This window comes from Metabacillus sp. RB-C-LZQ-3-1 (assembly GCF_058315175.1).
Map to the genome: position 1 here is coordinate 345385 of NZ_JBZFLI010000002.1, position 57671 is coordinate 403055.

57 protein-coding genes (2 of these 57 only partly in view) are annotated in these 57671 nt (G+C 35.2%); 28 read left to right on the top strand and 29 right to left on the bottom strand.

Translation table 11 applies throughout. The annotated features are described in order from the left end of the window. Nucleotides 1-85 carry the start of a DUF3231 family protein gene (locus AC4GZ8_RS05100; RefSeq protein ID WP_491080717.1) on the bottom strand. It extends 920 nt beyond the left edge of the window, so the window shows 85 of its 1005 coding nt (coding positions 1-85); its start codon is at nucleotides 83-85; the stop codon falls past the left edge of the window. Between the two features lie 185 nt (nucleotides 86-270). Here AC4GZ8_RS05100 and AC4GZ8_RS05105 point away from each other — a divergent pair, with 185 nt between their 5' ends. From AC4GZ8_RS05105 to AC4GZ8_RS05135, 7 genes are all read left to right on the top strand, one after another. After that, nucleotides 271-564, top strand: coding sequence for a DUF3784 domain-containing protein (locus AC4GZ8_RS05105; protein WP_491080718.1), 294 nt, complete (start codon nucleotides 271-273; stop codon nucleotides 562-564). Between the two features lie 386 nt (nucleotides 565-950). Next, on the top strand, nucleotides 951-1418 hold the full coding sequence (locus AC4GZ8_RS05110; protein WP_491080719.1) for a DUF3291 domain-containing protein: 468 nt from the start codon (nucleotides 951-953) through the stop codon (nucleotides 1416-1418). A gap of 364 nt (nucleotides 1419-1782) precedes the next feature. Further along, on the top strand, nucleotides 1783-2298 hold the full coding sequence (locus AC4GZ8_RS05115) for a DUF3189 family protein (RefSeq protein WP_491080720.1): 516 nt from the start codon (nucleotides 1783-1785) through the stop codon (nucleotides 2296-2298). Between the two features lie 576 nt (nucleotides 2299-2874). Then, entirely contained in the window at nucleotides 2875-3345 is a 471-nt protein-coding gene (locus tag AC4GZ8_RS05120; RefSeq protein ID WP_491080721.1) for a hypothetical protein, read from the top strand. Between the two features lie 370 nt (nucleotides 3346-3715). Then, the gene (locus AC4GZ8_RS05125) at nucleotides 3716-4726 is read left to right on the top strand and encodes a DUF3231 family protein (protein ID WP_491080722.1); all 1011 of its coding nucleotides are present in this window, start codon (nucleotides 3716-3718) and stop codon (nucleotides 4724-4726) included. Nucleotides 4727-5110: 384 nt separating this feature from the next. Continuing rightward, a complete protein-coding gene (locus tag AC4GZ8_RS05130) occupies nucleotides 5111-5596 on the top strand; it encodes a hypothetical protein (protein WP_491080723.1) in 486 nt (161 codons plus the stop codon). A 241-nt stretch (nucleotides 5597-5837) separates the two neighbouring features. Continuing rightward, entirely contained in the window at nucleotides 5838-7292 is a 1455-nt protein-coding gene (locus AC4GZ8_RS05135) for a S8 family serine peptidase (RefSeq protein WP_491080724.1), read from the top strand. A 249-nt stretch (nucleotides 7293-7541) separates the two neighbouring features. Here AC4GZ8_RS05135 and AC4GZ8_RS05140 read toward each other — a convergent pair whose 3' ends face one another. Continuing rightward, nucleotides 7542-8537 (bottom strand): sulfite oxidase, encoded by a 996-nt coding sequence (locus AC4GZ8_RS05140; RefSeq protein WP_491080725.1) that lies wholly within the window; start codon nucleotides 8535-8537, stop codon nucleotides 7542-7544. 150 nt (nucleotides 8538-8687) lie between these two features. On the opposite strand from AC4GZ8_RS05140, the gene AC4GZ8_RS05145 reads away from it, so the two are divergent. The 4 genes from AC4GZ8_RS05145 (at nucleotide 8688) to AC4GZ8_RS05160 (ending at nucleotide 12143) form a co-directional block, all read left to right on the top strand. Beyond that, nucleotides 8688-9533 carry an aldo/keto reductase gene (locus AC4GZ8_RS05145; protein ID WP_491080726.1) on the top strand — a complete coding sequence of 282 codons (846 nt, stop codon included), beginning with the start codon at nucleotides 8688-8690 and terminating at the stop codon, nucleotides 9531-9533. 84 nt (nucleotides 9534-9617) lie between these two features. Then, a complete protein-coding gene (gene dat, locus AC4GZ8_RS05150) occupies nucleotides 9618-10463 on the top strand; it encodes a D-amino-acid transaminase (protein ID WP_491080727.1) in 846 nt (281 codons plus the stop codon). Between the two features lie 227 nt (nucleotides 10464-10690). Next, complete coding sequence (locus AC4GZ8_RS05155; RefSeq protein WP_491080728.1) at nucleotides 10691-11128, top strand: NUDIX hydrolase; 438 nt, start codon at nucleotides 10691-10693, stop codon at nucleotides 11126-11128. A gap of 19 nt (nucleotides 11129-11147) precedes the next feature. Continuing rightward, entirely contained in the window at nucleotides 11148-12143 is a 996-nt protein-coding gene (locus tag AC4GZ8_RS05160) for a phosphotransferase enzyme family protein (RefSeq protein ID WP_491080729.1), read from the top strand. A 122-nt stretch (nucleotides 12144-12265) separates the two neighbouring features. On the opposite strand, the gene AC4GZ8_RS05165 is transcribed toward AC4GZ8_RS05160, so the two are convergent. After that, a protein-coding gene (locus tag AC4GZ8_RS05165; RefSeq protein WP_491080730.1) for an IS3 family transposase occupies nucleotides 12266-13824 on the bottom strand; the annotation gives its coding sequence in 2 pieces (ribosomal slippage) (nucleotides 12266-13182 and nucleotides 13182-13824; 1560 coding nt in all). A gap of 203 nt (nucleotides 13825-14027) precedes the next feature. Next, on the bottom strand, nucleotides 14028-14246 hold the full coding sequence (locus tag AC4GZ8_RS05170) for a hypothetical protein (RefSeq protein WP_491080731.1): 219 nt from the start codon (nucleotides 14244-14246) through the stop codon (nucleotides 14028-14030). 81 nt (nucleotides 14247-14327) lie between these two features. Between AC4GZ8_RS05170 and AC4GZ8_RS05175 the strand changes: the two genes are divergently transcribed. The 5 genes from AC4GZ8_RS05175 to AC4GZ8_RS05195 are packed head-to-tail and all read left to right on the top strand — an operon-like array spanning nucleotide 14328 to nucleotide 18968. After that, nucleotides 14328-15140, top strand: coding sequence for a formate/nitrite transporter family protein (locus tag AC4GZ8_RS05175; protein WP_491080732.1), 813 nt, complete (start codon nucleotides 14328-14330; stop codon nucleotides 15138-15140). Beyond that, nucleotides 15137-18118, top strand: a complete 2982-nt coding sequence (fdhF, locus tag AC4GZ8_RS05180; protein WP_491080733.1) for a formate dehydrogenase subunit alpha — start codon at nucleotides 15137-15139, stop codon at nucleotides 18116-18118. Before AC4GZ8_RS05175 ends, fdhF begins: the two co-directional genes overlap by 4 nt. After that, nucleotides 18093-18590, top strand: coding sequence for a DUF1641 domain-containing protein (locus tag AC4GZ8_RS05185; RefSeq protein WP_491080734.1), 498 nt, complete (start codon nucleotides 18093-18095; stop codon nucleotides 18588-18590). The genes fdhF and AC4GZ8_RS05185 overlap by 26 nt, the downstream gene beginning before the upstream one ends. Nucleotides 18591-18604: 14 nt before the next feature. Then, the gene (locus AC4GZ8_RS05190) at nucleotides 18605-18817 is read left to right on the top strand and encodes a heavy-metal-associated domain-containing protein (protein WP_491080735.1); all 213 of its coding nucleotides are present in this window, start codon (nucleotides 18605-18607) and stop codon (nucleotides 18815-18817) included. Nucleotides 18818-18839: 22 nt separating this feature from the next. Beyond that, on the top strand, nucleotides 18840-18968 hold the full coding sequence (locus tag AC4GZ8_RS05195; RefSeq protein ID WP_491080736.1) for a hypothetical protein: 129 nt from the start codon (nucleotides 18840-18842) through the stop codon (nucleotides 18966-18968). Nucleotides 18969-19605: 637 nt separating this feature from the next. On the opposite strand, the gene AC4GZ8_RS05200 is transcribed toward AC4GZ8_RS05195, so the two are convergent. Next, nucleotides 19606-20493, bottom strand: a complete 888-nt coding sequence (locus AC4GZ8_RS05200) for a helix-turn-helix domain-containing protein (RefSeq protein ID WP_491080737.1) — start codon at nucleotides 20491-20493, stop codon at nucleotides 19606-19608. Nucleotides 20494-20791: 298 nt separating this feature from the next. Between AC4GZ8_RS05200 and AC4GZ8_RS05205 the strand changes: the two genes are divergently transcribed. The 5 genes from AC4GZ8_RS05205 to AC4GZ8_RS05225 all read left to right on the top strand — a co-directional run bounded on the left by AC4GZ8_RS05205 (nucleotide 20792) and on the right by AC4GZ8_RS05225 (nucleotide 27828). Continuing rightward, entirely contained in the window at nucleotides 20792-22123 is a 1332-nt protein-coding gene (locus AC4GZ8_RS05205; RefSeq protein ID WP_491080738.1) for an ABC transporter substrate-binding protein, read from the top strand. An 81-nt stretch (nucleotides 22124-22204) separates the two neighbouring features. Beyond that, nucleotides 22205-23170 carry a carbohydrate ABC transporter permease gene (locus AC4GZ8_RS05210; RefSeq protein ID WP_491080739.1) on the top strand — a complete coding sequence of 322 codons (966 nt, stop codon included), beginning with the start codon at nucleotides 22205-22207 and terminating at the stop codon, nucleotides 23168-23170. A 15-nt stretch (nucleotides 23171-23185) separates the two neighbouring features. Then, nucleotides 23186-24010: a carbohydrate ABC transporter permease gene (locus AC4GZ8_RS05215; RefSeq protein ID WP_491080740.1), complete on the top strand. Its 825-nt coding sequence runs from the start codon at nucleotides 23186-23188 to the stop codon at nucleotides 24008-24010. Nucleotides 24011-24058: 48 nt separating this feature from the next. Then, entirely contained in the window at nucleotides 24059-26011 is a 1953-nt protein-coding gene (locus AC4GZ8_RS05220) for a glycoside hydrolase family 127 protein (RefSeq protein ID WP_491080741.1), read from the top strand. A gap of 158 nt (nucleotides 26012-26169) precedes the next feature. Further along, nucleotides 26170-27828 (top strand): DUF6259 domain-containing protein, encoded by a 1659-nt coding sequence (locus tag AC4GZ8_RS05225; RefSeq protein WP_491080742.1) that lies wholly within the window; start codon nucleotides 26170-26172, stop codon nucleotides 27826-27828. Nucleotides 27829-29100: 1272 nt separating this feature from the next. Here AC4GZ8_RS05225 and xerS read toward each other — a convergent pair. The 3 genes from xerS to AC4GZ8_RS05240 form a co-directional block, all read right to left on the bottom strand. Further along, entirely contained in the window at nucleotides 29101-30186 is a 1086-nt protein-coding gene (xerS, locus tag AC4GZ8_RS05230) for a tyrosine recombinase XerS (protein ID WP_491080743.1), read from the bottom strand. 234 nt (nucleotides 30187-30420) lie between these two features. Further along, nucleotides 30421-31443, bottom strand: coding sequence for a phosphotransferase enzyme family protein (locus AC4GZ8_RS05235; RefSeq protein WP_491080744.1), 1023 nt, complete (start codon nucleotides 31441-31443; stop codon nucleotides 30421-30423). A 267-nt stretch (nucleotides 31444-31710) separates the two neighbouring features. After that, nucleotides 31711-32151, bottom strand: a complete 441-nt coding sequence (locus AC4GZ8_RS05240) for an NUDIX domain-containing protein (protein WP_491080745.1) — start codon at nucleotides 32149-32151, stop codon at nucleotides 31711-31713. A gap of 396 nt (nucleotides 32152-32547) precedes the next feature. On the opposite strand from AC4GZ8_RS05240, the gene AC4GZ8_RS05245 reads away from it, so the two are divergent. Next, the gene (locus AC4GZ8_RS05245; protein ID WP_491080746.1) at nucleotides 32548-33273 is read left to right on the top strand and encodes a class I SAM-dependent DNA methyltransferase; all 726 of its coding nucleotides are present in this window, start codon (nucleotides 32548-32550) and stop codon (nucleotides 33271-33273) included. Nucleotides 33274-33370: 97 nt separating this feature from the next. Here AC4GZ8_RS05245 and AC4GZ8_RS05250 read toward each other — a convergent pair whose 3' ends face one another. Further along, complete coding sequence (locus AC4GZ8_RS05250) at nucleotides 33371-34081, bottom strand: Crp/Fnr family transcriptional regulator (RefSeq protein ID WP_491080747.1); 711 nt, start codon at nucleotides 34079-34081, stop codon at nucleotides 33371-33373. A gap of 101 nt (nucleotides 34082-34182) precedes the next feature. Between AC4GZ8_RS05250 and AC4GZ8_RS05255 the strand changes: the two genes are divergently transcribed. Then, the gene (locus AC4GZ8_RS05255; RefSeq protein WP_491080748.1) at nucleotides 34183-34524 is read left to right on the top strand and encodes a DoxX family protein; all 342 of its coding nucleotides are present in this window, start codon (nucleotides 34183-34185) and stop codon (nucleotides 34522-34524) included. Nucleotides 34525-34624: 100 nt separating this feature from the next. Here the strand turns inward: AC4GZ8_RS05255 and AC4GZ8_RS05260 are convergent, their stop codons facing one another. The 4 genes from AC4GZ8_RS05260 to AC4GZ8_RS05275 form a co-directional block, all read right to left on the bottom strand. Then, the gene (locus AC4GZ8_RS05260; protein WP_491080870.1) at nucleotides 34625-35218 is read right to left on the bottom strand and encodes a dienelactone hydrolase family protein; all 594 of its coding nucleotides are present in this window, start codon (nucleotides 35216-35218) and stop codon (nucleotides 34625-34627) included. Between the two features lie 140 nt (nucleotides 35219-35358). Then, a complete protein-coding gene (locus AC4GZ8_RS05265) occupies nucleotides 35359-36063 on the bottom strand; it encodes a class I SAM-dependent methyltransferase (RefSeq protein ID WP_491080749.1) in 705 nt (234 codons plus the stop codon). Between the two features lie 184 nt (nucleotides 36064-36247). Next, a complete protein-coding gene (locus AC4GZ8_RS05270; protein ID WP_491080750.1) occupies nucleotides 36248-36988 on the bottom strand; it encodes a class I SAM-dependent methyltransferase in 741 nt (246 codons plus the stop codon). A 160-nt stretch (nucleotides 36989-37148) separates the two neighbouring features. Then, nucleotides 37149-37421, bottom strand: coding sequence for a hypothetical protein (locus tag AC4GZ8_RS05275; protein ID WP_491080751.1), 273 nt, complete (start codon nucleotides 37419-37421; stop codon nucleotides 37149-37151). A 391-nt stretch (nucleotides 37422-37812) separates the two neighbouring features. Here AC4GZ8_RS05275 and AC4GZ8_RS05280 point away from each other — a divergent pair, with 391 nt between their 5' ends. Further along, nucleotides 37813-38025 carry a hypothetical protein gene (locus AC4GZ8_RS05280; RefSeq protein ID WP_491080752.1) on the top strand — a complete coding sequence of 71 codons (213 nt, stop codon included), beginning with the start codon at nucleotides 37813-37815 and terminating at the stop codon, nucleotides 38023-38025. 204 nt (nucleotides 38026-38229) lie between these two features. On the opposite strand, the gene AC4GZ8_RS05285 is transcribed toward AC4GZ8_RS05280, so the two are convergent. Continuing rightward, nucleotides 38230-39225 (bottom strand): LLM class flavin-dependent oxidoreductase, encoded by a 996-nt coding sequence (locus AC4GZ8_RS05285; RefSeq protein ID WP_491080871.1) that lies wholly within the window; start codon nucleotides 39223-39225, stop codon nucleotides 38230-38232. A 252-nt stretch (nucleotides 39226-39477) separates the two neighbouring features. Between AC4GZ8_RS05285 and AC4GZ8_RS05290 the strand changes: the two genes are divergently transcribed. After that, nucleotides 39478-40389, top strand: a complete 912-nt coding sequence (locus AC4GZ8_RS05290; RefSeq protein WP_491080753.1) for a DMT family transporter — start codon at nucleotides 39478-39480, stop codon at nucleotides 40387-40389. A gap of 61 nt (nucleotides 40390-40450) precedes the next feature. Here the strand turns inward: AC4GZ8_RS05290 and AC4GZ8_RS05295 are convergent, their stop codons facing one another. After that, on the bottom strand, nucleotides 40451-40825 hold the full coding sequence (locus tag AC4GZ8_RS05295) for a nucleotide excision repair endonuclease (protein WP_491080754.1): 375 nt from the start codon (nucleotides 40823-40825) through the stop codon (nucleotides 40451-40453). 264 nt (nucleotides 40826-41089) lie between these two features. Between AC4GZ8_RS05295 and AC4GZ8_RS05300 the strand changes: the two genes are divergently transcribed. Next, a complete protein-coding gene (locus AC4GZ8_RS05300) occupies nucleotides 41090-41383 on the top strand; it encodes a Dabb family protein (protein ID WP_491080755.1) in 294 nt (97 codons plus the stop codon). A 48-nt stretch (nucleotides 41384-41431) separates the two neighbouring features. Here the strand turns inward: AC4GZ8_RS05300 and AC4GZ8_RS05305 are convergent, their stop codons facing one another. Both AC4GZ8_RS05305 and AC4GZ8_RS05310 read right to left on the bottom strand, forming a co-directional pair. Continuing rightward, nucleotides 41432-42508, bottom strand: coding sequence for an alpha/beta hydrolase (locus AC4GZ8_RS05305; RefSeq protein WP_491080756.1), 1077 nt, complete (start codon nucleotides 42506-42508; stop codon nucleotides 41432-41434). A gap of 216 nt (nucleotides 42509-42724) precedes the next feature. Beyond that, nucleotides 42725-45910 carry a DEAD/DEAH box helicase gene (locus tag AC4GZ8_RS05310; RefSeq protein ID WP_491080757.1) on the bottom strand — a complete coding sequence of 1062 codons (3186 nt, stop codon included), beginning with the start codon at nucleotides 45908-45910 and terminating at the stop codon, nucleotides 42725-42727. Between the two features lie 231 nt (nucleotides 45911-46141). Between AC4GZ8_RS05310 and AC4GZ8_RS05315 the strand changes: the two genes are divergently transcribed. Next, the gene (locus tag AC4GZ8_RS05315; RefSeq protein ID WP_491080758.1) at nucleotides 46142-46699 is read left to right on the top strand and encodes an NUDIX domain-containing protein; all 558 of its coding nucleotides are present in this window, start codon (nucleotides 46142-46144) and stop codon (nucleotides 46697-46699) included. Nucleotides 46700-46761: 62 nt separating this feature from the next. Here the strand turns inward: AC4GZ8_RS05315 and AC4GZ8_RS05320 are convergent, their stop codons facing one another. From AC4GZ8_RS05320 to AC4GZ8_RS05360, 9 genes are all read right to left on the bottom strand, one after another. Beyond that, a complete protein-coding gene (locus AC4GZ8_RS05320) occupies nucleotides 46762-46998 on the bottom strand; it encodes a hypothetical protein (protein WP_491080759.1) in 237 nt (78 codons plus the stop codon). 62 nt (nucleotides 46999-47060) lie between these two features. Beyond that, the gene (locus tag AC4GZ8_RS05325) at nucleotides 47061-48056 is read right to left on the bottom strand and encodes an LLM class flavin-dependent oxidoreductase (RefSeq protein WP_491080760.1); all 996 of its coding nucleotides are present in this window, start codon (nucleotides 48054-48056) and stop codon (nucleotides 47061-47063) included. 15 nt (nucleotides 48057-48071) lie between these two features. Beyond that, nucleotides 48072-48356: a DUF3219 family protein gene (locus tag AC4GZ8_RS05330; protein ID WP_491080761.1), complete on the bottom strand. Its 285-nt coding sequence runs from the start codon at nucleotides 48354-48356 to the stop codon at nucleotides 48072-48074. A 135-nt stretch (nucleotides 48357-48491) separates the two neighbouring features. Further along, on the bottom strand, nucleotides 48492-48968 hold the full coding sequence (locus AC4GZ8_RS05335) for a FixH family protein (RefSeq protein ID WP_491080762.1): 477 nt from the start codon (nucleotides 48966-48968) through the stop codon (nucleotides 48492-48494). A 21-nt stretch (nucleotides 48969-48989) separates the two neighbouring features. After that, complete coding sequence (locus AC4GZ8_RS05340) at nucleotides 48990-50354, bottom strand: PepSY-associated TM helix domain-containing protein (RefSeq protein ID WP_491080763.1); 1365 nt, start codon at nucleotides 50352-50354, stop codon at nucleotides 48990-48992. 204 nt (nucleotides 50355-50558) lie between these two features. Beyond that, complete coding sequence (locus tag AC4GZ8_RS05345; RefSeq protein WP_491080764.1) at nucleotides 50559-50903, bottom strand: hypothetical protein; 345 nt, start codon at nucleotides 50901-50903, stop codon at nucleotides 50559-50561. A gap of 4 nt (nucleotides 50904-50907) precedes the next feature. Next, complete coding sequence (locus AC4GZ8_RS05350; protein WP_491080765.1) at nucleotides 50908-52188, bottom strand: M48 family metallopeptidase; 1281 nt, start codon at nucleotides 52186-52188, stop codon at nucleotides 50908-50910. A 117-nt stretch (nucleotides 52189-52305) separates the two neighbouring features. Beyond that, nucleotides 52306-52956: a 5,6-dimethylbenzimidazole synthase gene (bluB, locus tag AC4GZ8_RS05355; protein WP_491080766.1), complete on the bottom strand. Its 651-nt coding sequence runs from the start codon at nucleotides 52954-52956 to the stop codon at nucleotides 52306-52308. Nucleotides 52957-53288: 332 nt separating this feature from the next. Next, a complete protein-coding gene (locus tag AC4GZ8_RS05360; RefSeq protein ID WP_491080767.1) occupies nucleotides 53289-53429 on the bottom strand; it encodes a hypothetical protein in 141 nt (46 codons plus the stop codon). Nucleotides 53430-53764: 335 nt separating this feature from the next. On the opposite strand from AC4GZ8_RS05360, the gene AC4GZ8_RS05365 reads away from it, so the two are divergent. Next, nucleotides 53765-53950, top strand: a complete 186-nt coding sequence (locus AC4GZ8_RS05365; RefSeq protein WP_026562562.1) for an alpha/beta-type small acid-soluble spore protein — start codon at nucleotides 53765-53767, stop codon at nucleotides 53948-53950. Nucleotides 53951-54230: 280 nt separating this feature from the next. Here the strand turns inward: AC4GZ8_RS05365 and AC4GZ8_RS05370 are convergent, their stop codons facing one another. The 3 genes from AC4GZ8_RS05370 to AC4GZ8_RS05380 form a co-directional block, all read right to left on the bottom strand. Further along, the gene (locus AC4GZ8_RS05370; RefSeq protein ID WP_491080768.1) at nucleotides 54231-56201 is read right to left on the bottom strand and encodes a TRAP transporter permease; all 1971 of its coding nucleotides are present in this window, start codon (nucleotides 56199-56201) and stop codon (nucleotides 54231-54233) included. Further along, the gene (locus AC4GZ8_RS05375; protein ID WP_491080769.1) at nucleotides 56191-56703 is read right to left on the bottom strand and encodes a DUF1850 domain-containing protein; all 513 of its coding nucleotides are present in this window, start codon (nucleotides 56701-56703) and stop codon (nucleotides 56191-56193) included. Before AC4GZ8_RS05375 ends, AC4GZ8_RS05370 begins: the two co-directional genes overlap by 11 nt. Before the next feature lie 76 nt (nucleotides 56704-56779). Further along, a protein-coding gene (locus AC4GZ8_RS05380; RefSeq protein WP_491080770.1) for a TAXI family TRAP transporter solute-binding subunit crosses the window boundary here: on the bottom strand, nucleotides 56780-57671 show its 3' portion. 116 nt of this gene lie beyond the right edge of the window; the window shows 892 of its 1008 coding nt (coding positions 117-1008); its start codon lies off the right edge, out of view; its stop codon occupies nucleotides 56780-56782.

Below are 57671 nucleotides of genomic sequence, written 5' to 3' on the forward strand. Positions count from 1 at the left end.
CTACATCTGTGGCTGTTCCGTTAACATACTCCCCCCACAAGGAACCTATTTCAGAAGAGGTAAGCTTTAATTTTTCCGTATCCATATTTATCACCTCCAAAGTATTATTTCCAATTTCACGAGAGGTATGATTTTTATTTACCATATTGTATCTTCACCTAACCTGACGATTTTTCTGAACTTAAACTTATTTATCAAGAATATAAAGCTCAATTTTTAATGAAACCTTTAAGAAAAAGTGAACGTAAATAAGATAAAGGGAAGGACAACATGTACTTTGAATTTGATTTTGGTTCTTTAACTGTTGCTTTTCTTTTTATAGTTGTTGCTTACTATGTCGGTATCAAAAAACAAACTTGGATTTTAAGAGGCTTTAATCAAGCAAGGATTAGGGACAAAGATAGGTTAGCAAAAATTACAGGATATTTCTTTTTGAATAGCGGGTTTTTCTTACTCTTAAATGGCATTATCAATATCCCATATCAGGAATCGTTTACACCATCTACAATCATTGCTTACGGTGTGTGCACAATTATTTATGTTCATAAGACATTCGTTGAATAAATCTAATTGTGAAAAATTGAACTTAAACAAACAAGGTGCTTATCTAGAATTAGGATCGTGCTTTATTTTAATGGAATAAAGAATTGAGATAATCTTTCGATTTTTAAATAATTGGTAAAAGAGAGTAACAAGAGTATTCATTAAGAAAAAATATTAAATAAATAAATGGCGACTTTCTGATTAAATTTTGTAGTGAAAACCCCACTGGTTTTTCAACCAAAGAGTGATTTTCTTTTTTGGCTGGTTTTTCTCTCTTGCTGCATTTTCATAAATTTAAATTTACATACAATGCAAATACTTTGTAACAATTACCTAATAAAAGTACGTTATGAAATCTCATCTAACTTGAATATACATAGGTAAAACCTAAAGTTGGAGGGCTGTTTATGACTTTAATTTCTATCTATACTGTTGGCAGGTTAAACCATCCATATGACCACCCTGCCTCTCGTCAATTTTATGAAATAGGGGAAAAGGTATTTCGTCAGGCAACTAAATCAGGTCAACTTATTGAGGCATTTTCACATAATGGAGTCTCTTTTCCTGAAGAAGCCATAAAGGGGGAAGGTTACCCTGTTCTTACATTAACGGTATGGAAAAGCCTTCAAGCTTTATATCGTTTTACCTATTCAGGTCATCATAGGCAGGCGTTGCGAGATAGAAGCAAATGGATGGAACCTTATCAAGAGAAACACCTTTCATATGTAGTGTGGTGGACAGAGAAGATAAATGATGTCTCATGGGAGGAGGCTTCCAAGAGATATAACTATTATATTGAACACGGGCCTACACCTTTTGCATTTGATTTTAAGCAGGCATTTGATCAAAAAGGGGAGACGTGCTTGTTAAAGTAACTGGAAGCTCTTGATTAATTGTAAATTTTCAATTTAAATGACGTGAAAATTTTAAAACAGAGACACTAGAGCAAATCAAATGAAGCGTCTTGACTCTTGATAATATTGGGTTCAAGGCGTTTTTTTATTTTCATAGGAAATGATAGTGATACTGATGATGTTGCTGAAAATTCAAAAGTTGTATCTAATAAGTCAAGGTTGGACAAAATTGGAGAGATCTAATTTCAGTAAGAAAAATGGGCGAAAATATTTTTAATTAAAGTCTAAATTTCCACGGAGTAGTACAACATATAAGATAACTACATACGTTTAGATTTTATTTTTAAAGAAAACGCCAGAAATACAGACGATAAGGGGAATTCATATGATCTTTATATATCATGATTTTGGTGGAACACATACTACATCCATGGCAGCAGCCTATCACCTTAAAAAGATTGATAATCCGGATAAGATACTTGAAAGAGATGAAATACTTGCTGTCCCTTATTTTAATAAATTGACAAAAAAAGATGCTGGCAGATTTATTTTCCACGGAGTAGACGATGAAGGAAATTCAGTATATACACTTGGCAGACGGTCATCTAAACTTGTCATACCATCACTTTATCACTTTAGTAATATCATCGTTAATCGATATCAACTTAATGAAAGAATTATTTTTTCAAATACATCACCTGTTGTACCATTCGCAATGACAATGGGCGGTTTTTTCTCAAGGGGACTTAAGCTTGATCCGATTGGAGTACCTCTTTTGGTGGTAGGAGCAAAGCAATGCTGTAAACATATTAAACAGCTAGTTGATCATACAAAAGAAATCGCGAATGAATCAAAAGAGCCCCTTATCGTAACAATTGAAAATCAAAAATATCAGGCTTAATGACGGAATTATTGAACGCGAATTTAAAGTTTGAAATATAAGAAACGCCTCGGTCTTCGCATATATAGCTCGCCTATTTTAATTGATACTTATATTAAAGCATTAAGAAATAGGGTTGATCCATGCTTTATTGATTAGCTAGAAGATTAGATTTATAACAGGATCTTAACGATTATACTCGACCAAAGTTCATTTTATTGTTTAAAAGTGGTTAACCAAATACCTTCAAACCCAAAATACTCGCACCAGACCGAGCGCTTAGGTTATTTGATAAAATACGAAGAATGACAGAAACAAAGGGATCATTTGATTAAAAATGAAAGGTCTGCTTATAAATAAGCAGACCTTTGTTTATTTCAATTATGATTCTGCACCATCAATAAAGATTTCTGTTCCTGTTATATGTGAGGACAAGTCTTCCTATTTACATATTACTCTTAGATTTAACAAGAATCGGTGATCATAAACCCTCTCAAATTAAGAAGCAGGTACAATCTATAATTGCATCGGCTTATTCGTTAACATAGCCCAAGCTGGGTGAATACACTAATGTAGTAAAGAAAGGAGGGTTACCAAGTGTATAACAACATGCCAATGCCTCAACAGGTACAGGGAGCTTATCAACCTAATGTTCCAATGCCTCAACAAGTACAAGGAGCTTTTCAACCGAACGTTTCAATGCCTCAACAGGTACAAGGAGCTTTTCAACCGAATGCACCAATGCCTCAACAAGTTCAGGGAGTATCTAAGGACGGTGATATAAAATCACTTTGTCACCAATACATGAACTACCACGTTATGGGAGAAATGAACGACGGGTCACAGTTTGAGGGGATTATCACAGATATGGACGATGATGGTGTGACTATGTTAGTTCCAGAAGAGGTTGATGCAGAGGAAATAAACAGGTTTGGATATGGTTATGGTTTTGATTATGATGATTACGGACGTCCGCGCAGAAGGAGATTCCGTCGTTTTCGTCGACGCCGTTTCCCATTCCGCTTTTTTAGAAGACTATTCCTTTTCCCATATTTCTACTTTTATTAAGCCTTAACAAGAAGCTAGTAAAGATAATAGGACGATACATTTTATAGTATCGTTTAATTAATGTATCGGTATGTGGATAAAGAATCAAGTTTAATGCTGAACGAAATTCATGGCCATATAAATAATCCAGCGCAGGGTCATTAGAATCGTAGGACATAGAATTGTTATGTAATGAACGGTTACTTTAATAATAGATCTTCAATAATAAAGCGCCTTTCTGGAGCAAGGAAAGGTGCTTATTTCAATTTATAGTTCTTTTTGTTGTAAATGTAGTGTGCGAAAAATACTAAAAATAGGAACAGATTGATTTATAATATGTTTCAAAATTGGGAAAGTTAAAGAAAAATCAAATGGTATTAGGAGGGTTTTGGTGAGTAGTTCAAATCGAGTACCAATTACATCTTCAGAATTAGGAAACTTGTGGATGGCATATCAAGACAAAACAATGATTATGAGGTTTCTAGAATACTTTCTTGAGCACGTTGAAAAAGAAGAGTCACGTCAAATCCTCAAGTCTTATTATGAACTTGCTACCCAAAGTGTAGAGTTTATAACCAATATTTTTCAACAGGAAGGCGCCGTTATTCCAACAGGCTTTACTGAAAAAGATGTGAATAAAGGGGCTCCCAAGTTATTCGACTATATGTATGATGTCATGTATTTGCACATGATGACTAAAATAGAAACTAATCTTTATGCACTCTTTTCGACTATGTCTTATCGTCAAGATATAAGAAAATTCTTCATTCGCTTAACGGCTGAAGCGCAAGAATCGTTTGACCAAGTAACAAAAGCTTTATTAGAAGCAGGGGTTCTTTCTCGTCCTCCATATGTATCGATGCCAAAAGAAGTGAAGTTTATACATAAAAAAAATTATATGACTGGATTAAATTGGTTCAGTAATGAGAGGTCCTTAAATACGATCGAAGTTTCTCATATACATCATGCTATTGAGACAAACCTCACGGGGATGCAATTAATGATCGGATTTGCACAAGTAGCGCATGATCAGCAGGTACGAAACCATTTTGTTAAAGGTATGGAACTATCAAAGAAAGTCGAAACAACATTAGGTGAATTTTTACGGCAGGAGTTCATTGAACCGCCAGCAACACATGCAGGAAAAGCCACAAATTCAACTGTCCCTCCATTCTCGGATAAATTGATGATGTATAATACCAGTTTATTAACTACATTTGGACTTGGGAGTAATGCACTTGGCGGTGCTTTTAGTTTAAGAACTGATTTACCCGCGAAAATGGCAATTATTGCAAAGGATATTTTTGATTTTGCAAAACAGGGTGGGAAAATTATGATCAAAAATGGTTGGATGGAAGAACCACCCCCGGTTGAGGATCGAAATCAATTGACCCAAAGGTAAATAGGTATTAAAAAGGGATCTTCGGTTGAGATCCTTTTTTAATGCCAATAACTTGTTTATGTGAACGAAGTTTGTATAGGATCTTGTTTAGCAATCGGGTAGATTGTTGAGGATACCCGATACAATAACGGGAAGAAGCGCTTTTTTTATTGAAAGCAACAGTTCAGGTTAATTAAAGAAGTAATACTATAAAGAATTTAAATTTATGGAACTTTTCTATTTTTACTCGGTATGAGGAAATGATGTACCCGAAGGAGTCAATAGAGGAGAAGAAAGGATCATTATTATTAGAATACCTCTGATAAAAGCTAATACAATATATAAACATAATATGTTTATCCTGCTTTATATAGCAATGCCGAATTGGCGAGAGGGGTGAAAACAATGGAATTCCAAGAAATACTGGATTGGGCTTTTCAGCGCCATCTAAATCCGTTAAGTTGGTATATTCGTCCCGTCTTTTTAATTGTATTAGTCTATTTTGCTTATAAGCACAGCTGGAAAGGTGTTATTATAACCTTTGTGTTAATGATGAGCAGTATGGTCTGGTTTCCAGCACCAGAGACGATTAATCCGCAAATGCAGGAAGTTTTGGAATACGAGCAAATGCTATTAAGTAACCCAGTTTCAGCTATATTTACGATTGCTTTAATGATGGTTTTTGTCGTTTTAATTTTAATCGCTTTTTGGAAGCATTCACTTAAATTTGGTTTGATCATATTAAATATCACACTTATTGGAAAGGTTATCCTGTCATTACTTTTCATAGGCGAGAACGGATGGGCACCACTAGGCAACACTATTTTTGGGCTGATTTTAGTAAATGGTATTGGCTTGTTCATAAAGTATAGAAAACAAAAAAATAAATAAGCAAAGCAAAAATGTGAGTTTATTCAATTAAAGGGTGCTTTAATTGAATAGGGATTAAAAGGCAGCTTCATGCTGCCTTTATTCTTTTGAGTTAATATGAAGCATCTCTTAAACTTTATTCAGGGAATGTTCCAATATGATTATGATATAGACACAAGATGAATTAGAAAAACTTGGAATTTATATACTTATATATTAAGATATTATGTGATAACTATTTTCCAAATTTAGGAGGGTGATTATGAAAAGAAAATTCTTATATACTTTGCTTTCGATTACATTAGGAGCTGGGTTATTATCTGTTGATGGTGCACCTGTTCAGGCTAAGAGTGAAAATCAAAAGATGAATAACACATACGCGATAGCTTTTAAAAATGAGTTACCCAATAATTATAAAGAAGTCATACAAAAAGCAGGTGGAAAAGTAACGAAAGTTCTTCTAGAAGTTGGAGGAGTTGAAGCTCAATCTGACAAAGCTTCTTTTCTGCAAAACTTAAAAAGTATTTCTTCGATAGAAGCTGCCAATAAAGAAATTCCATTAGTGTTAAATGAACCGAGAGCTACCTATGATAAGTATGAGTCAAGTATCATCAGCCAGCAAGAAGAGGGAAATTATTGGGATTCCCAATGGGATATTCAAAGAGTGACTAATGAGGGTAAATCATATGATTTAGAAACAGGCGGATATAAAGATAAAGATGGAAATACTGTACATAAAGCTGTGGTAGGGGTGATTGATACTGGGATTGATCAGTCTCATCCGGATTTACAGGATAATATAATTGGAGGACGAAATCTTGTCCCAGCAGGCATGGATGAGTCTGAAACGGGTGATCCCGCTGATATAAAAGACCGTAATGGTCACGGTACACACGTTGCAGGCATCATTGGGGCGAATGGTAAAGTAAAAGGTGTAGGTCCAGATTTAGGAATTCGAGCCTATCGTGTCCTTTATTCGGAACAAGCGATGGGACTACCAACTTGGATCATAGATGGAATTATTTCAGCAACAAATGATAAGGTTGATGTTATTAATATGTCGCTTCGTTTCTATCATAATACAAAATGGACAATAGATGGTGATAGTTATAAGGAAGTAGCTGAAAAGATCCTTTGGAAGAGAGCTATACAGTACGCGATTAAGAATGACGTAACCGTAGTAGCCGGTAGTGGTAATGAAAGTTTAAATTTAGATGATAAAAACGAAGTAAATGAATTTTTAAATAAGCTTTATGAGCCATATGGTATGAGTGTGAAGGTACCTGCAACCGTAGTACCAGCCCAGCTACCGGGAGTCATTAATGTATCTGCCTCAACAAAATGGTCAACGCATCAACTTGCATTCTATTCTAATTATGGAAGCAGTATTGACGTGGCAGCACCTGGTGGAGATTATGGTTCTAAATATTCGGAAACCAACAACCCAATAGATGCTGATCCAAATAACTTAATCCTGAGTACTTGGCCTTCCTATTTAGGTTCTCCATATGCTTTAAATGCAGGTACATCTATGGCTACTCCTCAAGTGGCCGGAATTGCAGGAGTAATTAAGGCTGCCCACCCAGAATATAAACCTTCACAAGTAGCAGCGCGTATTAAGCAAACAGCTTTGGATTATGGGAAAAATGGACAGGATGCTTTATTTGGTTCAGGAGAGGCAAATGCGTATAGGGCATTAGAGAATATAAAAAAATAGTCTTTAATTTCAGGGAAAATAAAAATGTCAAAAAAAGAGGGATTCAAGTCTACTAAAAGGTTCGTTTTTACAGGAAAAAAGAGCCTAACAGGGTTACTCTAATCCCTTAGAAGTAGACAGAAAAAAAGACTAAGTCGCCAGTGTGATTCGGTATACAACCGGAGAACACTGGTTTGTTTTTTCTACTTCATATTATTCAACCTTTACCTTTACTTGATCAATAGCATTATATCCATATCCTTTTCGGTTCTAATAAGCAGCCGACGGTTGAGTTCGATGATATGAATCAGTTGCCTTTGTTAAAATTGTATATTCGCCTTTTGATTGTATGGTCCATTTATATGACCAATTGAACCAACTATAGCCTTTGTGATCTCTTCTTTCCAACTGTGTATCAGACCATGTTTTTCCATTATCAGTGCTAATTTTCACATTTGTGATATAGCCTTTTCCAGTCCATGCAATTCCTTTTATTTTATGTTCACCTATCTGGATGATCTCCATATTAAGTGGCTTTTGGATAGTTGAATTAACATTTATTGTGGTGACAGGAAAGGACCTTTTATTATCGTTTTTGTTAGGATAATAAACATAATCAATTGATTGAAAGGGACCATGAAATAGATCATCTATTACGCTAATTTGTTTTAGCCATTTGACAGAAGCCATTGCATACCAATGTGGAACAATTAATCTCATCGGGTATCCATGTATAAAGGGAATCGGTTTATGATTGTATTCATAAGCGATAATTGTATCAGGGTGTAAGGCAATTTCGATCGGTAAACTTCTAACAAATGAGTATTCTTTATCAGGGTCATTTCTTTTCCCTGCATCAAATCCTTCAAAAACTATTTCCTTTGCATCCTTCTTAATACCTGATAATGTAAGCAGGTAGCTAAGAGGAACTCCTTTCCAATACCCTTGGCTAATCGCTCCGTTTTCCCATTGCTCTCCATAAATCTTTGGTTCAAACCTAGCTCGTTTGTTCCCAGCACATTCTAAGACAACTTTTATTGTTTTTGAAGGAAAACGAAGAATCTCTTCCATAGAAAATAATTGTGGCCGAGCCACTGAACCCGTTATCGGCAACCAATAGCTAGATAATGACGGATAAGGAAAGTGATTTCGTCTATAAAACAAGGGATTAGGTATTATATCTTTTTCTAAAAAATGAATAGGTGTTTCTTGATTTTCAGGTTGTAAACTTCGTGTTGTAAGATATGGCTTTTGCATATTGAACATAACCTTCTCCTTATAAACAGATTGATGATTATAAGGTATGTCATGCAATAAAAGTTAGACCATTAATATCATCTTAAATGGAGCTAGACTTTATCTATGAAAATGTTTCAAATTTATGGTAATCTAATAGAGGAAGGGAGAGGATTTATAATGGGCATATCAGTACCTGAAATTAGGTTACATGATGGTTTAACTATACCTGTCGTTGGATTGGGTACATATAACTTAAAAGGCAAACAAGGTTCTGAATCAATCCAATATGCGATTGATCATTTAGGGTATCGACTGCTTGATTCTGCTTATAATTATGAAAATGAAGGTACAGTTGGTGAAGCGGTTAGACGAAGCTCTGTTTCAAGAGAAGAATTAATCATCACTTCTAAGTTACCGGGAAGATATCAAGAGTATGATAAAGCAATGATTGCGATTCAAGAATCTTTATATCGTGCGAACTTAGATTATTATGATGTATATCTGATTCATTGGCCAAATCCAAAACAAAACCACTATGTTGAAGCATGGCAAGCTCTAATAGATGCTAAAAAACAAGGCTTAATTCGATCGATTGGTGTATGTAATTTTCTACCTGACCATATTGAACGCCTTGAATCAGAAACGGGTGTAAAGCCAAGTTTAAACCAAATAGAGTTACATCCATTTTTTAATCAAGCGGAGCAACGAAAGTGGCATGAAGATCATGACGTAGTAACACAGTCATGGAGTCCGTTAGCTCGTGCAAATGAAGTTCTTGAAAATAATATATTAAAGCAAATGGCAGAAGCTCACAATAAGACGGTTTCACAAGTCATATTACGTTGGCATTATCAACTTGGCGCCATTTCAATCCCTAAATCTGCATCTCCTGAAAGGCAACTTGAAAATATATCTATCTTTGACTTTCATCTAAATGAGGACGAAATGGCTCTCATCTCAGCATTATCGCGCCCAGACGGCAGAATCAATAACCAGGATCCTGCTGCATATGAAGAATTTTAATATTAAAATGGTTCAGCACATTTCTTTTCCCGGGATGTGCTTTTATCTTAAATAAATTCAGTTGAAAAGAAGTGGTGGAAAGAAATGAAGAAATTTTTAGTGAATGATATGTTTATTGATGAAAAAGATGTTCAGCTATCTATCTATGATAGAGGCTATCAATTTGGTGACGGAGTATATGAGGTTATTCGATTTTATCATAAAAAGTATTTTAAACTGAAAGAACATTTAATTCGATATATTGAAAGTGCTAGAAAAATAGATATCGACACTGATTTGGATCTAGAACAGCTTGAGTCAATGTTTGAAGAATTATTACAGCATAATTCTGTAGAAAATGGCTATGTGTATACACAATTAACAAGAGGTACTGCACCAAGAAGTCATATTTATAAAAAAGAAGACTTAAAGCCTCAACTCATTGCTTATGTTGAAGAAGCAACAAGACCTATTGAAACAATGGAGAAAGGTGCTTCTGCGATTTTACACGAGGATGAGAGATGGACAAAATGTGATATTAAAAGCTTAAATTTACTTGGTAGTGTATTAGCTAAAAACAAAGCCCATAAGTTGGGTGCATTTGAAGCGATATTACATCGAGGGAATATTGTGACAGAAGGCAGTGTCTCAAATGTATTTGTCTATAAAAATAACAAACTATATACATCTCCGGCAGATAACCTCATTTTGAATGGCATCACAAGACTAACGATTATTGAAATTGCAAGGGAACTTGGATTAGAGGTTGAAGAAAAATCGGTGACAGTAGACTTCTTATTATCAAGTGATGAAGTATTTACAACAGCAACTGTATCGGAAATAACACCTATCGTTGAGATTAAAGATAAAGGTTCAATTGGAAATGGAAAACCTGGTGAAGTGACAAAGTTGATTCAAGCAAAGTACGAAGAAAAAATTAAACAGCTTTAACATAATTTATCCCGATTTATTTAACTATGTCGGGATTTTTTTATCCCATTCTTAACGGGCAGTAAAACCCCCACCTCAAGATTCTAGAGAAGCAAAGAAGATAGGTGGGGATAACTGCCCGTAAAGATCCGATAAGTCTCGCTACCCATCAGTGGGGGATAAAGAACACCCCCACTGATGGAAGTCTTGCTTTATCATAAAAGGCTTTAAATGGGGGGTTCGAATTTTTGAAAAGAGTAGATGTTACATATGTTCTTTTGTTTGATGATAAATGCGAGAAGGTATTAATGGTAAAAAATATAGGGAATTCATCTTCATACTACACACTTCCAGGAGGAGCAGTTGAAGAAGGAGAAACTCTTGAAGAAGCGGCGATTCGAGAGGTAAAGGAAGAAACTGGTTTTGATGTAGAAATCGATCATATTTTTTCTGTAAGTGAAGTATTGTTTGAAGATAAGGGGCATCATGTAGTTTTCTTTATTTTCAGAGGGAGAATTATTGGTGGTGAAGTAAATATTTCAATGCCAGAAGAAATTGAAAAGGTAACATGGATGGATTCTTTTAAAGCAGAAGAGTACATACATATAGCAAATGCAGGAAAAGGTTTATTAAAAAGCGGAAATTCAGCACCATATTTACTTAGAGGACTTGTTGTAAATAATTAATTAGCTGGAGGTAATGGGGATGGAGGCTTCCGTAGAAAAGATATTTTCAAAAGAGATCATTGAGCAGGCGGGACAATTTTATAACGTTGATAAAGAGACGGCTGTAAAGCTGGGGGATGCTGAGAACTATGTTTTCGAGGTGTATCGTCATACAACTCCCTATATCCTAAGGATAACACACGAGTCTCATCGTACGAAGCAACAGCTTTTATCAGAATTACTTTGGGTTAGATACCTGCAAAAAAATGGTGCACAAATACCAAATGTATTAGTCTCTATTCATGATAATCTTATAGAAACTGTAAAAGCTTTAGATGGATCAGATTTTTATTGTTGTTTATTTGAAAAAGCACCAGGAATGAGAGTAAAGATTAGTGATAAGGAATTTAATGAGTCAATATTTTTTGAATGGGGAAGAACGATCGGCCAATTTCATAAACTTACGAAAAATTATCGACCTAAACAAATCCATAAACGATTAGAATGGGATGAAGAAGAATTATTAACGATTGAACAATATTATAAGGATGCTCCAAATGGAATTATCCAGCAACAGAAGTTCCTTAAGGATAGGTTATTACAACTACCACAGCATAGCGATAACTATGGTCTTATCCATTCTGACATCCACCATGGGAATTTTCATGTTCATGACGGCACAATTTATGTGTTCGATTTTGATGATTGTTCATATCATTGGTTCGCAAGTGATTTAGCGATACCCCTCTATTATTATATTTGGAGTTTAGAAACTAGCGGAATCACAGATTTTGAGGAACATGGAAAAGTATTTATGAAGGAATTACGAAAAGGATATGAAACAGAAAATAAGCTTAGTGCAGCTGATTATCAAACAATTCCATTGTTTTTAAAGTTAAGGGATCTTACTTTGTATAGCTTTTTCCATAAGAAGTTTGACATCGAAAAAATGGATAATCAGATGTTGAAAATATTACGTAGGATGGAAGAGAGAATTCTTCAAAATCAACCTATTATTCATCTGGATTTCACCTAAGTTTATGACAAGATGAAAGGTTTTATCTTTAGAAATCGAGATATCTAAAATATGAAAAAATAAACAGTCGCGAACCTTGAACTGCTCCCTGTCAAGTAGACAGTTGAAATAACAAAAATGATCTAAGCGGCTTTAGCTCTAAATTCCATTGGACTAAGGCCGTTTAGTTTTTCTTGATATCTTTCATGATTATAGAAGTGGATATATTCATTTATCGCAATGCAGAGTTCCTCAAAGGTCTCGTATTTATTTAAATAATATTTCTCACATTTGAGCGTTCCCCAAAAAGATTCCATTGGCCCATTATCAATACATCTTCCGACTCGAGACATACTTTGTGTCATACCTGCAGTTTCTACCCTTCGTTTAAACCCATGAGAGGTGTATTGAAACCCGCGATCACTATGGATAAGCGGATGTTGTCCATTTAAAAGAGCTATAGCCTGGTCAAGTGTATCAAACACAAGTTTATTATTATTGGAGTGCCCTATAACATAACTAACAATTGATCCATCATATAAATCACGAATAGCACTTAAATAGGCCTTTTTTGACTGACCATACTTAAATTCCGTCACATCTGTAACCCATTTTTCATTTGGATGATTAGCTATAAATTCGCGATTTAACACATTTTCTGCCACATGTTGAGGGGAAGAGTATTTATAACGTTTCTTACCTTTACGGATAACGGCTTGTATACCACAGATTTTCATTAATCGATAAATTCTCTTGTGGTTAAATTTCCGGCCAAACTTCCGGTTAATGTTCATTTTCATTCGGCGATATCCATAGATTCCCGCAACTTTCTCATGGAGAACCTTTATCTCTTTAATAATTTCTTCATTCTGAAGTTCTCGCTCGGACGGTGTTCGATTTAACCATTTATAATAAGCTGATCGCTCAATACCAGCGATTTCACAAAGTAGTGAAACCGCAAGGTTTTCTTCCTCCTGAAGCTCCTGGATGGCTACATACCTTTCTTCATATCTTACTTGGTCTATCTTCTCCTCCTTTCTATCTCCTCTAACTTTTTTAAATATTTATTCTCAGCTCTTAAGCGTTCATTTTCTCTCTCTAGCTTCTTCATTTCTAGCTTTATTTTTTCCTCTGGTGACAATTCTGCTTCATCTTTGGTTCTTCCTCGTTTATCCTTTAATGCCTCAGATCCTTCGGTCTCGTACTTTCTTACCCATTGATATACTTGTTGATAAGAAACTTCATAAATCTCAGAAGTCTGATGATAATCCTTCCCATTCTCTAAACAATGGATAGCTATTTGAACTCTTTCTTCCCAACTCGTTTTTCTCCCTTTAGTCATAAAGCGAATTCTCCCCTTACCGGTATCTTTTAATTCTCTATGACTATTATACTTTTTAATCCATCGACTAAGGACAGATCTACTTGAAATTTCATACTTTCGAACAATCTCATTTTTAGAGTATTTTCCGGATAGATAATCTCTTATGGCAGCTTCCTTTAACCCTTTAGAATATGACTTCCAAGTGTTTGAATCCCTTAACCCACTTATCCCGTTTTTCTCAAACTTCTCTAGCCAATTATAGAAGGTATATTTTGTGATTTGATATCTTAAACACAATTCCTTAATTGTGTAGTCTCCATCTTTATAAGCCATTAATACTTTGTACTTATATTCAATTGGAAAGTATTTATTAGACATAAAAAGCTCCCCCTAAGGAAAAACAGATTTATTTTTTCATCTGTCTACCTTAAGGGGAGCATATCACCTGCAATGTCGTGACTGTTTATTTTTTTGTCCAAATTTCGAAAGCCTTAGAAGAATACTCGGCAGTGAAAAATTAAAACTACAATCTTTAATTAAAGTTAGAAAAACCTCAACTATATGACTACCTTCACAAGTTTTTAAGGAAGTAAAAAGATATCATGATAGGGAGGACTATCCAACTTTGACTTTTTTAAATGTCCTTCTGTTATGAGTTCCTCTAGCCCATTTTCAATTTCCTCTGGTTTGACACCAAAGATATCTGCAACCTTAACTGTTGAGATGGTCATATATTTTGGTTTTTTCGTAGATGAATGAATCATAGTTTGAACGCGATGAAGTAGTTCATTTTTATCCATAATTTTCTCCTTCATTTATTTATATTCATATTTTTTCCCATTTTTGGAAAGATTATTAACGAATTATAAGGAGTGATAAATGTGGGGTTTCATGCACCTGATGAGATTGCCAAATTGACGGCAGAACATGGGGAAAAAAAGGCAAAACTACCGATAACGAGTGTTCTTATTTTAGGTTTTCTTGGTGGTGCCTTTATTTCTATAGGGTATTTACTTGATATTCGAATAACAGCAAATCTGCCCAACGAATGGGGAACATTGAATTCATTAATTGGGGCGTCAATCTTCCCAGTTGGCCTTATTCTCATTATTATTGCCGGTGGGGAATTGCTCACTGGTAATATGATGGCGGTGTCTATGGCCTATATGACAAGAAGAATCCGCTTAGGGAAGCTTTTGTATAACTGGTTTTGGATTACAATTTTTAATTTTGCAGGAGCTCTATTTGTTGCTTATTTTTTTGGTCAGATCGCAGAACTAACTTCACACGGTGTTTACCTGGAAAAAGTAGTGGAGATTGCTAATGGAAAATTGCAGGAGGATTTTCTTTCAAGTTTGGTTTCTGCAATCGGGTGCAATTGGCTAGTAGGTCTAGCGGTATGGCTGGCATACGGGGCAGATGATATAGGTGGAAAAATTCTTGCGATTTGGTTCCCGATTATGGCATTTGTCGCTATTGGATTTCAGCATGTTGTTGCGAATATGTTTGTTATACCAGCTGCCATTTTCTCTGGCTATTTTAGTTGGACAGATTTTATCGATAATTTTATTCCGGTATTTCTAGGCAATGCCATTGGAGGTAGCGTTTTTGTCTCAATGGCATATTGGGGTGCTTACCAACACTCGTTTAAAAATGACAAGAAGATAAATGGTTTGAGGAGGCATAGAAAATGAGTGAATCACGTTTTACGGTATCGATTAATGGTAAGGAATATCCTGCCGAAGAAGGACAAAAAATTTTAGAGATTGCAAGAAAGGAAGACATTTTTGTTCCAGGTGTATGCTATCATCCAAACCTTGGAACGATCCAGACATGTGATACATGTTATGTATTGGCAAACGGTGAATTAGTAAGATCCTGTACATTAATAGCAGAGCCGGGTATGAAGGTTGACACCATGTCTGAACAAGTAAAGGCTGCTCAATATGAAGGAATGTCGCGGATTTTAAAAAATCATGAGTTATATTGTACAGTGTGTGATAACAATAATGGAAACTGTACGATACATAATACAGTTGAGAAAATGGAACTGGCTCATCAAAAATATCCTTTTGAGGCAAAACCGTACCCGCCAGATAATTCCCATCCATTTTATCGATATGAGCCTGATCAGTGTATTTTGTGCGGACGCTGTGTTGAAGCCTGTCAAGATCTTCAGGTTAATGAAACACTGACAATAGATTGGAGCCGGGAAGTACCACGTGTTATTTGGGATAATGATGTACCAATTGATCAATCATCATGTGTTTCCTGCGGTCATTGTGTAAGTGTATGTCCATGCAACGCTTTAATGGAAAAATCAATGCTCGGTAATGCCGGCTTTCTAACCGGTATTCCTCCCAAAATATTGGGACCTATGATTGACATGACAAAAGAAGTGGAACCAGGTTATCGAGAAATTTTTGCTATTTCCGAAATGGAAGCAGCAATGAGAAAATCAAAGATTAAAAGAACAAAGACTGTCTGTACATATTGCGGTGTAGGATGCAGTTTCGAAGTTTGGACTAAGGATCGCGAAATATTAAAAATTCAAACTACGGAAGAAGCTCCTGTTAATGGTATCTCGACCTGTGTAAAAGGGAAATGGGGATGGGATTTTGTTAACAGTGAGGAAAGATTAACAAAACCTCTGATCCGTAAAGGTGAGGAATTTGTTGAAGCCACTTGGGACGAAGCTCTTTCACTAATTGCAGAAAGATTATCAAGTATAAAAAATGAATATGGACCTGATTCCATTGGATATATTGCTTCATCGAAATGTTCAAATGAGGAAAATTATTTGTTCCAAAAATTTGCACGTGCCGTAATGGGTACAAATAACGTTGATAATTGCTCAAGATATTGTCAATCACCTGCAACATCAGGTCTGATGAGAACAGTTGGCCTTGGCGGTGATTCTGGAACAATTGAAGATATAATGGCATCTGAGCTCATTATTGTGGTTGGGGCGAATCCTTCAGAATCTCATCCAGTTTTAGCGACTCGAATAAAAAGAGCCCACAAGCTTTATGGACAAAAGTTAGCTGTGGTGGATTTAAGAGAAAATGAACTTGCTCAAAGAGCTGATCTCTTTCTCCATCCGAAGCCTGGAACAGATATCATATGGCTCAATGCAATAACCAAATATTTTTTTGATCAAGGTTGGGAGGATGCTGCATTCCTTTCTGAAAGGGTTAATGGTGTTGAAAAATTCAAAGCTTCTTTAGAAAAATTCACGCTTGAATACGCTGTTGAGAAAACAGGCTTGAGCATGGAACAGTTATTGGAGCTTGCAAACATGATAAAAGAATCGAATTCAGTCTGTATGCTATGGGCAATGGGTGTTACTCAACATATGGGAGCAACTGATACAAGTACAGCTATATCAAACCTTCTATTAGTGACAGGTAACTATGGCCGAACTGGAACTGGTGCATATCCACTAAGAGGTCATAATAATGTTCAAGGGGCATGTGATTTTGGTACAATGCCCGCTTGGATGCCTGGTTATGAACCTGTTCAAGATGCTGAAGTTAGGGAGAAATACGAAAAGGCGTGGGGAGTAAAACTTTCAGAAGTGCCTGGACATGATAACCATCACATGGTTGAAGGGATAAGTAAAGGAAAGCTAAAAGCTCTTTATCTTTTTGGAGAAGACATGGCAATTGTTGATGCAAATTCAAATTATGTTCACTCGAACTTTGAAAAACTTGATTTCTTTGTTGTTCAGGATATTTTTTTCAGCAAGACAGCTCAATTTGCTGATGTTGTTTTACCTGCTGCACCTAGCTTAGAAAAAGATGGAACATTTACAAACACGGAGAGACGAATTCAAAGATTCAACAAAGTATTTGAACCACTAGGAGATTCAAAACCAGATTGGGTTATTTTTCAGGAGTTGGCAAATAAGCTTGGTGCAAACTGGGACTATAAACATCCTTCAGAAATCATGGATGAAGCGGCAAGTCTTGCAACGATGTTTGCTGGTGTAAGCTATGAGAGACTTGAAGGCTTCTCTTCACAAATATGGCCAGTCAAAGAGGATGGAACCCAAACTCCATTGCTGTATACAGATAAATTTGGCTTCCCTGATGGTAAAGCCAGACTAGTGCCTGTAGACTGGACAGAACCATTTGAGCCTGGAGAGGACTATGATCTTCATTTAAATAACGGACGTCTCTTAGAGCATTTCCATGAAGGAAACATGACCTATAAGTCAGAAGGTTTGACACATAAAGTGCCACATCCATGGCTAGAGATTTCAAATGAACTTGCGAATGAGCGGGGACTTGAGGATGGTGCACTTGTTGGATTGTCTTCACCATATGGACATGTTGAAGTTCGAGTTATTGTAACTGACAGAGTAAAAGGGAAGGAATTATACCTACCAATGAATTCTGCAGAAGATCTAGAAGCTGTCAATCGTTTGACAAGCAGTTATCATGACTTAACAACTCATACTCCAGCTTACAAGGAGATGTCTGTAAAAATGGAAGTGATCGAGACTAAAGGCGAACCGCCGCTACCGAAGCACAATCATCGATTTGGGAACAGAATCCCACAAATAAGTGTGAAGGTGGAGGAGAAGTGGCAGCGCTCAGACTATACGCCAATTTCTGAATTTGACGATCTAAAGGAGGGGCATTATGGCGAAATCAATCAGGCAAATTAGAAGGGACATTCCAAATGAAGAAGAAGAGCAAGCACAAGCAGTTAATGAAATCTTGAAGGAGCTTGCAGAAAATAAAGAAGCCGTTTTAGCCTTCATTCAGCTTGCAAAAGGGTTGCATGATATGAAAGTATTTGAAACAACAAATTCACTTATCAAGCAAAGTGATGAGGTTGGAGCAATCGCGATTCAGCAACTCAATCAACCAGCCGTTCATAATGTCATAAAATCCGGATTTGGACTGTTCAAATTCCTTGGCTCCATAAAGCCAGGTCAGCTACAAACAATTTTTGAGGGAGTAACGCTTGGGCTTGAAAGGATGTCTCAAGCTGAGGAAAAGGAAGAAAAACAAAGTCTTTGGAAAATGAGAAAAAGATTTAGCAGTCCAGCCGTGCGTGCAGCAATGACAACCATGTTTGATTTTGTAGATGGAATGGGTGAAGCCATTCTTCGTAATAAGGACGGCAAAAAGTAGGGAAGGTGTATCGAGTGAAGAATCAAATGTTTCAAATAAGCAATCTTAATAGTCAAGATGACGCAGAAAAAATTACTCAAGCTGTACTTGGGGTATGGGGGATTGGCCAGGCTGAAGCCAACGTTTCACAAAAAACTTTATTACTAAGTTTTGATGAAAGGATGGCGTCCATTCAAGATTTTACACAGGCTATAAAGGAATCCGGTTATGAAATAGCTAGTGAATAATACTCAATTCGAGGTGAATTTCATGTGGTTATGTGAGGTTTGTGGAGCAAAAGAAGAAATTGAAGAAACAATAAATGAAGAAGAAGTAATGCAAGCTTTCACACTACATATTTGTGAAAGCTGTCGGGAGGATCGAAAGTATTTAGATTAGTTTTCTCTATTAAAGATATAATAAAAACAATCCATGCAGAGTAATAAGCTTCAGTTCCTTGGTAGGTAAGGGATTGGAGCTTTTTGGTTTTTGAACACCAACTTGTGAAAAATATCTAGTGTGACCTAAAACAGCTATCTCCTAGTTGATTAGTTATATTTTAGGATTTTCATTTAATAGGGCTCTCAACATTTCCTAACATTTCCGAACATCGTAAGATTCGGCAGTAATTTTATGGAGTGATAGAAACAAAATCTATTAAAAAAGTGGCTTCTAAGGAGCATATGAGAAATCACAAGCGAAAAAGTTAATTGGTAGTAATTTAACTTAGGATACAAACCTCTGTATTGATTGGTGGAGAGATTATAAAATATACATTATACAAAAATAAAGAAAAATCTTGTTAAAAAGTCAGTTAAGATTTCTTACTTAACTGACTTTTTCTTGTTTGGAGTAAAGTACTTGAAACTGTGGATTACTTGCAATCGGCATCCTGAACGAGAAGTTAATTATTGAAAAAAGTCAGATTCCTAGCTAGCCCTAAACATAGGACAAAAAGTGCAATTTAGCTAAAATACATTTTGTAACTTTCTCAAGGATTAGCTTTATAAATATGCTTTGACATATTAATTTGTTATTATCTGCTATTAAAATGTATTTTACTGTAAGCTTTGCGATACTGGCTAGGTGTCATTTTTTCATACTTTTTAAACAATCTCATAAAATACTTTTCATCCATGATTCCGACTTGATTGGAAATTGCCTTAATGTTCATCTGAGTTCCTGTAAGTAAATCCTTTGCTTTACTAATTTTTAAAGAGTGTATATATTCTTGAAGTGTTTTGCCTGTTTTTTGTTTGAAAAAACGTGATAAATAGTCCTTATGATAGCTGAATTTTTCGGCTACATCTGCTACCGTAATTGCAGAGTGGGAATTAACTCTGGTCCATTCCATGATTCGATTAATATTAAAGTCACTCTCTGAATCATTATTTGGCAATACAGACTGTGATATGGTTTGTTCAGATAATTCAATCAAGAGAGAGGTCAACAAGTAATCCATACTGAGCCTAGTGTAATAATGAGAATTATCGACATGAAGTAATTGGTTTGAAAGTATGTAAAGACGCTGGATAGCGTTAGGAGTAGCAAATTTAGGTATTGAGATATCTTTAACGGTTCCACTTTTAAATGGGTCTGTTCTAATTTTCATGACTGCCTCTTTACTAATTTGCTCTTTAATCAAGGCGTCGGGACATAAAAAATGGAACCAATAAAAAGATACATGCTTATTACAAATTTTGTACCCATGGTGTAAATGATGAGGAAATAATAGTAGGGTTTGGCCAGGCTTCACCTCATATTTTATTGAATCCTGTTCGATATAAAGTGTTTCATTAATACCAATAATGATTTCAAAACTATCAATAATCCTTTTAGAATGTGACCAAGGAATCTCAGTTATAAATCGACCACCCGAAACATATTCAACGGGCTTTTCAATATTTAACATTAAATATTGCATATAAAAATCTCCTAGTTAAAAGTAGTTTAATAAGAAGAAATGCTAAAAAAGGTATAAACATTTTTCTGAAATTATCTTTTTATACTTTCTTTAACAAGTCAATTTTGTCTACCTTTTGTTATGAACGGACTACTTACAAGCTAATTAAACGATGTTACTATTACCACAAGACAGCGCTTTCAATACACCTCTTAGTGAATGTGATGGATTTGGTGGAGGAACAAGGTGGTGATATAAGCTTTTAACAAAATTATACCAAATATTCAAAATTTTAAAATGATCTAGGGGGGAAGTTTTTATGAAAAGATTGTATACTTCATTTCTTGGTTTCGTTTTCATAATTTCGATGATCTTAGCAGGGTGTAGCAATAGTTCAGGTACTGAAACCACTTCTTCTGATTCAGGGGCAGATTCAAACTCAGAAGATGTCATAACCCTATCATTCATGGGATGGGAAGCAAGCCCTTTAGAAACGGAAAGTGTTAAGAAAGGCTTAGAGCAATTTATGGCAGAAAACCCAGGAATAAAAGTAAAGTATACACCAGTTCCTGGTGAACAATATTCATCTAAACTTTTAACTATGATGGCTGGTAATTCTGCACCTGATGTATTTTTCGTTTATGCTGATCAGTATCGTGACTTAGTTAACCGTGAAGCATTGTTGGAACTTACTCCAAAACTTGATGAGGAAGTTGCATTAGAAGATTTTATTCCCTCTTCACAGTCAATTATGGATGTAGATGGCAAGGTTTATGGAATTAGTAGTACAACTGTATCTCCGGTTCTCTTCTATAACAAAAAGATTTTTGACGAAGCTGGAATCGAGTATCCTTCAAGTAATCCGGCTGAATCTTGGACTTGGGAAGAATTTGTCGATGTTGCTGAAAAATTAACCATTAAGGAAGGAAAAGATATAAAACAGTATGGGGCTTATGGGTTAGAAATACTCGGGTCTACAACTGCATTTTTAAGAAATAATGGTGCGGATTTCTTTAACGAGGATGGTTCCATTGCCTTAAATAATTCAGAGGCAAAGGAGAGTTTGGAAGCAATTAGGAAACTTAGGGAGGATGGTATCACTCCTGCTGCTCAAACATTAGAGAATAGTGGGATGAGCGCACCACAAATGCTACAAACAGGGAAAATTGGCATGATGATTGAAGGTTCATGGGCTTTACAGCAGCTTGCAACTATGGGATTCCCTGTAGGAGTTGCTCCATTACCGAAATTTGGTTCTGAACCAAGTACGCATGGATCAGCACACCTTCATTCTGCATCTGCAAATACAAAGCACCCAGAAGAGGCTTGGAAGTTAATTAAATTCTTGTCATCCAGGGATTATCAAAACCAATTGATTAAAGAGGGTCTATGGATGCCTAATAGAGTGGATATGTATTCAGAAGAAGGAGTTAAAGCCTGGCATGACCCAAAAGTTCATCCAGAAGGGTTTCTAGAATTGAACTCATTTTTCAAAGATGCTGAAGCTTATCCCTTTGTAACAATTCAAAAGTATGTTGTTCAGGATATTGTTTCAGAGGAATTTGAAAAATATTATAACGGTGATCAAAATGTTGATGATACATTGTCTAACATTGATACTAGAGTAGCGGAGGAACTTGCCAGAAAATAGGAAGTGAATAAATGATTTCATAACAAAATGAAGCTCCTTAGCATTCGCGAAGGAGCTTCATTAAAAATGGGGTGAAAAATGATGCTACCTGAGAAAAAAGGAACAACAAACAAAAGTGTTGTTGCTGAACCCTCTATAATTCGAGGAAAGCAAGAGATAAAAAAAGGGAAGTTAACAAGTCTTTTTTATAAAGATGGAACATGGGCGGTTATTTTTCTATTACCTCACTTAATTTTGTTTTTGGCTTTTATGCTTATACCTGTAATTGCATCCTTTATATTAAGCTTCACAAGCTGGGACATGATTAGTCAAATTGAATGGGTAGGGTTTGGAAACTATGTTGAGCTGTTTAATGATGAAATTTTTATCGAAGTTTTCTGGAATACCATTTATTTTACAGCAGTCTCAGTTCCAGTAGGTATATTTATTTCACTTATTTTAGCAGTTGCACTTAATCAAAAAATTAGAGGGATTAAGTTTTACCGAGTTGCTTATTTTTTACCTGTTATTTCTTCTATGGTAGCGGTAGCGATAATATGGCAATGGATTTATAATCCCGAATACGGATTTCTAAATTTTATGTTAGGAATCGTGGGGATAGATGGCCCCAACTGGCTGAGTAGTCAATCTTGGTCAATGCCGGCTGTTATCGTAACAAGCATTTGGAAGGGGTTAGGGTTTAATATGCTAATCTTCTTAGCAGGTCTGCAAGGGATCCCTGATAGCTATTACGAAGCTGCAGAATTAGATGGTGCATCGACCTGGGCAAAATTCAGATTTATTACAGTTCCGTTACTGTCTCCGACAACATTTTTTATAACAATCATGGCAGTTATTAATTCCTTCCAAGTATTTGATACCGTTTACTTGATGACAGGTGGAGGTCCTGGCCGTTCTACTTCGGTATTAGTGCATTATTTATATCAAAATGGATTTGAGTATTTTAGAATGGGCTATGCTAGCGCAATGGCATATGTGTTATTTTTCTTGGTTTTTATCATTACTCTAATTCAATTTTGGAGACAAAAGAAAAACAGTCTTTATTAGGAAGGAGGATCTTAGGTGCAAAAAAGTCTAAAAGTAAGAGCTTTGTCCCATATTTTACTTAGCCTTGGTGCAATAACAATGATTTTTCCATTCATTTGGATGCTTAGTACATCATTAAAAGATATTAGTGAAGTATTTACCTTCCCACCAACTTTATTTGGAGAGACACTTAAATTCGATAACTATGCAGCTATATCTGACCGATTTCCTTTTGGCCAGTTTTTCCTAAATAGTACGAAGGTAACCACTATAGTAGTTATTGCTCAATTAATTACGGGGTCTATGGCAGGGTATGCCTTTGCCAGGTTGAAATTTCGTGGAAGGGACGTACTTTTCGTAGTTTATTTAGCAACCTTGATGGTTCCTGCGCAGGTTACAATGATTCCAAACTTCATCACGATGTCTCATTATGGATTAGTTGACACACATGCTTCGTTGTATCTACCACAAATGGCAAATGCTTTTAGTACCTTTTTATTGCGTCAGTTTTTTTTAACGATTCCAAATTCACTAGTGGATGCTGCAAAAATTGATGGGTGTACTCCATTTGGAATCTACTGGCGAATTTTTCTACCACTATGTAAACCTGCCCTTGCAACATTAAGTGTTTTTGTCTTCATGGGTGCCTGGAACGATTTCATGGGACCACTTGTTTTTATCAATTCTATTGAACAAATGACACTACCTCTAGGGCTTGCTTCGTTACAAGGAATGTATGGAACGGATTGGCCGGTATTGATGGCTGGAACAGTTGTAAGTATTTTGCCGGTAATAGTTCTGTTTCTATTGGCACAGGATTTATTTATAAAAGGTGTTACATTATCTGGGTTAAAAGAGTAGTTAATACTCTATTAATAAATAAATTTATAGTGAAGGAGCTATTAAACTATGAAAAAGATTGAAACAAAGATGTTAAAAATGAAACCAATTGAATTAAAGGATGTTAAAATCAATGATAAATTCTGGAATCCATGGCAAAAACTCGTGAAGGATTCAATTATTCAATATCAGTGGGATGCACTAAACGACAAGATACCAGGTGCTGAACCAAGTAGAACGATTAAAAACTTTGAAATAGCTGCTGGAAGAACAGAGGGTAAACACTATGGAATGGTGTTCCAGGATAGTGATTTATATAAGTGGATGGAAACAGTTGCATTCTCACTTTCTACAGTTAGAGACGAAAATTTGGAAAAGATAATGGATAATGTCATTGAATTATTGTCAGATGCACAAGAGGAAGATGGTTATTTAAATACTTATTACTCTGTCAATCATCCTGATAAAAAATGGACTAATTTGAAAAACGACCATGAACTTTACTGTGCTGGCCATTTAATTGAAGCAGCAGTAGCTTATTATAAAGCAACTGGGAAAACAAAAATCATTGATATCGTAAGCCGTCTTGTTGACCATATTGCTTCTGTTTTAGGGGCTGAAGAAGGGAAAAAGGCTGGATATCCTGGTCACCCTGAGATTGAGCTGGCACTCATAAAGCTTTACCGCCTAACTGAAGATGAAAAGTACCTTAATCTATGTAAATTTTTTATTGACGAAAGAGGAAAAAATGGGCCACATTACTATGATGTCGAGAAAGAAGCTCGAAACAATCTGAATAATAAAGATAATAGGAAGTATGATTACTTCCAGGCACATCTTCCGGTGAGAGAGCAAAAGACTGCAGAAGGCCACTCAGTAAGAGCAGCCTACCTTTATAGCGGAATGGTTGACCTTGCTACTGAACTAAATGATGAAACACTTTTAAGTGCAAGTCAGACACTTTGGGAAAATACAGTTAATAAAAGAATGTACATAACGGGAGGAATTGGTTCTTCAGCATACGAAGAGCGCTTTACTGTAGATTATGACCTTCCTAATGATAGAGCTTATACAGAAACCTGTGCAGCAATATCCCTTATTATGTGGGCTCAACGCATGGTACAAGTTGATGTAGATCGGAAATATACAGATATTTTAGAGCGAGCTTTGTATAATGGTGCTTTGAGCGGAATCTCTCTGGATGGTAAAGGTTATTTTTACGTAAATCCACTGGAAGTATGGCCTCATACTGCCAACTTTCGTCATGATATGAGAACTGTAAAAACGACAAGACAACAATGGTTCGGTTGTGCTTGTTGCCCTCCTAATATTGCTAGACTGCTTGCTTCTCTAGGCTCATATATTTACTCAACCAACGAATCAGAAGTATATGTACATTTATTTATCGGTGGAGAAACATCATTTGATATCAACGGACAAACAATTCAGTTAAAACAGGAAACCAACTATCCTTGGCAAGGAAATGTAAATTTCACTATAGCTTTGGACCAACAAGCAGAATTTGCGGTTGTCATTAGAATCCCTGGCTGGTGTAAGGAAGCAACCATTAAGGTTAATGGTCAAGAAGTACCTTTTACAGAAGAAAATGGATACGCAAAAATTAAAAGAGTATGGGCTACAGGTGATCAAATTAATCTTAATCTTGATATGCCTGTTGAAATTGTACGTTCCCATCCGGAAGTGAGAGAAAATGCAGGTAAGGTTGCATTACAGCGTGGTCCTGTTGTGTATTGTTTCGAAGAAGAAGACAATGGAAAAAACCTTCAGGATCTTACAATTTCTACAAAAACCAAAGTGAGTATAGACCATGATAAGCTCTTGCTAAATGGTGTAGTCGTCTTAACTGCGCGAGCAATGCAGACAAAGAAGGAGGAAATTCAGGATAACTTATATCAGACTTATTCTTACGAGAGAGTACCAACCGAAGTTAAGGCTATTCCGTATTATTCCTGGTGTAACCGTGGTGAAGGTGAAATGCTTGTATGGATAAGGGAAGATTAATAGACATGATTCTATGAAAATAGGTGGAAATCCCGTAAGGTAGAAACTAGAGGGGGATAAAGCCCCTCTCTAGGTGTTTTAGGTAGCTGATAGAACAATTCAAATTCATGGGAATTGAATTGTTTCAAATATATTAACTATTTGAAGGAGGAATTAAAGTGTATACAATTGGTTTTGATTTTAATGACACGGTTATCCAAGTAAAAGAACTTCAATTTGCTGTACGGTTATTTACGGAGAAGAATGTGTATGCCCCAGATCCAGACCGAGTTGTAATAATTGAAGAGGAAAAGCGGGCATTTTTAAAAGCTACTGGTCTATCATGGGCGGGAAATCAAGAGAAAGCTGACGGGGAAATCGAGTTGGAAATTACAATTGGTAAAGATGGGAGATATGAGATTAACTCAAAGGGGAGTCATAAAGACGAACTTTGTAAATCAATTTTGCTTCAGGTTTTTAATATCAATATTAAGTCTATTCAATTTGATCAGTATAAAGTTGAAACAATATCAGATTTAAGCGTAAAGCGAGATATCAAAGCAAAACACTATCCAAGTGGAATAAAGATGCCACTTGTTTTTGCAGTGGATGGTAATAATCAAAAATGGTTCGCCTTATCAAAAGATGCACGAATTCGTTCTAAACGATTTGCCAGCCACTATGATCCATATCTCGAGACTCAAGTATTGGATTTGTCACATGAGGAAGATAAAAGATATCAAACAAAGGAGATAACGATGCCGACTTGGCACATAGGACGTTGTGATAATATTGATTCCGTCATTTTAGAACGTTGTAAAGATTTGGAAAACAACTTCGGTCTCGTCCCATATGATGAAAGGACTGATACACCAGAATGGTTAAATGATATAAAGCTGGTCACTATTCTTCATGGAGAACATTGGACAGGACATATATTTAATACATTTGCAAACATGGAGAAATCATTAGAGTGGATTACAGAAAGAATCGATGGGAAACAAGTATTGGCATTTTTACCTGGCTGGGATGGAAGATATTATTATAATTATCCTGAATATGAACCAAGTGAACGTATGGGAGGTAAAGAAGGGTTCAAACACTTTGTGGAAAAAGCTCACCAGTTAGGTGTAAAAGTTGTCCCGATGCTTGGTGCCAACAATGCAAATATTGAAGTTATGAAAAAATTAGGTCTTGAAGATGCTGTGCTTCGTGATCAATGGGGACTTGAAAAAAGGTGTGATTGGGTAGATTGGGACTATGATCTAGCAACAGAAAATAATTGTATGCTTGCAAATATGGGTCATCCCGGGTATTTACAGCATATGATTGAACGCTCAGATTACTTAGTGAAATCATATGGAGTGGATGGTATTTTTCTAGATATTACAATAGGTTGGGCAAACGATCCTAATTTTTCACCATATGAAGGTACAGTTAGTTGGACAAAGGAAATAAAAAAGCTACATCCTGATCTACTTCTCTTTGGAGAAAATAGCTATGATGCACTTTGGGGCATTTTTTCAATCTTTCATGAGATAGGCTATCCATCTGGTCATGGGCAGGCATTATATCGATATGCTAAGCAAACCCATTATCTAGCAGCTGCAGCACCTGGTAAAGGATCTGGTGGAATTCATGAATTTGCCTTTAATCAAAATGGTCTACCATGGGAAAGGGAAGTGCCAGAATTAATCCCAACTTTATCAGTTGTTTCAGATACAATTGGCTCTAAAGGGGCAGAATTTTTAATAAGGCAAGCCAAAAACTGGAGGCAGTCTTACCCAGGTGTCTCAGGTGCAAATTTAAAAAAACACTCAGTTTCAGAAACCATCTAAAATAAGCCAACTTTTTTGGAAAATAAATAGGTAGGGATTTTGGCGATATAATCTTACTACTTAACGATTCTAATGGATAAATAAGATGTCTATATGACCAGCCTTCTTTTAATTTTAGTCTTTCTACTTCAGGTTTAATTCTTCTGTATAGGTTAAAAAGCTTGACCTTTCTTAGCCGTAAAAAAATCCCCTTCAGGTAGACTATAAGAACATTTTATAAGTCCTCTTTTTTTCTTGTCTACCTGAAGGGGATAATACCAACTTCCATGCGATCACTATCCTCTTTTTAACTTCAAAAGCTTATGAGTAAGTGAAGGTAGGGAGCTAATACCAGGTAAAAGACTATATTCTAAACCAAGGTTAAATTTACTAACTCTTGCTTTCTCATTCCGGTCGTTGCTAAGAGCTTAAACATGGTTTCGTTTCGAAGGGAGAGAGGACCCTAATCTTTTTCTAAGGAGGCAAACAATGTTTGAGTTCCTCCGTATTCATATAGCCGTGTAGTTTTGGTGTTGAATAAAGCGGCGAACAAGGGAGGGGGAGGATCATCCAAATCTGTTGAACGCTTATGATTCTGCAAGAAATTAAGAAAGATGTTTAAATCACTTTCATAGCTGCCTAAGGTATTTACGGAATAATTTTGTTCAACTTCACCCCAAATCTGGACGACCGGAACTTTATATCAATGTTTATTATAGGAACTAAGCCAAATTCACTGAATATCCATTCCGTCTCACTATCACAAGTAATCTAGGGTTGTGAGACAGAACTAAAGATTTTTGACCCAACTTTGTATAATATATATTATGTAAACTAGAATAAAAAATAATGCCAAAAAAGATATATCTTCTATTAGATTATTGTTTGTTTTATCACTGTGTTTTATGTTCTACACACTTGTTCATTCAATCTTTTCACATTTTAGCTCAACTATTCCCTTAAGTTTAGTTTAATTAACGATCCAATTCATTTTTATATTCGACTTTTGAATATTAATTGCTGGTTATGATTAAATTGATAATAAGCAACAAAAAATAATCATAACCAAACTGAATTTTTTGTGAGATAATAATACTATCCTTATAAAGAAAGTTGGAAATTTGTGAAAAACAAACAAAATAAATTTGAAGTTAACGAAAAGGTATATCTCAAGGCAACGAAAGAAATTGTGACCATTAGTAATAGTAGTTATGTCGAAAATATGAAGCGTTTTTCTTATACACTAAAGGAATATCCAAATACCTTTTATTTTGAAGAAGAATTAAGTTCTATTTAAATTTCATCTTTCGGCATATCCATTCGATCTACAGCACTTTTCAAGTCATCATTTCGAATATGTGTGTAGATCATGGTTGTTTGGATTGATGAGTGCCCAAGTTGTCGTCGCAGCTTCGGTACATCATTAATTTCAGAATGATATCGTGTAGCAAATGAATGTCTTAATTTGTGAACGGATAATGATGGTTTTCCGAATGCTGCAGCATATTTTTCAATTAATTTTTCGATTGATCTGGCTGTTAATCGTCTTGATTTGCCTTTTGGACCCATTGGAGCTGCTACGAATAGGGCTTTATTGCTTTTTTCGACTTTATAACGAGATTCTCTAATTTTAAGGTATTCTTTCAGATCATCCATTGCAATTTTACTGAAGAATACGTATTGCTCTTTGTTTCCTTTTCGGATAACGCGGGCTGTATACTTGCTGAAATCAATGTCATCAAGATCAAGATTAACGACCTCTGAAAGGCGAAGACCTGACCCTAAAATCAAGGAAACAATGGCTGTATCTCGTTCCTGGTTTAACTGATAAAAATGAAATAGCTTCTTATTTTCCTTGTTTAGTTCACCATAATCGCAGGCAATAAACCGACGGAACTTCTCGTATTCATCTCCAAGAAGGATCTTTCCTTCAATCTTATTTGCAATCGTTTCCATACTGTCTTTTAATTCATTAAATTCAATTTTCGCCATAACATTTCGTTGTATATAAGGCTTAAGATCACGAGTTTCAGCGATGTTTTGCAAGTAGTTAAAAAGAGATTTTAGCGCTGATAATTTGCGATTTACGGTAATTTCTTTGTTATGTAGCTCGTATTGTAATACATATAAAAAGCCTTCAACTTGCTGTACAGTTAACGTTTCTAACAGTTCTAATGGAATGTCCTTTAGATTGCCAGAATAAAGCTGTTCAGACATGATCCAATTAAAAAAGATCTTATAATCATGACAATAATTAAGTAATGATGCTGCAGAAAGTTTTCTGCGTTTATGATCGATGTATTCTTCAACATACCAAGGTAATTCCTTAAGTAAAGCCTGTAATTTTTTATAATGCTGTTGCTGTGATTCTGTAGCCATAAAAATACACCTCAATACAAGATATTATACTTTTATTTATTACGTCAAATTTATATTTTACGTAATAATGTAGTTTACTTTATAAGTACTGATGGACACAATGATTTAATATCATTTAGTTCCTTTTCATGACATCTCTTCCAAATGTATAGATCTCCATTATTTAATTTAAAAATGGAAAAAGCGCTGATCCAGTTCGGTTCCGAATTAGCACTTAAAAAAATATTTTCGTTTTTAATGATTCATCCTCTTAATTTCGTCAACTTTTTCATGAATAGATTGATGCGGGATTGGTAAATAAGGTTGAAGCTCTATCCAGCTATGTTTATCTATTTCTGTTTTACTCGACTGAAGCAGTATTTGACTACCGTAATCTGCAATTTCTTGTAAACACCAACGATATAAGTAAAACTGGAATATTTCATGATTCATTTTTGTACTAGGACTGTGTAATAAATATTTAGATAGAAAGGATTTAAAATCTAATGGTTTGCCATCAACCTCGATAAAAAACATTAAATCCCTTTCGATTGGAGCAATTGCTATTTCTCCCCAATCAATGATATTAAGACTGCCATTTTCATTACGTAATATATTTGCAAAATTAGGATCTCCATGCGTAAGTGTAAATTTAATAGATGCTTCGGATAATTTTCTTTGCAAATTTTTCATTTTTTCAAGCGTCTCTTCTATATCCATTCTTTGCTTCAATAATAGTTCGGCCGCCTTATGTTTATAAAAATCTGAACCATAGTCATCTTTTTCTACTTTATGTAAAAGCTTTAATATTGTATTTTCAAAAGGATTTTGAAACTTTTCTTTAGGCAATTGATCAAAATTTTTAACATTAATATTGTGTAAATCTGCGATCATTTTTGCTATTTGTTCTAAGTTTTTATTAAATTCGCCTGTTTCGTATATTGATTTTCCTTTTATATATGGAAAAAGAGAAATCAAATGACCTTCAAATTCCACTATACTTTTATTATCTAAAGTCCTTACAGGTGCTACTATGTATTGTAATTTATAATGAAAATGTAAATCTGAAACGGCATCTAATGCAGTCAGATAATCATAATCGTTAGGCTTTTGTATTTTTAGAAAATAGTCTTTACCTTTTTCAGTTTTAACAAAATATCCATATCCTTCTTCACCTTTTGGAATAAACATTATGGAATTTATGGTCTCAATTGGATAAATAGTTTCTATAAAATGAGCTAATTGTTTAATGATAATTCCGCTGTTATCCGCTTTCATTATTTTCCCCCTTTCTATTCAAAGTGGATATGTTTCATACTATCTAAATCATTTTTTTCTTTATATTTAGGTTTTATTAATTCCTTTAATTCGTGTTCCATAAAATATACCTCCTAGTTCATACTATTTATATAGAATATAACACACTAAAGATTCCTCTTATTGGAAAATAAGTACTTTTTATTTTCAGGTTAAAAAGGAGCAACATGTTTAAATAACGACATTGCTCCATTTAATAATTGTTTTGTTACAGTAGTAAGAATATCACTAACGAATAAACGCCAAGTCTCTATTTGCAAGCGCATCTTGTAACCAACGGGGATGCATTTTTAATAAGTCTTCCGGTAGGTTATCTTGTGGAAAAAACTTAATTTCCAGTGACTCAGAAGAATTACATCGTAGTTCCCCGCCGATAATTTCAGCAAGAAAGCAGGTAGTTATAAAATGTACTACCTTTCCATTTGGATAAGCAAACACCTGTGAATTAGGGTCAGAGTAAACACCAATAAGCTTTATAATACTAATATCTAGATTTGTTTCCTCTTTTACTTCTCTAATCGCTGCTTCAGAAACTGTTTCACCTATTTCGATATGTCCTGAAGGAATCCCCCATCGTCCTACATCCGCCCTTTTTTGTAACAAAACCTGTTTTTCCTCATTCAACATGATCACTGCAACCCCAGCTTTTAAATCATCGATTGTTTTCATATAAAAATCCTCCCTTAAAATAATAAAAAAGGTCCGAAGAGAAAGATTTCAACGCATTACAAATACGCTGAACCTTTCCCCTCGGACCTTTTATGTCAATAGGTGCCTTTTACTTATTGTAAAAGATGTAGCCCTCGGTCACAGCCCTACCTAGTAGCGGAACCCTAGCTACACTTTTCCAGTTCATATATGATTTTACAGCTATTTCTATGAAAATAAAAGGATTTATCTATAAGATAATAATTTAGCTCTTATACTGAAAATGAATTCCTTAATCATATTCAATATTAACCACTCAATTTCCCCTTCCTTATCCGTGAAAAACGGAAAATTCAAACATATTATATGCTGTATCGTGTATAATTTTTAAAATGATATGTAAGGGGGAATTCTTTATTGGCAAACGTTGGTTCTCAATACTATGACAACCCGAAATTTTTTAATCATTATTCTATAAAGAGAGCATCAAAAGAAAATCCAAACGATACGATTGAAAAACCGATTTTTATAGAATTAATGGGAGATGTTTCTGAATTAAACATTCTTGATTTAGGGTGTGGCGACGGAAAGTTTGGAATTGATTTGATAAAACTTGGATGTAAAAGGTACCAAGGAATTGAAGGTTCAACAAATATGTATAAATCTGCCGTAAACAATCTGAGTGCATTTGCTAATGCTAACTTGATTCATTCAACAATTGAAGATTGGAATTTCCCTCAAAAGAGCTATGATTTGGTCGTATCAAGACTTGTATTGCATTATATTCAGGATATAGATTCGTTATTTGAAAAAATATATCATTCTTTAACTGATAGAGGTAAGTTTATCTTTTCTGTTGAACACCCTGTTATTACATCAACTATGCAGAAAAATGGCAAGAGAACATCTTGGGTAGTGGATAATTACTTTATTCCGGGAATGCGTGAACAACAATGGCTGGGTTCTACCGTTTATAAGTACCATAGAACGATTGAAGACTATTTTCAAGCACTAAAATCTAAAGGATTTAAAATTGAATTGTTAAAAGAATCGTTGCCTAAAAGAGAACACTTTGAAAATGTAGAAACCTTTGAAAGGCGTTTAAGAATTCCATTATTTTTATTTTTTTCTGCAACAAAATAAAAGCAATCTGAAGGATCTTCGATTGAGGATCCTTTTGCTGTTTGTTTTAATATCACCGTAAGCTTAATTTTTATGTCCATTGTACAGCATTCTCGTATCATTCCTCTTCTAATGCCTGTTTCAAACGAGCCAAATGAATTTTAAGCGGTTTGCGTTTCCCTTCTTTATAAACAATGCCTTCTTCAATCAAATCATTAAGTAGTGATGTTACTGTTTCACGAATGCTCCCCATCATCATGGCTATTTCTTGATGTGTGATTGAAATTTCAAGTTGAATCCAGTCTTCCTCTTTCGGTTTACTACTGGTTAATTCTCCCCCAAACTTTATTGCGAGTTTATGTAATAAAAATAATAGCCGCTTTCGAACACTGCTGTATGCCATATATTCCAATAGCTCTTCTACCTCTTTTAAACGATTCGATATCATTTCGATAAGCTTAAAGGATACACTTGGCCGCTCGTAAATGATTTTTTTAAATTGGTTTTTATCTATTGTGCAAATAACGGAATCTTCCCATGTTTCTGCATACAAATTTTCAGATCCTGTTGTAAATGAACCAATCTCTCCAAATATTTGACCTGTTCCTAATATATCAATCGTAAACTCTTTCCCATCATCAGATAATTTATATAAACGAACTTTACCAAACTTAATTAAATACAAAATCTTATGATCCATGTGTGGAGCTGAAATAATCGTTCCTTTATTTATGACCTTCATAGGAGTGACAGGTTCAATTTGTTTTAATTCTTCGATTTCCAACTCACTAAACATCTGTATTCTTGATAAATATTTAATCTTATCCATGTAATCCTCCTATTATTGTAGTCTAGACTACATTTTTTTGGAGTTTAGAAAGTTTATAATTTTTTGTAATGAAACACCTTATAAGAAAAGGAGGAAACGTTGTGAATTTAATAATCTTTATCATTCAATTCATTTTAATTTGTATCTTTGTACTGTCAATATCTATGAAATTACTACGTACAAAATCAATGGTCCAACATTGGAAAGAATATCGTTATCCAATGTGGTTCATGTATGTAACTGCCTTATTAGAGCTAGTAGGAGTGATTGGATTGGTTTTTGCATTTTGGATTCCGGAATTCATAAAATTTTCAGGTGTCCTACTTACCTTTCTAATGCTTGGTGCAATACACGCTCATTTTGTTAGAGCCAAGCATAAACCGATTATGGCACTCAACGCTTTAGTTATGCTTATCCTCTCTATTGTGCTCATCTTTGTTTAAAAGGTATTAAACAGCTTCAAATTATTTTAATAGATTAGGATTTTTGTTATTCAATTATAAGGGCAAATTCCATAAAGAAGAGCTCATTTTGTAAGTTAAATCAATGTTTTAGCAAAAAATCAACCATTCTGTTAAATGCTTCATGCTCTGAATTCGTATTATATTTTGGAGAGTATGGATCACTAAATCCGTGTTGGCCGTTAAATTTGTGTATCTCAATATCCTTTTTTTGTAGGCATAAAACTAACTCATCTACATTAAATGATTTCTCTTTTTCTGGAAAAAATAGCATTGTTGGACATAAAGGGTTTATTTTTAAATAGTTTCTAATTCGTGAACCATAGTATCCGACTATTCCATCGAGACAATCTATTTCACTGCACAACCAAGCAATAGTTGCCCCAACACTAAATCCAACAATATATACTTTTTCATATTTTTCTTTACAATCTAAAACTACCCTTTTAATTTCATCCGAAGCATACTTAAAACCTATATTCTCCATGAAATTCTGATAAGCAGCTTTTTCCTGTGAATATGCAAATGGTTCTTCTTGTTTTAATAAATTGGGACAAATAACATCATAACCTTGTTCTAATAATGAATGACAGATACTATTCATATGCTGGTTGATTCCATAGATCTCATGTATGACAATGATTACTTTGTTTGACTTAGAATGTATGTTGAGCACTTTAACCACAATGCTCCTTCCCTTTAGTTTAAAGTAAATATTGAGTTATTCTGTTGTGAAAATCAGCTACACTTAAATAAATAAGAAGCGTTACCTCTTTTGGAAGTAACGCCACTCTTATTATATATCCTAAATGATATTTATTTATCAATTTTTAAAAAGTGGGTTGCTGATGGCAGGAATCTAAAGTTCGTCTCCTTAGTGTTAGATTGGACTCCATCTGCATTTAATACTTCTATTAGTTCTTCTAAATGGGGATATAATTCGTCTTTAAAACCAACTAAAGGGTAAATAAAAATTGAACCACCCTTTTTTGTAATCCTAACCATTTCCTGAATAGCAGCTAAGTGGAACTGAAAATCGAATTGTGCTTGATACAGGAATAAAAAGTGATTACAAAAAACGTGTGAAAACGTACCATCATCAAAAGGTAAATTAGGTAATTTTGCTGGAATGTATTGATCCTTGTTTTCATCTGATTTATAGCTATTAATGAATTGTTTAAAGGAACGGTTTCGGATTTCATCATGATGTTCCAAGTTTTTGTAATAGTTCCATACGAAAAGATTTTCATTTTGGGATAACTTATGGGAAGCAATGTTCATTTCATTCTTTCCAAGAGTGCCGATTTCTTCACTTGAAAGATGATACAAAGGGTCAACGGCTATCGCATTATATCCCCTTTTATTTAATTCTGCTGTGAAGGATGAAGCACCTGAAGCAATATCAAGTATTTTTCCTTCTCCGAAAACATGTTGCTCTAACATAAACATTTCTTGATACTCTTCGTAAGAGCGACAAGTCATCGCCACTCCTGTTTGAGTATACAACTCGGTTTTACTCATGTCTCATCTCACCTTTCTCATCTCAACTAAGCTAAACTGGTCTAACAATATAGATTATTCTATAAATAATATTGAATTCCTCTTTTTAATTATTAAAGGTTAAAAAATACACCAGTACGAAAAAAACCGTTCCTACTTTTTGCAGGAACGCCATTAAATTTAAACACAATAAACGGTCAGCTAATTATACATTTTTCTTTTCTGACGAAATCATTAAAAACATAGGCCTTCGAAACTCATCCTTCATTCCAGGGTTCCTTTTTAACATTTCGTCAGAAGGGACAGATTCCTTAACAGCTCTAATCATAAAACCAGTGTCAATTAAATCATTTAAATAGGTTGAAATCGTACGATGGTATTTTGTAACACGTTCATTTAAGAATGTTGTTTCGCGAGCACCTTCTATTTGATAGTTGTCAACGGGCCAGTGCAGGCGGTTCCCATGCTCATCATAAATCCAATCTTGTTCATTCCGAGAAGTGAAAATTGGATGTTCAACTGAGAAAACAAAGCTGCCTTTAGGCTTTAGGACATGGTAAACTTTTTCGCTTATTGATTTAAAAGACTTTATATAATGAAATGCTAATGAACTGATAACAACATCAAATTGAGATTTTGAAAAATCAATGTCTTCAATTGGCTTTTTGATATACGTAATGAATGGATCATTTGTCATTTCTCGAGCTCTTTGAATCATTTTTTCAGAAATATCTATACCTATTACAGAACTTGCTTGCTGCTCCCTGGCATATCGGCAATGCCAGCCAAAACCACAACCCAAATCAAGTACATTTGTATCCTTTAAATCTGGTATTAATTCTTTTAATTGATGCCATTCTCCAGCACTTTCAAGCCCATTGACTGATCGTGGCATTTGTTCATATGCTTGGAAAAAATCAGGGTCATCATATTTATTTTGTTTCATTATCTTTACATCTCCTATTATTAAGATAGAATTCTAAAGCACTTATTTAGGAGGCTATTTATCTTTTTCTGACCATTATTTCCACCTCATTATCCTTTGAGATCACCACTAGGTGAATATCGATTACACGATTCATCAGCTATATATAAGGGCAAATTACTTACCCTGCTTTCTTACTATTTTTTATATTAGTTTTCAAATAAGCCGCAGATCCGATTACGGCAACAATACACGAGATAAAAAATCCAATTGCATATGCAGGGATATTTTTTGCATTTACACGATCATTTATCTCAAAACCCAAGAAATGTACACCTATGCCATCCCCATCAACATTGGTTCTTACATACCATAGTTCTATACCTTTATAAAAAAGCAATACTGCAAATAAAATCAAGGTAACTGGAAGGATCCATCGAAATATTGAAGTCATTTTTCTTAACTCCTTATGATTTTTAAGATAGTTAACCTATATTAAAGGTAGGGACACCTTCTAAACTCCCTACAAAGATTTTATTCTATAGATTTACCCGTTTTCCTTCTTTATCTGCCCTTTGTTTACCAAACATAAAATCTTTAACTATTTATATTTTAGTTCCCATTCCTAAGTACACCAACTCTCCTGTAACTCCTCCATTATATTTAACAAATTTTATCGACTATATATTTCCATTATGTTTTTGAAAAATGAAATAAAAATCATCCTTTAACAGAAATCCTGTGACCATTCATTTATCGTTTCATATCATATAATACTGAACTAACAGATGGAGATTATTTTAAGAAATCCTTTTTTGACAAATTGATAAAAAGGAGAATGATAGATGAGCATTGTGCATTTTGTGGAAGAAAATACGGTTGTGTTGTGCCAGTTGTTAGATCAAATTCCTACTGAGGACGATCCTGTAAAAATTAAAGGGCGTAAAGGTAAAGTCATAAGTGTAAAAAAGATGGAAGATCTTGTACAGGTGCATGTGTTTCTTGAGAAAAAGGTTAAAAATCAACCATTAAGCAATGACAAAAAGAAAAAACGCTAACACGTCAAAACCCCCTGACCTATTTTGGAATGGGGATTTTGTCTTTTGATCTTAAATTGAAACGGTTGCTGGTATATACGATCATCACATCTGGTCACGGTGCGTCAGTTGCCATTAATGTGATAGGTGAACGTAATGTTGATCATGATATATTTAAATTGAAAAACATGAAAAAATGCGGAGACTTACCAAGTCCCGCATTTTTTAAAGAAATTGTTCTGCTAATAACCTGTATGTGAGCAACTTTTCTTGAAAGTCATACGTATTATTGATAATCATGAATTCATCGGTTTGATAATATTCACTAAGTCTTAAGATTTCCTCTCTTACTTTCTTAGGAGTTCCAATGATTATTCTCTTCCTGTTTTCCGCTAATCTATCTTCCTCTTTTTTGGTTAGTTTTATATTCTTTGCTTCCTGAACAGGGAGAATATGTGTATCAAACCCTTTTTCAACAGCTAACAACCATATATCTTGACTAATGGCGATCTCCTCTGCCCTTTCCTGTGTTGGTGCACATATGACAAAAATACAAACGTTTGTTTTGTGGTTCAGGAGTGCATTTGATGGCTGAAAGTTTTCTCTGTACGTTTGCATTGCTCTTAACCCGTTTATTGGATTAATAAAATGACCATATGTAAAAGCAGTTCCCTTTTCTGCTGCTAATCTTGCTCCACGGTGAGTGACACCTAAAAGCCAAAGTTCCGGTAATGTGTCACTTACAGGATAAGCTTTTACATTATGGTAAGGATGAGAGTCTGGTATAGAGTTATCTAAGTACCCTTGTAGATCTGATATCTGTCTCGGGAATTCATTCATGCTTTTTCGTAAACTATCCGTTAATGCTAATCGTGTTGTTGGTGAGCCTCCTGGTGAACGGCCAATTCCTAGATCAATACGATTAGGATACAGTGTTTCTAATACCTTAAAGTTCTCAGCAATTTTATATGGACTATATTGCGGAAGAAGTACTCCTCCGGATCCGATACGAATTGAGCTTGTATTTGAAGCGATATGAGAGATTAAAATCTCTGGCGATGTCCCGGCAATTCCGCTTGTATTATGATGTTCAGCGACCCAAAACCGAGTGTATCCCAGTTCTTCAGATAATTTTGCTAATTGGACTGTTTGTTGAAAAGTTGTACTCGCAGTTTCTCCTTTTCTAATAACTGATTGGTCAAGAACACTTAGCTTTATGATCGTCACCTCTTTCTTAATACTGTTCTTTGCCTAGTCTAATATAAGACATTCAGTTTCTCAATTTTCTAGCATTAGAATGATCTCTTTCTGTAGTAAAGGAAAATTTTATTTTTTTAAAATATGTAAGAAATTCGATAGAATCGGTTACTTACTAATTATATTAAAAAATGAATTGCTCATTTATTTCCAATTTGATATATTAATAGAATAAAAATTCCGAAAAATCGATTAAATAGAGAGAGTGAAATAAGTATGAAGAAATTCTATGTCCTCCTATTCCTAGTGTTAGCAAACTTATTTTGGGCTGGTAATTATGTTTTCGGAGAGTACTTGGTAGCCGAAATGTCACCTCTTCAAATGACCTTTTCGAGATGGTTAATCGCTGTTTTCTTTTTAGTTCCACTTGCCCATTGGATTGAGCGGCCAAATTGGAGGAATGTTTGGAAGGAATGGAAGACCCTTTTTGTTTTAGCCCTGCTTGGAGTCATTAGTTATAATTTTCTGTTGTATGAAGCTTTACAATATACAACTTCACTGAATGCCGCGTTAGTGAATTCAATTAACCCTGCTGTAATTGTATTATTTTCCGTTTTATTTCTAAAAGAGAAAATTTCAATGAAAAATGGGATTGGTTTATTTGTTTCTCTTATGGGTGTCCTTCTTGTTTTAACAAAGGGTCAATTACATCTCATTATTCAAAACACGTATAATCAAGGCGACCTCCTTATGTTAATCGCCATCTTAGTTTGGACGATTTATTCAATCATTGGGAGGAAAACAAAAGAGATACCGCCGATTTCAGCAACTTCAATATCTGTCATTTTTGCGTTACTTATTATGCTTCCAATGGTAGTGGTCTCAAGTTCAGACTTTAATTTTCAATTAAGTCGACATGCGGTCATGGGTATTATCTATATGGGAATTTTTCCTTCCGTTGGTTCATTCATATTTTGGAATATGTCACTTCGTCAAATAGATGCGAGTAAAGCTGGGATTTATTTAAATTTAATAACTGTGTTTACAGCTATTTTCAGCCTGCTCCTTGGAAATCCCATAACTTTTGTCCAAATTATAGGCGGGTTGTTCGTTTTTATTGGAGTTTATTTAACCAGTGATAAAGGTAAGAAAGAAAAAGTTAAACAACTTTCAGCATTAGAAACGTAGATTCAATTGCTGAAAACGAAAAAGTGCTAGGCGTTTATTTACGCTTAGCACTTTTTTTGGTTTATTTATAAAATACCTTGTCCACATTATATTTTGCCTGAAGAGTATTGATGATATACGTTTCATATATTTCTCTTTCCATTGGATCTTCCACAATACAAGCGTCAATACGGTATACTTCATCTCGATGGTTTTTTAATGGTGAAACTGTGTCCTCAAGATGTTTTTTAACACGTTGTCTTAGTTTTCTTGCTTTGCCTACAAATAGGAGCTCGTCCTGTCTGTTGTAAAACATGATTACCCCGCCCTTATCCCTTGGGATTTCATGAAGATCGATAAATCCTTGAATGGATGTGATAACAGGTGTGTTATCTTGTTGTGGTTGTTTTCTTTTGATGATGGATACATCACTTTTTGGTATTTCAATGTTAATCAATTCGACACTTCCTTTAATCGTAGTTGTGAGATCATTTAACTATAGCCTTCCTTCTTATATTACACAATCTTTTTTTTCATACTATCAGAAAGTATAAGATTTTATTGATGATAGTATAAGAAAAATTAAGGATTTCGCCATTAGGACTTGGCTTTAAGCCAAGTTTTTTAATAATAATATCAGATAACGTGAATTGAACTTTTCTCCTGAATTATGCATAATGATAGGGAAAGATAAAAAAGGGTTTACATAGGAGGAGTAGCATTGGTTGAACATATTGTCATTTTTAAATTTAATGAAACAACAACTGCAGAGCAACAAACAGAAGCGATTCAAAAGTTAAAAGGTTTGAAGAATGAAATCTCTGGAATTTTAGATATTCAAGCTGGATTAAATTTTTCAGATCGAAGTCAAGGCTTCGAAGTTGGTCTTACAGTACGCTTTGAAGATAAACAAGCTCTTGAAGCATATGGTCCTCATGAAAAACATCAAGAAGCTGTTTCTTTCTTAAGAGAAATCGGTCTTTCAGACATCATCGTTGTTGATTTTGAAATCTAAATAAAGAGGATGATCGAAGTATACTTTGACTTGATCATCCTTTTTCTATTACCAAGACGTCATCACAGTTAATGCCTTTTTTCCAATTAAGAAGCCGCCAATGGCATAGGCCTCTCCTCGATCTTGAAGTTTTATTAATGCTGGTTGATCATCATTTATTGTTAAGTGATAAGGTTGATAGGTTGGTTTAGTTACAAAAGCATCGTTTAAATACCTAGCTGTTTCATCTAATGCTTGTTTTCCTCTATGCATGACCTCATAAAGAGATACAAATCCGTGCATTACACCATTATACCGAGAAGCTGTTACTGGAATATCGTATTCAGCTAATCGTTTTGCATAAGATTCTCCTTCATCACGCAGAGGATCAAATTCAGCTGTAATGATTAGAGCAGGCGGAAGGTTGGAAAGATCAGCATCAAGTGGTGAAGTATAGGGATTTGACCACATTTTTTCATCAGGGGTGTAATGTTCTCTTGCCTTTTCCATCACACTTCTTGATATAAAATAATAGCCACTATCATATTTTTCACGGGAAGAAAAAGGAACATCTTGAAAAGTTGTTAAAGGATATAGTAAAGCTTGAGCTGTTATCTTTGGTCCGTTTCGATCGCGAGACATCATTGCAACGACTGTCGCAATATTTCCACCAGCACTATCACCTGCTACAGCTATTTTAGATGGATCTCCTTGAAATAGTTCAGCATTCTTTTCTGCCCAAATAAGTGCCTCAAAGCTGTCCTCTGTTGCAGTAGGAAAAGGATATGTAGGTGCTAAACGATACCCAACTGAAATAACGACGCTTTTTGTTTTAGAGGCTAAAGCTCGTACAATATTGTCATGTGTTTGAATGTTTCCATATCCCTCTAAAAAAGCTCCTCCATGATAATAAAGAATAATAGGATGTGGGCCTTCTTCCTTTGGCTCATAGATTCTGACGGGTATTTCTGCTCCGTCATGCATAGGAACCGTCATGAAAGTTCGATTAAAGCGAGATTCACCGGATCTTGTAAATATTTTTGGAGCCTTCATGTCAGACGTTACAAGTCTTTCATTTACTGCATGTAAAAGGACACCAGTTTTTGCTGGTACTTTTCCAGCTTCAGTGTGACTCCAATATTCCACAGTCACAATTATTCCGACTAGACACGAAAGGAAAATGACGAAACATGAGAGGACGAATTTCTTTAGTTGTTTTAACATACAGGTGCTGTAATTCGCTTCCCTCCTCTTACAAATTCTAATAGAGTCTATCTTCTAGTATAATGGAAGATTCATAAGATAGACTAAGCCAAATAAAGGAAGCATAGAAAAAAGCCTTCAATAAAAGTGATTGAAGGCTTACAACATTAAAATTTCTCTTATATCTTCTTCTGTAAGAGTTGTGGACCTATCTCCGTTTGATTCAATGATTTCTTCCACAAGATTTCTTTTTTTATCTTGCAGCTCGTTTATTTTTTCTTCAATTGTTCCTTTGGATACAAGTTTTAAGACAGTAACAGAGTTTTTCTGCCCAATGCGATGGGCGCGATCGGCAGCTTGCTCTTCTACAGCAGGATTCCACCATGTATCATATAATATCACCGTATCCGCACTCATCAAGTTTAAGCCTGTACCACCTGCTTTTAATGAAATTAGGAAGTAATCCCGCTCCCCTTTATTGTATCGATGACATATCTCAACCCGTTCTTCAGCTGGTGTCTGACCATCTAGGTAAAAGTAGGAAAGCCCTCTTAATGTAAGTTCTTTGCCAATTAGCTCCAGCATTTTCGTGAACTGAGAAAAAATCAGGACCCTTCTTCCTGCATTATTCGCTTCGTCAATGATTTGAAAGAGTTGCTCAAATTTTGCAGAGCTTCCCTCGTAGCTATCTACAAATAATTTTGGGTGACAACAAATTTGGCGTAAACGAGTTAAGCCTGCTAATATACGAATACGATTTTTACGAATGGTTTCTTTGTCCAAATGTTTTAACGTATCATGTCTTAGCTTTGCTAAATATGCTGCATACAGTTTCTTTTGTTCCGGGAGCAGTTCTACTGTGTCTGTTTCATCGTATTTTTGGGGGAATTCATGTAATACGTCTTCTTTCATTCTTCGTAATAAAAACGGCCGTATTCTTCGTGAAATCGTCTTATTGTTAAGCTGACTATATTCCTTTAATCCTAAAAATAACTGGGGAAACACAACATGAAAAATGGACCAAAGCTCTTCTATTGAATTTTCAACCGGGGTTCCAGTAAGTGCAAATCGATTATTTGCCCTTATTTTCTTTACAGCACGAGCTGTTTGTGTTAAAGGATTTTTAAAGGCTTGTGCTTCATCGTAAAATACAGAATGAAATTCTTGTTTTTCATACCACTTAATATCTTTTCGTAATAACGGATAAGACGTAATGACTACATCTATGTTTGTTAAATCATGTTGAAGTGATTCACGTTCTGCTCTACTTCCATCTAATACAATGGCTTGGATTGATGGAGCAAAGGTTAAAAGCTCACTTAACCAGTTGTATGTGAGAGATGACGGACAAACAATAAGGACAGGATTCTTTATTTCACGTATAGCTGGAAGCTCTGACTCGATAAATGCGATGCTTTGAATTGTTTTTCCAAGACCCATATCATCTGCCAAAATTCCACCGAAACCATAGTGCGCAAGTGTCTTCATCCAGCGGTACCCTGTCTTTTGATAATCCTTTAAAATAGAATCCAAGTTCCCAGGTATTGGAAACTCAAGGCTGCCGTGTTCTTGAATCGTGTTAAGAAAATCTCGAAAAGAAGCTTCAAGCTGAAATGAATCACTACTATCGACATAATCAAGGAGCTGAACACATTGCTCAAACGGTAAATCAAGTCCATCAGAAAGCTTTTGATTCTGAAGAAAAGGTGCTTGAAGAAAACGTTGAATTTCCTGAAACTCTCTTGATTCAAGTGAAAGCAATGAGCCGTCTCTTAAGCGGTAATATTTTCGTTTTTCCTCAAGGGCTACCAATACTTCTCGAATTTGTTTGTCAGCAATACCGTCCATTTCAAACTTGAATTCCAACCAATTCGTCCGTTCCTTCTTCATTTTTATTCGAATCTGAGGTTTCATATTTTCCTTGAAAAGGCGAGAGCGTACCGCTGTTGTCGCATAGATCTGTGTAAGCTTTTGAAGCTTAGGGACAATATAATATAAAAACTCATATTCAAGTTCTTCGTTTTGTAAATAATAGCCTTCGTCTGTAATAGAAAACATAGCCTCTTTCATTAGCTCTAAAATCTCATTTTCCTTTTCCACATCTCTTATAATGAAAGTATCAGCTGGTGGCTCTCGAGTTTCAAGTGGATTTAAGATAATATGTTCATAATGAAATTCAATTCCAGCAAGTAAACGATTTTTAATTCGGTCTAAATATAATTTTGCAACTAGCGGTGTTTTATTCATTAAGGTTGTCATTTCAGTAGAAAGCGCTACTTTTCCAAATCTACGAAGAGCTGGTACTACTTTTTCTAGAAAAAAACCGATCTGATTCTGTGGAATCATAAGACAATCTTTAGAAGAATTTGTGATCAATTGCTTCATTTCATATAACCGCATCGAATCTTCATTCTCTAAAAAAGTAAATGTACTTCTATATAAAACGCATTGATATGGATGAAGAACAATGATTTGTTCTAAACCATTAATCGATAATTCATAGCCATTATTACGTGCTTTATTCAAGTGAAAATCAATGGGAAGCAAATCCTTTGACCTCTTGATTTCTGAATACTGCTTTTCCTCATTTTCTACTTTTACTTGTGGTGCTTGGATAAGTAGTGGAAATAACCTTCCAAATGATGTAGGCGGTATTAATAACAATTGATCATGATTTGCACGATATCCGTTATAAATTTTTTCATCATGAACAACATGAATAAGCTCCTGAATGATCACATCATGTTCTTTCTGAAAACAATGTTTGTCATGATCAAAGGAAAAAGCAGGTGAAGGCTGAATCGAACGCCCTTGTTTTAATTTTTCTAAAAACAGGTGGATGTTTTCGACTTTATGATGTTGAATCATAACCTCTATGCCAATTAAGTGATGTCCATCTTCCATTTTGACAGGCTTACATATGAACACGACATCAAGCACTTCACGATCCTCAAAATGAGTTTGATGTCTGCTCGTTCGTGATTGGCGATCATTGAATAACCCTAGCAAGCCTTCTGTTAATTGTTCGTTTGATGATGGAGTTTCAATAGGTACTGTACCTTTCCTTTGGTGCTCATAGATGGCTAATAAAACTGCTGCAATATGCTGACAATCTTTATCAAAGGAAGCTAGTTTTGGACAGGTACACTTCGCTTGAATTTCCCCTTTTTCATCATGTTTTATGGTAACGTAAAAATCCTCCGTACCAGTGACAATTGCATGATATTGATGGTTTTCATATGAATCGAAGACTACTTTATTTGCATGATAAAAAGCACTTCCCCTTTTAAAGGATGTTATGCCACACATCTCTTTTATGATTTGATGAGTAAGCTTTATATTCAATGTCTGGCCTCCTTCTGAAGTGGATTTTAGTAAATGAAATTAGTGTCAAAGTACAGTTTACCACGATTTTTATCGATATAGGTAATGGGAATAAGCAAAAACATTTCCTGGGCAAGCGCAAAAACTGACATTTCTCTTTCTGATTCGTGATCTTTACACTTTCTTTAAGTTAAAAAAGGGTATGACGATTAGACTGGAGAATATAAATAATAGAATTTAAGAATAAGGATGATGAAATTGACAGCAAATTTTTGTATCAAATGCGGATTAAAAATGGTTATTCGTGAGATCGATGGTGTAGAAAGAAAAGCGTGCTCCGGATGTGATTTTGTGTTTTGGGGCGATTATAGTATCGGAGTTGGAGGGTTAGTGATAAAGGATAAGAAATTTCTTCTTGTAAAACGAGCTCATCATCCTGGTAAAGGGTACTGGACTAATCCGGGTGGCTATATCGAACAATTTGAGAATATAGAAGAAACCATTATAAGAGAGGTAAAAGAGGAAGCTGGAATTGAAGCTAAAGTGAATCGAATTGTTGCAATCCGTGATCTTCCTCGTCAAATACATAATGTATATATTGCGTTTGCGATGGATTATGTAGATGGTGAGCCAAAACCAGATGGAGTAGAGTCTGATGAAGCAGGTTTTTATAGTCTTGAAGAAATAGAAACGATGAATGTGGCTCCTTTTACTAGATGGTTAATAAAAGTAGCTTTTGAATGTGCAGACAGCGGTCTACAAAAGGATGAGGAAACGATTTTGAACGATCATCTGCTTTTTTCAGTATAAAGTGATGAAAAGTTTAAAATAAGAAAAACCCCAGAAAGGAGAATAAAACATCCTTGCTGGGGCTATTGATTTATCTTCTTTCTTACTTCATCCCGAATCATTTCAATAAGTTCGTCAGACATATTTGTTGGAAGTGAGGTGTTATTTTCAAGCACCCATTTATTTAGGATTTCTAAATCAGACTTATTGAAGGTGATACTATAGTTTTGATTGTTATGGGTAAATTCAGTTGTGACCGCCTCTTCTCCATATAATCCATCATCGATAATCATATGGGTGATTTCATACTCCTTCATCATGTCATCTCCTCCGCTCTTCTTCCTCTATAGAATGAGCGTAACAGGGTGGATTATACATGTCTTTACAGGAGTGTTTCTGCGATCAAACCATATGATGTTAATCGATCTTCTGGTAAGTGTGTTATTGTAACAATCATGATTTCATCAGCTTGATAAGAAGCTTGGATATCCTCTAATTTCTGTTTTACCTGTAATGGGTTGCCTATGACCATTTTTTGTTTCAGTTTCTCCATTGTTTGTTTTTCAGTTTCAGAAAACGGATAATTTTTTGCTTCTTGAATGGAAGGAATCCCTTTATTCCCTTCTCCTTTTTCCTTTTGGATGGCCCAGAATATTGAGCTTAACGCAATTTCTTCTGCTTTTTCAGTTGTTTCGGCACAGATGGCAGATACGGTCAATATAATGTTTGGTTTATTGTCAATCTTTTTAGGGTTGAAATGATCAAGATATTGTCTGATAATGGCTTGGCCATCATTGTCGCTCATAAATTGGCCAAACGCATAGCTCATCCCTTTTTCTGCTGCTAATAGGGCACTTTTTTTACTAGTTCTAAGAAGCCAAGGTACAGGTGCTGTTTCTGGAATTGGAGAAGCGGATACTTTAGCATATTCATGATCTTCTGGAAAATCATTGTATATAAAATGGAGTAATTCATCTACAGATTTTGGTAAATCCCATACTTGCTGAAGAAAGCGATCTGATAAAGCATTTGTAGCTTCTGCTGATCCGCCTGGTGCACGTCCAATCCCAATATCAATCCGATTTGGAAATAAGGTTGCAAGCATATGATAGGTTTCGGCTACCTTATAAGGTCTGTAATAAGGTAACAAAACAGCTCCAGAACCTATTCGTATAGTATGTGTATTTGCACCAATATAGGCAAGCATCACTTCAGGTGCAGAACATGCAAGTCCTGCTAAATCATGATGTTCAGCAATCCAATATCGTGTATACCCTAGCTCCTCTCCCGCTTGAGCTAATCGTAATGATTCCTTTAATGCTTCTTGAGGTGTTTGATCAGATGAAATCGGTGCTTGATCTAATATACTTAGCCTCATTCTACCCCTTCTCTCTTATTTTTCCTGTTCAATGATCTGTAAAGAAAATTGTGATATTTGGTTTTCCTTATATAAATTTATTAATGCTGTGGAATATTGCTTAATCACTCCGTGAAATACTAGGTCTTTTTCCGGTACTCTCACATGAAAATGATTTTTATAAAGTAAGGTTGTGATGGCATGATATTCTTCACTGGTAACAGGAAATTCAACTGAAATTTCTAAAAGATCATTGATTTTTTTCTCTTTATATTTTGTTAAAGAGATAGGTGTATCATTTATTATGATTTCATTAACCATAGTAATCCTCCTAATTTATCAAAGTTATATACCATCATATAATGAATTTCATCTTTTTAAAAATAGATTGACTTGTGTATGATAATTCGGTAATAAAAAAATCCGATCACCTAATAGATGAGACCGGATGATTATTTAGTGATGATGCTCATGATTTTCCTTTTGATTTATTACTCCATCCTGTAAAAATTTTAACTCATTAGTAGAAAGCTCTCCTACAATAAACCGCTTTGTGGGCATTATGAAAGAGCCATCATTGCCAGCATGGACCTTAACATAATAAAGGCCGTCTTGATTAAACTCTTTTTTGAGACCATACGAACCATTACCTAATTCTTCTGCTTGCTCCATTTCATATGCCACAGAACCGTCTTGTTTCCAAATCTCAATATGGACAAAATCTGGATCTTCTACTCTTTTTCCTTTTTGAGTAAGAGAAACGGTAATCTCTTCAGGTTTATCTGACGAAAAAGACGAAGGAATGATAATGTCAGCTTGAAGAGGTTCTTCTTGTTTGTATAAAGCAGCGACATCCGGTTTAAGTGAGCAAGCGCAAAGAGATAAGCTCAGTATACTGATAATAGAGATCCAATTTATATTGTTCATAACCATAGCTACCTCATCCCTAGTAAATTAAGCAGTAAAAAATTTCTTTAAGACAGATATTCTTTGAATGATGAGCAAGTCAATAAGCCAAACAAGAATAAGCGATAAACCGACAAGCGGAAACAAAATGGCTAATCCTATTAATAAAAAGAAGAATGAATTCATTTTCTTTATCCTAATTGCTTTAGGTGCTCCTAAGCCTTTTTTAGGCTTTCGTTTCCACCATAAGTAAAATCCGCTGCACATGACAAAAATAATGCCTAAGCAAATGATAAGGCTAACCAATTGGTTTAACAAACCAAATTGTGTTCCTTTATGCAAAGTGATTCCCCAAGCAACGATTTTTCCGATTGGACCATAGTGATCATAACGATAGTCAGCAAGTACTGCTCCTGAATATTGATCAATATGAACGGTTACCTCATCTTGCGCTTTTGGCGGAAATCCTGATAGCGTAAAGACTCCTTCTTTATCGCTCGGATAAATGACTGTATAGCTTGGGTGAACACCTTGGCGATTTGCAATTGATAAAACATCATCAATAGATAATTGAACAAATCCTTCAAGTGTTGATTTTGGTACATCCAAGGTTTCTGCTGCCCAAGGAACATCTGCAATATCCTTCGTTTGGATAGTTGATGTCGGTGCACTTCCTATCCAAACAGAAGGAGGATATCCTTGCCCGGTATTGGTGACAACCGATTGGAACTGATTCCCCCAAAACCCTGACCAGGGCAATCCAGACATAATTAAAAAGAACATTCCAGCCGTAATCCAGACAGCAGGAACGGCATGAAGATCTCTTCTAAGTATTTTTTTCCCCTTGTGAAATCTTGGAACAAGAATACCCGATAAACCTCCCTTTTTTCTTGGGAACCATAAATAAAGTCCAGTTACGATGAGGACGATTGCCCAACAGGCAACTAGCTCAACAATTCGGTCTCCGACAGTCCCTGCCATTAATTCCCCATGAAATTCTTCAATTTTATCCATGATACGGCCTTCATTATTTAATAATCCAAGAGATTGACCTGTGTAAGGATCGATAAAGACTGTATATGATTCTTGATTTAACGTAATGGTGATTTCACTAGAACGTGCTGCATCTTCTCCAGGTCGATATTTTGTCACTACTGCATCTGGATAGGTCTTCAATACCTCATCAATCTGTATTGAAGCTGGTATTTTTTCTCCTTGTGGAGTGACCTCGTAATATTCTTTATAAAGCATTTGCTCTATTTCCGGTTTAAATAAATAGATAGAACCTGTTACTGATAAAATGAGAAGAAACGGTGCAAAAATAAGCCCTGCATAAAAATGCCATCTCCATATGGTTTGATAGAGAGAGGTTTTTGTCTGCTTTTTTGTTGTTATTCTATTGGTATTCTTCAATTTTGTAGACCTCCCATGCTTCTGCTAGACATGATCATTGATGTAAGAAAACGTTGAGATCCCATATTTCGATCACTATAAACTAGACTAGATTATTTTCATAGTTATGGAAAGTCATAGAATGATAAAATATGTGAAATTATGTTGAACAATTCTCCAAATAAAAAGAATGAACCATATAGGTTCACCCTTTTGTTCATGCCATTATAAATGGTTTAAATGTCGCCATTGATGTAATTCTACAGACATTCCAATAAATAGTAAAAATGCTCCGATCAACATGAGTGAACAAATCATTACATAAATAACTGGTTTCTGTAAACTTTTTGGGAGAAAATTTGTTAATTCTTTAAATATGGTCATATATCCTTTTGGATAGATACTTTCAAAGATTACTAATAGACCTAAGCACATAACAAAATATGTTGGTGAGATAGTATTAGGAACAAGAAAAAACGCTGTTCCAGTTATGAGAGTTAGAACATATAGCGGCACCCGTAATCTAGATTTCGCTAGTATTGATTGAAAATGAATCCGTAATTTTTTCAAACTATTACTCATAAGATTCCAGCAATTGAACAAACTCAGGGTCTTCATATTCCTTTGCATAGTCAAGTGCTGACATATCATCAGAATCTTTTAAGTTAGGATCCGCGCCGGCATCTAGTAACAATTTACCTGATTCAAGATCACCAACGACTGCGGCTGACATTAGCGGTGTCCAACCGTAATCATCCTGAAGGTTTGGATCTGCACCATAATCTATTAAAATTGGAATATATTCTGGTCTTTCATTCGTAACTGAAACTAATAACGCACTTTCTCCATATTCATTAAGAGTATTAGGATCAGCCCCATCCTTTAATAATTGTTCAACTGTTTCCCGGTCATTGTCAATAATCGCTTGCATTAATGGATCATATTCAGATGGTTCAGTAAATTCACTTAAAAAATCAAGTTTAGAAAATGCAAAAGCAGCTCCAACTGATACCCCAATAAATAAACCTGGTAAGAGGAAGAAAATGAGAACAATGATTAGGATAACTTGTTTTGTTTTCTTTACTAATTGTACAGTTGGTTGGTCATCATTCATAAATGATTGAATCTCATGAATTCGTTTTGGAAGAGGTGGATGGGTCGACAGCAATTCTGCTAATGTTGCGAAGAACCCCTTTTTCTCATTGTATTGCTCCAAATATTCATTTAGGTTTACCTTGTTATATAATCGTCTTCCAGCTGCTAAAATTAATAAACCATTGATTGCATTTTGCGGCTTTTCGGTATAATAAGCTGCCATTCGATCACATGTATATTCAGCCATTCGTAAATAGCTTGTCCCAAGAAATGGTATCCACATAGCAAGAGAGACAAAAATACTTTTCGTAATATGATTTCGTTTAAGATGGGCTAATTCGTGTGCAATGATATAATCGATATCAAAATCTGAAGCTTCATCAGCTATATCAACAAAATCAGAATATAAAACAACCATGTTTTTCCCTGATAAAGCGAGAACTTTTGTGGCAAAAGCATTTAATAATCCACCAGATTCAACAATATAAACCTCGGGGATATTTTTTAGCTCCATCTTTGCAGATAGGGTAACAACTTTTTCATACAGGTCTGGAAATTGCGATTCACGAAGTCTAACTCCATTTAATTGGATATGTGACATCGAAAGTATGTGTGAAAAAAGCGAAATAAGAGCAAGCGCTAAAAAAATAAAAATACCGACAATAGATAAAAGCAAATATAAAGTGAAAAGGCATGTAGTAATAACACAAATAATAAAAAATGTTTCCTCGTGTTTATGGACTAATTGATTTTCTTTCATGTAGTTGAATACTCCTTTATAACGATGGTTAAGTAAGTGATCATGATAAACTTGAATAGAAAGTAGTTGATATATTCAAGTTTATCAGTTGGTTAAAAATGCTATCTTTTGAAAGGATTACTCTCCATATTCCCCCCATTTATTTTTGAAAATTAAATTCTTTAATGTTTTTCGTTTTTCCCATTTTGCCGTTTCTAAAATTGGCGCTTTCGGATAAACGTCTGTATAACCTAATGAAATGAGAGCAACTGGATCAATATGTGGAGGGATTTCTAGGATTTCGCGGATATCTGCCTTTTTATAAAAACTAACCCACCCCATGGCTATCCCTTCTACACATGATGCTAACCACATATTTTGAATAGCACATGCTGTAGACATCATATCTGTTTCTGGTATTGAATTTCTCCCTAATACATGAGCCCCGCCTCTGGTTGGATCACATGTCACACAAATGGTAATAGGAGCTTCCCTAAGTCCCTCAATCTTTAGTTGAAGAAATGTTGATGCTCTCTCATCTTCTTCATAGTGTATCGCAAGAGCTCTACGTTCTTTATCTGCTGCCCAAGCTAACTTCTGTTTCAATTCGTCAGTTTCAATTAAAATGAAATTCCAAGGCTGCATAAATCCTACAGAAGGTGCTTGATGAGCGGCCCCTAAAATTTTCTCCACTGCTTCAAATGGCACAGGATCTGATTTAAAGCTTCGAACATCTCTTCTTGTTGCAATGACTTTGTATAAAGCTTCTTTCTCTTCCTTAGAAAACATGATATAACACCTCAACTCTTTTTGAGTTAGTCAAACTTACAAACAATATTACTCTTAATCTAGTATACGTGTGTTTACAAAAAAGTAGACAAAACGAAAATGAAAATCCGCCAGTTTGACTGAGCGGATAAAGTAAGAAAACATACAAAAATTTGTATGTATTTATCCCACATTCTTAACCTCTGAAGAAAGGTCTAAGAATATTTACAATTCCTATAATTTATCCTAAAAATTGTATGTCTCAATAGATAACATCATATAAGAACGAAAGCAAAATTTCAATCCTATTTTTGGTTGAAACGACGAAAACTTCCTTTAATCGAAATAACAATCTATCCTTGGTCTTTCTCATCATAAGCAATTAAAACGATGTTCTCATTTGTTTCACTTCGAAGCTCTTTTTCTAGTGATAAAATTTTTTGAAGCTGTTCAGGATCTAAATGCGCAACTGGAAATTTTTCAAACATATCCATTGTTTTTTATCCTCCTTTTTCCAGCAGATTTTATGACTCAATTGGCTGCTATTTCCGAATACCCCACTAGTTCCTAACTTTTTAAAGATTTTGGTTTTCTTGAATCTTGATTAGGTATGTTTCTTACTCTGATGATAAAAGTTCTAGTTGAATTCTTAGCTGGTATTAATTAATGTTTCCACCTATACAATAAGGTTCCCAATAATGAAAAGGTTATACAGTGACTCATCATACAGATATAACGCTAATTTTTTTGAAAAAACGGGACAAAATAATTTTGAGCATCTGATATTAGTGCTTAAAGTTCCTAAACCATTCTAAAGGGGTGTTGTACAATGGCAAGAAATAAATTGGTTGTGCCAGGTGCAGAAAATGCTCTTAATTCCATGAAAGAGGAAATCGCGAATGAATTTGGGGTACAACTTGGAGCCGATACGACTGCTCGAGCAAACGGTTCAGTTGGTGGAGAAATGACCAAGCGATTAGTCGCAATGGCTGAAAACCAGCTTCGAAACCAATAAAGGAAATAACTTTAAGGGACTTCTTATATAGGGGTCCCTTAAAGGGTTTTGTCAGGTATTATTATCAACTCCGAAGAATAGTACATTCACGTTCAATCGTTTCAATGCGTGAGGTATAAAGATTGTACTAAGGATCATTTTAGAATGAAATCAATGAATGATATTGTTTAAATTGCTTATTTGCCTTAGGTTAATAAAAGCCTCGCGCTTTTATTCGGAGCTATCAAAAAAGCCTGATTCCCAGATTGTAATCTAGAAAATCAGACTTTTAAAAGTAAAATTAATTTGGCATATTTACTGTGTTATCCTTACCACGTTTCCATAAGAATTGTAAAGCGAATAACGCGGCAAAAGCAATGATACCAACGATATCGGAAATACCCTCTGGATATATAAGCAGAAGCCCTGTAATGATGGCAAAAATACGTTCTAACCAATGAAGCTTTCGCATCCAGAATCCGATAATTCCAGCACCAATCGCAAGCATTCCAGAAATAGCTGTTATTAAGACCCATACTAACTCAAGCCATGTTGTATCAATCATGAGCAGTTGTGGTGATAAAACAAATATATATGGAATGATAAAGGCTGCGATCGCCAGTTTGGCCGAGTTGACTCCTGTTTTTAGCGGCTCTCCTCCCGCTACACCTGCTGCAGCAAAAGCAGCTAATGCAACCGGTGGAGTAATATCTGCAATAATACCAAAATAGAAAACAAACAAGTGTGCAGATAAATCAGGAACCCCTAGTAAAATAATCGCAGGTGCAGCAATTGTTGAAGTAATAACATAGTTTGCAGTTGTAGGTGAACCCATACCAAGTACAATTGCTGCAAGCATTGTTAACATTAACGTTGGGATTAAGTACCCGCCAGCAAGATCAATTAATCCATTTGCTAATTTTAATCCAAGACCTGTTTTTGTAACGATACCTACAATAATCCCAGCAGCAGCGGTAGCAGCTGCTACGCCTAATGCGGAACGTGCACCGTCAACTAGAGCAAGAACAAATTGTTTTGGTCCCATTCTAGTATCTTTATTAAACATACCGACAATAATGGCAATTAAAATTGCATATAATGCCGCATGTGTAACAATGACACCTGACATTAATAGAACAACAACTGCAATGATTGGAAGCAATAAGTAGATTTTCTTTAATACTTCTTTCCGTTCAGGCATTTCTTCTTTTGTTAGACCGCGTAAGCCAATACGCTTCGCTTCAAAGTGAGTCATAATCCAAATCCCGGCAAAGTAAAGGACCGCTGGAATTGCGGCAGCTTTAGCTATTTCCCAGTATGTGATTCCACCGCCGATAAATTCAACCATTAAGAAAGCAGCTGCACCCATAATTGGAGGCATTAGCTGTCCACCAGTTGACGCAGCAGCTTCTACTGCTCCGGCAAACTCTTTTTTATATCCAAGTTTTTTCATCATTGGAATCGTAAAAGAACCCGATGTTACAACGTTAGCAACAGAGCTTCCGCTAATCGTTCCTTGTAAAGCACTTGAGAAAATAGCAACCTTAGCAGGACCACCTGTTCTTCTTCCTGCAATTGAAACTGCTAGATCATTAAAGTATTGGCCTACTCCTGTTCTTACTAAAAATGCTCCAAATAACAGGAATAAGAAAATAAACGTTGATGATACAGCAAGAGGTGTTCCTAAAATACCCTCTGTTGTAAAGAACATTGTTTGTACTAGACGTTCAAAGGATAATCCTCTATGTGCTAGGAAACCAGGCATAAATTCTCCATAAAGACCATAGATCAAAAAGATTAGGGCAATAATGGTAATAGGTAGACCAACAGCTCTTCTTGTAGCCTCAAGAACGAGTACGATCGCAATAATCCCAACAACAAAGTCTAAAGTTGATAATCTCCCAACACTCATAACCAAATCATTAAAGAATAATGGCCAATAAGCTCCTACACCAATACTTAGTAAAGCTAAAATACCATCATACCATGCAATTTGCAGCTTTCCTTTTTGGCGTTTCTTTCGATTAGCAGGGAATAGTAAAAAGATTAATGAAAGGGCAAACCCTAAGTGAACCGTTCTTTGAATTTGCGCCGTAAACACACCGAAAATGGCTGTATACAATTGGAATAGTGAGAATGCTAATAATCCTAAAAATACTATCCAACCAATAATTCCAGTAAGCTTCCTCGTTCCAGCCTCAGGATCATACTTTTCTAAAAGTGCCTGTTGCTCTTCTTCTGTTAAAGTCTTTATTTCTTCTTTATTGCTCACTGATCTTCACTCCTTTCAATTGCTCCCAATATGAAATTTTTTTTGGTGATATTCTTATCCAGGTTCCTGGTTTTATAAAATTAGATAATTTATATGTGTGGTCCTTATAAATAATTCGATGATCCGCTCTCACTTGTCCGAGTCTTAAATCTATAAATGGAAAATGACGATTCATATTTGTTATATAGTATGTACCATTTCTTACCTCAAATACCTCGTCACCTTCAGCATTAGAAGGCATTCCAACCGCAAAATCTTTGTAAGAAAGCTCTTTTAGCGTAATCTGCTTTTCCGAGGCGGAGTAGGTTTCAATCACATCTGAGAGGTGAATGGAATGGGTGTATTTAATTTGAAAGGTGTCTTCATTTTTAAAAGGTAAGTAAGCGAGAATTTCGTCTTCATCTTCATAGGTAAAGGCAAGAATTTGTTTATAAGGAAAGAATAATAAAAATGCGATAAGCGAAAGTAGAGGTATGATTAGTAATACTAATTTTAATTTCATAATACCCATCCCTTACATGCATGAAACATATGAAATCGATAGACCGCTCATGCGATCTATCGATTTGTAAAAGCAATTATTTTGAAATGCCTTTTTCTTCAAAATATTTAGCTGCGCCAGGATGAAGCTCCATATCACCTAAACCTTCTAGCGCAGTTTCAGCTTTTATGAATTCTCCTTTTGCATGAGTGATTTGATCGGTGTTTTCAAACAATGCTTTTGTCATCTCATAAACTAAATTCTCATCAAGATCTTTAGAAGCTACAAGCATTGCTTTAACAGCAACAGTTTTTACTTCAGACTCAAGTTTGTATGTTCCGCTTGGTACAGTATCTTCTGAATAATATGGATACTTCTCAACTAATTCTGCAATTTTATCTTCTGCAATTGGAACAATCACAACGTCTTCTTGTGCTGATAATGCTTCAACTGCTCCAGTTGGAGTACCAGCAGTAACGAACGCTGCATCAATATTACCTGCTTGGATTCCATCAGTAGATTCATCAAATGATAAGTTTTGCGCTTTAATATCATCAGTTGTTAAACCGTGGATTTCAAGAATTTGCATCGCGTTGATATAAACACCAGATCCAGGTGCACCAACTGATACTGCTTTTCCTTTCAAATCTTCAACTGATTTTATTCCGCTATCTGCAGTTGTAACTAGTTGAACTGTCTCCGGATAAAGAGATGCAATCGCTTGAATATTATCGATAGCAGCTCCCTCAAACATTTCTTTTCCTTCCAGAGCATATGAAGCGATGTCTGTTTGTGAGAAAGCAAGTTCTGCTTCGCCATTTCTCAGAGTTTCCATGTTCTCTGCAGAAGCCCCAGATGTTTGAGGTGTAATATTCGCATCTGTGTTATCAGAAATAATGTTTCCGATTTGTCCACCAAGTGGATAGTATGTACCACCAGTACCACCAGTTAATAGGCTTAGGTTTTGTGTCCCGCCACCTCCACTAGTG

Bases quoted from the DNA above. Each gene is read 5' to 3' on its own strand.
- AC4GZ8_RS05240 (WP_491080745.1), bottom strand. From the start codon at position 32,151: ATGAAAACAATCGATGATTTAAAAGCTGGGGTTGCAGTGATCATGTTG.
- AC4GZ8_RS05170 (WP_491080731.1), bottom strand. From the start codon at position 14,246: ATGGATAAAAATGAACTACTTCATCGCGTTCAAACTATGATTCATTCA.
- AC4GZ8_RS05235 (WP_491080744.1), bottom strand. From the start codon at position 31,443: ATGAAAGCGGATAACAGCGGAATTATCATTAAACAATTAGCTCATTTT.
- AC4GZ8_RS05200 (WP_491080737.1), bottom strand. From the start codon at position 20,493: ATGCAATATTTAATGTTAAATATTGAAAAGCCCGTTGAATATGTTTCG.
- dat (WP_491080727.1), top strand. From the start codon at position 9,618: ATGAAGAAATTTTTAGTGAATGATATGTTTATTGATGAAAAAGATGTT.
- AC4GZ8_RS05275 (WP_491080751.1), bottom strand. From the start codon at position 37,421: ATGACTTCAATATTTCGATGGATCCTTCCAGTTACCTTGATTTTATTT.
- AC4GZ8_RS05315 (WP_491080758.1), top strand. From the start codon at position 46,142: ATGAAATTGACAGCAAATTTTTGTATCAAATGCGGATTAAAAATGGTT.
- AC4GZ8_RS05335 (WP_491080762.1), bottom strand. From the start codon at position 48,968: ATGGTTATGAACAATATAAATTGGATCTCTATTATCAGTATACTGAGC.
- AC4GZ8_RS05110 (WP_491080719.1), top strand. From the start codon at position 951: ATGACTTTAATTTCTATCTATACTGTTGGCAGGTTAAACCATCCATAT.
- AC4GZ8_RS05330 (WP_491080761.1), bottom strand. From the start codon at position 48,356: ATGGTTAATGAAATCATAATAAATGATACACCTATCTCTTTAACAAAA.
- AC4GZ8_RS05265 (WP_491080749.1), bottom strand. From the start codon at position 36,063: ATGAGTAAAACCGAGTTGTATACTCAAACAGGAGTGGCGATGACTTGT.
- AC4GZ8_RS05145 (WP_491080726.1), top strand. From the start codon at position 8,688: ATGGGCATATCAGTACCTGAAATTAGGTTACATGATGGTTTAACTATA.
- AC4GZ8_RS05195 (WP_491080736.1), top strand. From the start codon at position 18,840: ATGTGGTTATGTGAGGTTTGTGGAGCAAAAGAAGAAATTGAAGAAACA.
- AC4GZ8_RS05360 (WP_491080767.1), bottom strand. From the start codon at position 53,429: ATGGATATGTTTGAAAAATTTCCAGTTGCGCATTTAGATCCTGAACAG.
- AC4GZ8_RS05350 (WP_491080765.1), bottom strand. From the start codon at position 52,188: ATGAAAGAAAATCAATTAGTCCATAAACACGAGGAAACATTTTTTATT.
- AC4GZ8_RS05185 (WP_491080734.1), top strand. From the start codon at position 18,093: ATGGCGAAATCAATCAGGCAAATTAGAAGGGACATTCCAAATGAAGAA.
- AC4GZ8_RS05160 (WP_491080729.1), top strand. From the start codon at position 11,148: ATGGAGGCTTCCGTAGAAAAGATATTTTCAAAAGAGATCATTGAGCAG.
- AC4GZ8_RS05250 (WP_491080747.1), bottom strand. From the start codon at position 34,081: ATGGATAAGATTAAATATTTATCAAGAATACAGATGTTTAGTGAGTTG.
- AC4GZ8_RS05280 (WP_491080752.1), top strand. From the start codon at position 37,813: ATGAGCATTGTGCATTTTGTGGAAGAAAATACGGTTGTGTTGTGCCAG.
- AC4GZ8_RS05375 (WP_491080769.1), bottom strand. From the start codon at position 56,703: ATGAAATTAAAATTAGTATTACTAATCATACCTCTACTTTCGCTTATC.
- AC4GZ8_RS05290 (WP_491080753.1), top strand. From the start codon at position 39,478: ATGAAGAAATTCTATGTCCTCCTATTCCTAGTGTTAGCAAACTTATTT.
- AC4GZ8_RS05105 (WP_491080718.1), top strand. From the start codon at position 271: ATGTACTTTGAATTTGATTTTGGTTCTTTAACTGTTGCTTTTCTTTTT.
- xerS (WP_491080743.1), bottom strand. From the start codon at position 30,186: ATGGCTACAGAATCACAGCAACAGCATTATAAAAAATTACAGGCTTTA.
- AC4GZ8_RS05320 (WP_491080759.1), bottom strand. From the start codon at position 46,998: ATGATGAAGGAGTATGAAATCACCCATATGATTATCGATGATGGATTA.
- AC4GZ8_RS05115 (WP_491080720.1), top strand. From the start codon at position 1,783: ATGATCTTTATATATCATGATTTTGGTGGAACACATACTACATCCATG.
- AC4GZ8_RS05270 (WP_491080750.1), bottom strand. From the start codon at position 36,988: ATGAAACAAAATAAATATGATGACCCTGATTTTTTCCAAGCATATGAA.
- bluB (WP_491080766.1), bottom strand. From the start codon at position 52,956: ATGTTTTCTAAGGAAGAGAAAGAAGCTTTATACAAAGTCATTGCAACA.
- AC4GZ8_RS05365 (WP_026562562.1), top strand. From the start codon at position 53,765: ATGGCAAGAAATAAATTGGTTGTGCCAGGTGCAGAAAATGCTCTTAAT.
- AC4GZ8_RS05210 (WP_491080739.1), top strand. From the start codon at position 22,205: ATGCTACCTGAGAAAAAAGGAACAACAAACAAAAGTGTTGTTGCTGAA.
- AC4GZ8_RS05135 (WP_491080724.1), top strand. From the start codon at position 5,838: ATGAAAAGAAAATTCTTATATACTTTGCTTTCGATTACATTAGGAGCT.
- AC4GZ8_RS05130 (WP_491080723.1), top strand. From the start codon at position 5,111: ATGGAATTCCAAGAAATACTGGATTGGGCTTTTCAGCGCCATCTAAAT.
- AC4GZ8_RS05140 (WP_491080725.1), bottom strand. From the start codon at position 8,537: ATGTTCAATATGCAAAAGCCATATCTTACAACACGAAGTTTACAACCT.
- AC4GZ8_RS05325 (WP_491080760.1), bottom strand. From the start codon at position 48,056: ATGAGGCTAAGTATATTAGATCAAGCACCGATTTCATCTGATCAAACA.
- AC4GZ8_RS05220 (WP_491080741.1), top strand. From the start codon at position 24,059: ATGAAAAAGATTGAAACAAAGATGTTAAAAATGAAACCAATTGAATTA.
- AC4GZ8_RS05205 (WP_491080738.1), top strand. From the start codon at position 20,792: ATGAAAAGATTGTATACTTCATTTCTTGGTTTCGTTTTCATAATTTCG.
- fdhF (WP_491080733.1), top strand. From the start codon at position 15,137: ATGAGTGAATCACGTTTTACGGTATCGATTAATGGTAAGGAATATCCT.